Genomic DNA, 57671 nt, shown 5'->3' with positions numbered 1-57671 from the left:
GGCGTCGTCCACCGGCTTGCTGATCTCGAAACTGGCGTCATCCTTTGCCAGCGCCTGCAGTGACAGCGTGGGCAGCATGAAGGCGTCGGCGCGGTTTGCCTTGAGCGCTTCCAGGCCGCTGCGGCCGTCGTTAATCTTCACCTGCTGGGACGCCGGGACGTTGGCAGACTTCAGCACGCCCTCCTCGAAACCGCCAGGCAGCACCGCGATCCGCAGGGACCTGTCCGCCAGGACGTTGGCTACGGTGATGATGCCCTTCGGGTTGCCCTTGGGGGTTGCGAAGGATTCGGTGGAGACGATGACGGGCTCCGAGTAGAGGACCTGCCCGCAGCGGGACTGCTTCATGAAGAGGCCGGCCGCGATGACGTCCCAGCGGTTGGCGTTGAGGCCCGGAATCATTGATTCATACGGCGTGATAATGCCCTGGACATCGTCGATGCCGAGGCGCTTGCAAACGGCGCGCAGCACGTCGGGTTCGCAGCCGGTGACCTTGCCGTCGGCGCTGACCTGCGTGTAGGGCGGTTCGTTGGCGATCCCGACGCGGAGGAAGCCCTGGGATTTTGCAGTCTCCAGCAGGTTGGATGAGGCGCCGGAGGCAGGGCCGCCAACGGGGACGCTGGAACAGCCGGTGGCCCACCCGGCCACCGTGGCCCCCAGGACCGCGACTCCTGCGCCGCGCAGAAGACTCCGTCGAGAAATATTGACAGTCATATGAAACTCCGTCCCCCGGACAACCGGGCACTAGCCAGGACCTCGTCGTCCTGTGATCTGTGTTACACAAACCGTAAGAGATAGGTGTAGCATTGTCAACAATCCGAATGTTGGAAGCTACTGATACTTCAAAGAAGATTCACGCTGGCTGGCCGGTCGTCGGGTTGCTGCAAAAGCCTCGGAGACAGATATAAGTGCCTACTGATTGGAACCACAAATGATCATCGGCGTCCCCAAAGAGATCAAGAACAACGAATTCCGTGTAGCCATCACTGCGGCCGGAGTTCACGAGTTCCGCCCCCACGGCCACACCGTGCTGGTGGAGCGCGGAGCAGGCCTGGGCTCGGGCATTACCGACGAGGAATACTCGATCGCCGGCGCCGAGATCGTGGCCGAAGCCGATGACGTGTGGGCCCGCGCCGACATGGTCATGAAGGTCAAGGAACCCATTGCCGCCGAATACCACCGCTTCCGCAAGGGCCTGATCCTCTTCACCTACCTGCACCTGGCCGCCGAGCCCGAACTGACCCAGGAGCTCATCAACTCCGGCGTCACCGCCATCGCGTACGAAACCGTTCAGGAGGGCCGCGCACTGCCGCTGCTGGCCCCGATGTCCGAGGTTGCCGGCCGCCTGTCCGTGCAGGTGGGCGCCAACTCGCTCATGGCTCCGGCCGGCGGCAAGGGCGTGCTGCTGGGCGGCGTCCCGGGTGTCCGTCCAGCCAAGGTCGTGGTGCTGGGTGCGGGCGTGGCCGGTACCAATGCCGCCGCCATGGCCCTGGGTCTCGGTGCCGATGTGACCATCTTGGACATCAACATCAACCGCCTGCGCGAACTGGATGCCCAGTACCAGGGCCGCCTGAAGACCGTGGCCTCCAACGCCTACGAGATCGAAAAGGCAGTGGTGGACGCCGACCTGGTGATCGGCTCCGTGCTGATCCCGGGCGCCAAGGCCCCCAAGCTGGTCTCCAACGAGTTGGTCTCCCGCATGAAGCCGGGCTCCGTGCTGGTGGACATCGGCGTGGACCAGGGCGGCTGCTTCGCCGACACCCACCCCACCACGCACCAGGAACCCACCTACAAGGTGCACAACTCGATCTTCTACTGCGTCGCCAATATGCCCGGCGCCGTTCCGAACACCTCCACCTACGCGCTGACCAACGTCACCCTGCGCTACGCGGTGGCCCTGGCCAATCTGGGCGTCAAGGCCGCCTTCGACCGCGACCCCGCCCTGGCCGCCGGCCTCAACATCGCCGCCGGCCACGTGGCACACCACTCGGTGTCCGAGGCCCACGGCCTGCCCTTGGCATCGGACTGGCACCAGCTCGTCACCGCGTAGTTTCCGGCGCCTGGTTGCGGCAAACTCCGGCAATTTTCCCTTCCACCGACATGCGTCAACAGAAGTACCCGAAGGAAGTAGCCATGAAGAAGCGCACCCTGCTCCACCACGCCCGGCTCAGCCGCAACGGGATGTTCCAGGGTCCAAGGACCGGAGATCACTGCCCGGCCAATGGATGGTGGGCACCGGTTGACAACAAGGAGATCCTCCACTTCATCACCGAAGGCAGCATCATGTCCCCGTGAACGGAACCACATGAGCTGAAAGCTGGTGGTGCGCAGGTCTCAGGGGGCTCAAAGGCCCAGCCACGACTTCCCACCGAGAGGATTCGCCCTGGACAGCATCTGACGCACCCCGGCCTTCGCGTTTCGCCTTTCCTACCGCAAACCGGGCAGCAAAACTTGTTTACCTCCTGGCCAACCCTCCGCAGACCGCACGCCATCTGGCCTTCCTACAACGGTCGGGCCGGCGACTCAGCGCCGGCACCAGCCTCCCAGGAGGAATCACCTATGCGCAAAGTCCTGACCGCAGCGGCATCCGTCACGCTTCTCACGGCACTGGAGACGCGCGCCGTCGTCGAATGCTGCTGCTTCAGCGATCAAGACGAATGAGCGCAATGGCTCCTTCAACCTGCAGTCACACCGCGTCGGCCGGGGCGAACGGACTCGAGGATTGCGTGGCCGCTTTCGCGAACTCACTGGAAATGGGCATGAGCAGTCATGTCGCACTCCCCCGGGCCCACCATAAAGAAGCAGAACAGCCACCCAAAGCCGAGCAGGAGAACCATGGTGAACACCCGACGACCAACAAAAGAAACCCGACCAGAATTCTTCTCAGGTCATGTTGCCCCAGTCAGTCACACCAATGAACCGGTAACAAGCACCCAAGACCGCCGACCAAGGGACGAAGGAGCCTCCACGCCACACCACCGCCCACCAATGAAAAGGCCCCCGAAGGGCCCTTCACAACACATTTTGTCCACACTCAGCGGCCAACAGGCCCCTGAGCTGGGAAAACACGTGCCCGAGGTGGGACTCGAACCGGGCTCCAGGCCCCGGAAACACTGGGAAGTGCTGAAAACATGCCGAGTACGGCTCGATCCGGCCGATGTACGGCTGAGTCCGTCGGACAAAGTGTGCACATTGTGCACACCCCCCTTTTTGACCACTTCGCTACCCCGTCCGGAGATGCACCGCAGTCCTTCGGATACGGAAAGTCCTGCCCGCTGCGCAACTTCATTCCGCCGCGTGTCGCCATCCTCAAGTGCCGTGGCCGGGGCCCGACGAACGGCGTCCACCAAGCACCGACATCCGCCGAGCGTCTCAGGCCCGGAAACACCAAGAATCATGACAATGCACCTCCCTTCAGACATCTCATCGTCGAAGGAGCGGAATGGTACATGACCAAAAGTCGCGGCCCAATGGCCTGCGGGTAAGTGCCAGCGCCACAATGCAGGACGAGGCACTTTGAACCGTCCCGGGTTTGATGCCGCTGTCTTCTGTGAGAAAGATAGTGATTGTGCCCAAGCAGTACCCGCCCGAAGTCCGTGACCGTGCAGTGCGCATGACCATGGATCGGTTGTCCGAATACCCGTCTGTCTATGCTGCCTGTAAGGCGCTGGCGCCCAAGCTCGGGGTCGGCGCTGAATCGCTGCGCCGCTGGGTGGTCCAGGCCCAGATCGATGCCGGTGAGAAGACCGGGCCCAGCAGTGAGGAGTTGGAGGAGATCAAGCGGCTCCGGGCTGAGGTGCGGGACTTGAAGGAGTCCAATGAGATCCTCAAGGCGGCTTCGATTTTCTTCGCGAGGGAGCTCGCCCCTCGCCGCCGCTGATCTGCCGTTTCATCGACGAAATGCGGGCCGTTGGTTATGCGGTCGAGTCGGTCTGCGCCGTCCTGCGGCAGCAGGGCGTGCAGGTCGCCGCACGAACCTACGCTCTTCAAGAACGAGGCCGTGGCAAAGGATTCACCGTTCCGCAGCGGGCCGTTGAAAACCGAAACCGACGTGACGGAGATCGTCTTCGAGTGGGTCCACTGGTACAACAACGAACGCCTGCATTCCGCCCTGGATCACCAGACGCCAGAGGAATATGAGCAGACATATTATGATCTACAAATCGGCCCGTTACCCGACGACGCCGCCAACAAACAGGCGGCATGATTCTCGGGACGGTTCACCCTGTGGCTTACCTGGCACAGCGCCGGCAGCTACCGCAAGTACACGGCTTGTATGACCGAATGGGCACAAGACCTCAGCATTGAACCCGAGCAGGTAGAACAGCTGATCTTCAGGGGCAACTGACCGCGGTGCGGATTTAGCCCCCGTCCTTACACAGCGTTCGTTTGGGAGGACGTATCGGCGATCTTCTCGTACATGACCCCGAGCACGAGGACCTGGACAAGCTTGTCGAACACGACCCGGTCCGACACTCGGGGCCGGTGGCACCCCAAAGGATGGGTGTCGATCACGGGCGGAATCAGGGCCTCGAAATGGGCCCAGAGGGGATTCATGACGGGTGATGGGACAACAGGCACAAGCTTCCCGAGGCAACACTGGTTCTAGACAAACACGTGTTTATCAAAGCTTGTGCCTGCGCCGTTAAATCCAGCACGACCTCACCTACCGGCGGAACCTCTTAGGGCTTGACGCCGGAGTTTAGGTGGTTCTCATAGTCTTGACCGGCCGCGCGCATGTCTTCTTCGGTCACAAACCCCCGGTCGGCGAGAAGGATGGGGCGATATGATTTTGCTCCGTTAGTGCAGCGCACGTCGTCGTGCCAATTCTCGTTCATGGTCGGGTCGTAGAAACATGACCACCCCTTGCCGAAGACTTTCTCCCGCGACTCTTGTACCGCCTCTTCGATCTCCTGGTCGGTGGGCTCGTAGTCCTCATCAACATACTGAACGGGACGCTGAGAGGTGCGGGTCTGTCGATCTCCGTTAGACGCCCCAGTCAGGTCGGGCTGGCCGAAGAGCAACCATGCGCCAAAGCCGAGCACCGCTGCGCCGCTGATCCAAGCGAGGACGCCGGTGCCGAAGTCGGCCCACGCCCCGCTACGGTCCTTAGGTTTCGTCGTCATTTCCCCCCTTTGGATTAGCGTAGCGCTCGGCGCGGACTGGTTGGCAAGAGGCGTGCACGTCCCGAAGATCCGTTACGCCTGCATTCCGCCCTGGATCACCAGACGCCAGAGGAATATGAGCAGACATATTATGATCTACAAACCGGCCCGTTACCCGACGACGCCGCCAACAAACAGGCGGCATGATTCCCGGGACGGTTCACTTGGACACTTAGCCCGCAGCCAGGCGCGCCTCAACAAAGAGGAGAACCATCTTAGACCGAAGGCGCGCGGGGCTTCGGGCACGAACGACGAAACGTCGGTTAGCGCGTTCAACGGACGGGCGTAGAAGTACCAGCGAGAACACCGGTGCTGCCTGCCTGACCGGCGACCAAGCCATCGCGTTGAACGGTCGTCTTCTGAGTCGCCTCTCTGCCGCAGCCTGTCACTGCTGTTAGGCGAAGCGCTCGGCCACCACGCATCGAGCCCCGTCGGCCTCCGAGAGAAGCGGAGCAAAGCCGAGCGCCTGAGCCTCGGCTGGTTGGGGGCACGAAGACCTCGGGCTTGAAGTCCGACGGCTTCGTCAGGTTGGCGTTGAAGAGGTGCACCACTTCTCGTGCTCGCAGCCCGGCGTCTTCGTCGTCGCGTTTCGCCATCCGCGCCGCCCTTTGGTCTAGATACGCCGCCATTCAGCCTGCTTGAATGATTCAATGGACAAGTTGCCCGCTTTACAGCTGAAGGTCCCACTCCGGCCGCGAGGACAATAGACCTACTTAGTCTGGGATTCTTCATCAGGAGGTCCCCTGGCATAACCCCATATCACGGGTGATACTCGAGTCCGGGCCTAGACACATTCAAGCCACTGCACGTCGTAAACCGGCGCTGCAGTGGTGAATAGGCATGGCGCACAACGCACGCCAGCCGCGGGCTCTGAAGCGGCGAAGCAACCAAGTACGATCGTATCGCGCGCTCATGCCGACGGGCGGCGACTGACGTTTTGCGCGGGTCGGCTGGTTTTGCTTGCCACGTTGCACTTACTAGCCGCAGCTAGTGAACTGTTTCCCAGCCCGAACCCACAAACGGTTGATGGCCGGACGTGATAAAGCCGTTCAACCTGACTAGCAGTCGCAGGTGGAACCCGACCTCTGGTCCGTTCGCCAGTTCCACACGCAGTTGATGTTCGCGATCGTCATTTGCGATGTCCCGGAAGAAGCCGGCTAAGGGATCGGGAACAAACCCCAGATGCAACTCGTCCGTGTCTTCAATACGGACAGCCATCGGGTTCACTCTGTTGCCGTGGTCGGGAACCATACGCAGTTCGTCCCCTGGCCGAAGCTGACTGACACGGGACTGGGCCTCCTCCGTCCGATGCCGAATGCCATGCACCAAGAAGAGTTGAGAGACGGCACCGTCTGCTTGGGCCCGAGGAACACTCACAAGCTCGATTGTGTCTCCCACACGGCGTCCCCCGGTTCGGCTCAGTACCTCGAATGGCGCAGCGTCAATAGGCAAGCCGAGGGCGTGCATCGCCTGAGGACGGTCCGGGCGTCGAGGGGAGATGACGCGCTCAGCGAAGATTGGAAATAGTTGCTCGGAACGGAACGGGCTCTGGTGAGCCCGCAGGCCCGGAAGACCAACGAACCAATCGGCGCCAACGGCCTGCCGAAGATACTCAAAGGTGTACTCGCGATCGTCACAACTTAAGAACCCGATCGGGCGGTACAACCTGTCGGGCCGCGTCTGTTGCGTCACAAGCAGGCGGTCGATTCTGGCATCCGAGAGCGGTGGCAGGGGTCTAGCAAGAACGCTAGTTTCCATCACACAACCTCTTTCTGTTAGTCACCAGGACCTTGTCTGTAAAACTACGCGCTTCCTCTGACATTTCAGGGATTGAACGGATGATCTCCACCCATTCACCCCGATCTAGGTTTCGGATTCTATCCAGCCACTGCCACGCTAGCTGTGAAGACTGTGCCAAGCCTTCATTGGCCAAGTCTACAAGAGTACGTTTTTTGCCATTCTCGAACCGATGTGCCATCCCTCGTCTGCACCAAGACTCAACTTTTTCATCTGTGTCTAGCTCGGCGATCTGCATATCGCTCATCCCTGAGCCAAGGGAACTGCCATGATCAAAGGATCTGGCAAGCCGCAATTCGTTGCCCTTCGAGAGGATCCCCCAGTTCAGCGCGTGTCGGTCGGTGTTGGCTATCCATGCATCAAATACTAGGAACCCTACGAACACGTCGAAGGCCGGCCATCCCTCCACTACTGATTCAGGAGGCCCAGCCAGGCCACTAAGAAGCGTGCCTATGTTGGTTAGGTTGTGCCCCACACGGTTCTTTGGCCGTTGGGCGGGCTCAGTATCGCAAGTCAGGTATCCCTCGAACTCTGAAAGATACGTATTGCCGGGCTGTAGGTCCCAGTCGACCAGGGCGACGTTCTTTGAGATGATGCCTTCTTCGCTCCCGCGGAGGGCGAGTTCAACGCGGGCTGCGGGAAGGCCGATGAGGCCGGCTAAATGCGAGGCGATCTTTTCGACCTGATCGTCTCGCCTACGGTATGACCCCCCACGTACACCTCCCCGAGCCCACAGCTCACCAAACTTGGCGGACTTGAAAAGCCACCAGTCCGTGCGCTGAGATTCTCTGGCAATGTCTGGAGGTGAGAGCCAGTCCTTATCGTCGTCACCTCCAGCCTCGGGTGCCATTACGGGCCAGCCCGTGACGTCGCATAGGTCAAAGGTCATTTGAGTGACGATATACCTTATGGACATCATTTTGAGGGAGGGAAGCTGCCCTATCAGAACTCGAGCCGGCACCTCTCGTCCACGGTCAACAAGACCATTCAGAACCGTCGTGTAGGCAAGGAGCCCGGCGCGTATAATCGACATTTTCATTCAGCTCACGGGCAGTCCTGGAAGGCGCGGGATGCGGACGCCGCACTGTATTGGCTCGGCGGCCGGTCCCGGAAGCGCTAGCCGATGACGAACCATGGCATCGGCGACGACAATCCGACAGCTGACATGGAGATGTCGTCCAAGGAAGCCGTAGCCTATCTCGGCGGACCAGCGGGCCACGCCCTGAGTGCAAAGTTTCGGCGGGAACTCCGCTACATCGGCCTCGGTCCTGTGGTGAGAAGCGCGGTAGCCGCCCCATTTACTGCAAGTCAGCGCTGGATGCGTTCCTCCGCGAGTTCAGTACGGACCCGCAGGTGTGGGTGCATGACGTCTGGAAGAAGACTTCCGACAGTGTGCGTGGCTTGGCTGCCGCCCCCGGGGTCACTGGGTTACGACCAGATCATTGAGACTTTGGACAAACAGGGTCCACCGGATGTCTGGGACCCCGACCAGGCGAAGTTGCGGGCCTGTCTGCGGAGCTGGCCCGGGAATTCCTTTGCAAATACCGGGCATCAATGCGCATGGCAGTGCCGCACAATTTTCGAGTACCGGATACTCATGACTCCGTGGTGCGTTCGGGTGGACACTGGGACTGGTCCAGCATGGGCGGGGGAAGAATGACAGACAGAATCCGGCGATGGTCACGGCACATCGCCCATGAGCGTGCGGTCGGAGTCATCAGATACCTGATCTTCGTCCTACCCCCGCTGATGTTCTGGGTTGCGGTCAGGTTCGGGGCCATCGCTCTGTGGCACATTGCCAAGCAAGTCGTCCCCAAGATCAGGCCCTTTCACGCTGAACCTTCGGCAACGGACGCTCCGGCAACCGTCCCTGAATCCCAAGAAGTGGACTCCGTGATCGAAGAACTCCGTGCCCGGAAGCGCCGTAGGCACGCGGAGGGAATCGATGCCTGGCATCGAGACTGGGAGCAACTTCTTGAGTCGGCGCCATTTCTGCCAGCAGAGGACACGGATAAAGCGCCGCGGCAACGCCCGTCCATGTACGCGGCGTCAGACTCGCATGAATTGAGCGGGATCGACGAGAAACCCGCTGACGAGCGCCGCGAGATGCTCTCTCGCTTCTATGTCGACGTCGTAAGACTGCACGAGTCATGGGTGGCGAGATCTCTCGAGGACGGCGGTTCTCTTCTTGCCGGCGATGCTCGCACGATGTGGGCATGGGCCGAATATTTGAAGAGCCGCCACACCGTGCCCGTTGACGGCGCGGATGTATGGCAGGTCCTCGCGGCAATCCCTCCTGGAGAGCATGTCGAAATATTCGCCCCGGTAGTCATGTCCCCGACCGGCCGGGGGCGGGACAAGGACGCCCTCCCGAAGGAAGCCAGATTCGGCGCCAGGACGTTCGACTTCTGGCTCCTGCCTTCCTCTGGACTTCAGGCTGAAGTTATCTCCTGTCCAAAATGGACTATGTCGGTCAGCGGCAGTGTGGTGGACCCTGTGGCAGAGACCCACTTCCGTCTTGCCGACGGCCGAAAACTTGTTGCCTATTCCGACAGGGGAACAACCGATCGGTTCGATAGCAGGGGTGTCGGCGAATCAATACTCAGGCTCCCCGACAGTCCCTTGACGCCGGCACCGCCAGTTCTCGGGGCAGGGGCCCGTACCTCATCCCCGGGATCCGCTTTGCCCAAACGGCTTCTTGGCAATTGGCATAGCGCCGAGGATGTGGCCCTCTGGCACATGTCAGGGCCGCTCGGCTTTTTTGGCGCCCGGCTCACCGGCGGCGTCTCGGACCGAGGTATCGACGTTGAGCACCCAGAGGCCGTGGCGCAGGTGAAAATGCAGGCGAATCCTGTCGGTTCCCCGCAAATACGCCAACTGCGGGGAACAAGGCCCCAACTTAGAAACCATGTCTTCTACTCGACGTCGGGCTTCACCCGGGCGGCAGTTGCCGAGGCGGCGGAGACCGGCGTCGCCCTTTTCAGCATGGACGATGACGCCAAGGTCCATCCACTTGGCGCAGAAGCCAAACGCCTCATCCTTGAGGGTCACCAGCGCCATGGGGGCGAGGACGCACTCGTTGCGGAGTACGTTAGCTCCGTCGTTGAACGCGTCCGCAAAGCGAAGTTCAACTATGGCACTGACAACGCGTCGTGGGCGCTGCGTGATGTGAAAGGTGCGGACTGGGACAGGCTCGAAAGGGCCGAAGGCTACCTGAAAGGCGCCATAAGTGCCCTGAAGTACCACCCCAAAATCGGAGTTGATAGCCACAAGGCTGTCATCAGCCACTACCGCAATGCCGATCTGAGGGCTGCCTTCTTTTGCCAGGTCCTCGGCCTGCCCTACCCGGGGAACGAGCCGCTGCGCCGCCGCAAGCCCCCTACTGCAGCTGACTTCTACTGAGTCGTGAGGTGCGAAACGCCAAGCAAGAAACAGCAGCCCACATGATCCGAAGACCATGTGGGCTGCTGTTTTAGAGCTCAGCTATGGCTGGCCATTAGCTGGCGTCGCTGTTAGGAATGGGCTCCAGACGCCATCCGGAGACAGACAGACCATCGACGAAGCGCCATTCTTTGCGGCACTTGTCGCAGCTGATCCAGTGATCGTGTTCCCGGAAGCCGGGCTGGCCCACTTTGAAGTTCCGCTCGACGAAGTCACGGGCCACCTAATCCGGGGAGATCCGAATTGGGTGGCCCATGCTTCGCCAGTTCCGTTTGGGGCCAGGGGCTCCGCAGCCTATCCCTGACCAGTTGTTCAGCTCGCTGGTGCTTTGGCGGGCCAGCTGCGGTGGTGTCGCTTTCCAGCACGGACTCGGCCAAGAATTGGGAGTTGCCCCTGCAGTGCTGCCCCGTAGTCGCACGGCCCCGGCTGTTTGCGGATGGGCTGCCCTTCGGGCTCTTCTGTTGCCCGTGAACCCGGAGTATCGATTGAGGCAACCGTGTTGGGTGAAGTTTCGTCGACTAGTTCTTTTCTGATTCGGCCTTGGCCTCGTACGAAGAGCCGGTAGCAGACGATGAGGACAAGGACCAAAATCGCGCCAACGACGAGCGCCGGGTGTGTGGCAGGAGCTACTCCGATGAGGATGATTACCAGGCCGATCACATCCATCGCACCGTAGTTGGCGATGGGCCAGAGCGGTACCGGGAACTCGTTCGGCTGGAGGCCGTCGTCCTTGATCTCCCACTTCATCCGTGCGTGCCGATGAGGGTCATGCGCCATTTCGTGACTACGGCGAAAGTTGCCAATGCCGCGATGAGGAAGAAGATCTGTTCCTGGAACCAGACGTTCATGAGCACGCCGACGAGCAGTGAGCTGATCATCGCGATCACGGTCATAGAGGAACGCCTTCGACACTTGAAGAAACGTCCGTGGAGCTTTCTTCGAGGCGTTCACCATCACAAAGCAGGACAGCCCCGGCGTCGTCGAACGCACAATGGTGCCAAAATGTCCCCATGACCCCGCGCCTCTTCGACCTCAGCTCCACCTGGCACCTCCCTGCCACGGCAGATCAGGTATGGGCGATCATCGCGGACGTAGACATGAGCTGGCCACGATGGTGGCCGCACTGCACCTTCGCCGGCCCGCTTGTTCGCAGCGAGACCGAGAGCAATTCGCAAGAGGATATCCTGAAGGCGACCACCGCCTATCTCAACTTCAAGGCGGCGCTCGGCTACACCCTCACCATTAGCATCCATCCCACCAAGGTCCTCACGCCGAGCGAGATCGAGTTCGACGCCGGAGGCCACCTGAAGGGCATTGGAAAAGTCACCCTCAGCCCAGAACCCGACGGCGGTACGCGTATGGACATCGAGTGGCGAGTCCGCCCGACACAACGCTGGATGAACATACTCACTCCGCTCGCAGCGCCCGCCTTCACCGCCGCCCACTCCCTCATGATGCGCCAGGGAGAAAAAGGCCTCATCAAAGCCCTTGAGGACGAAACCCAAGCAAGCCCAAAGTAGACCCGTCTACACATTCACTAGCAACCTGAACTAGACGGTCCTACCATGGAAATGGTCAGTTGATCCGGGGGCTGACGCCCCACGTCGATCGCCGACTTCCGGACACGGCGGATTGGGGGCACCTTGAATATCAACGCCGGCCTCGCCACGAGCCTCAAGCACCAAGAAGAGGCAGATCCGAACAACTGGGAAACCACCTTCCGCCAAATGGCCCTCTTCGACCTCGCCGCGGACATGGAGCTCGGATTTTTCCTCTCGTACTACCGCAACTTCGCCATCCCGGGCATCGCTGCGACGCTCCACAAAAACGACGAAATCCAACAGCGCCCCATGAAGCGCTCGTACGACACCGCCATCGTCATCTACGAGCTCATCTCCTGCGGACTGGACAGCCAGCGCGGCAAGGAAATGATCGCCCTCCTCAACCGCGTGCACCGCAACGTCCCCGGCAGCAAGGACGACTTTCTCTACGTCCTCCTCACCCTCCTGGTCGTTCCGACTCGCTGGATCCAACACCACGCCTGGCGGCAGGCAACAGAAGCAGAGCTAGCGGCCGCCTCGAGATTCTTCACCGAGCTCGGCGCACGGATGAACATCACCAACGTGCCGACAACCTACCCAGAAGCCGAGGATTTCTTCGACCGCTACGAGGCCGAGCACGTCGCGCCGTCAGCTGAAGGCCAGCACCTCATGGACGCAACTGTCCAGGTCTTCCAAAGCCGACTACCGCTTCCGCTCCGCCCTCTGGCGAAACAAATCATCAGCACCATGCTCGACGACGGCCAGCTCACCCATGCGCTCGGCCTCCCACGCGCAACCCGCGTCTCCCGCCCCGCTCTCAAAACCGGGCTCGCGCTCCGGAACGCAATCACCCGCCGTCGGCCTCTGAAACAACAGCCTCACTTCACGCCCGGTGCCGCGGGCACGAGCCTGTACCAGAATGGGTACACGCTGGACCAGATCGGCCCGGTCAATGTTCCGCGCTCCCCTGCTCCCACGGGCAATGAACTACCGTGAAGCCCGCAAAATAGCCCGGAGGGCGGAGCGCGGCTTTGGCCTCCCCGATGACGCCACGCTCAGATTCATTCACGCCAAACTAGAGGAACAGCGCGGCAGGACCATCACGGTCGCGGAAGTTCCCGGACTCGCTGGAACTGAATTATGCGGACTCTGGCTGATCTGCGCGGACCGGGACGTCGTGATCCATGCACCGGCCAAATCCAGCTGGCACCGCCAGCAGATCATCCTCCACGAATTCAGCCATATGATCCTTGGCCACGATCTCAACACCAAAGGCAGCGAGCGGTTCAGCAACCTCCTTCCCGACCTTAATGAGCAGCAGGTTCTCCGCACGCTTGCGCGCAGCAGCTACGCCGACGACGCTGAACTCGCAGCAGAAGCTCTCGCAGACCAGCTCGCCACGCGCATCATCAACAGCGACGTCGGGGCCGAGCCCGAGCCTCTTGCCTTCCGCAAAGTGTTCGGCTAATGGAATTCATCCCAGCCGTCATCCTCTGGGTCCTGTCCGTCGTTCGCCTTCCGGCTGCCTTCGATTCCCACCGCGGCAGCGTCTTCCGCGCAACGATCCTTGCGGCAGTCGCGTGCACGCTCTACATCCCGGTGGTCTACTACAGTGTTGACCCGCTCCTCGGCGGCCGAAACCGCGTTGGCCTGGTCACGCTCCTGTCCTTGCTGCTCGGGTTTTGGCAGTTCCGGACGGCAATCCTTCTGGCGGCAGTCCCTGACGTTCACGTACGACGGCGGCAGCTCGCCTTTGGGCGATGGGTCGCCGGCTTCGCGTGCTCGGCAGTAACCGTTGCATTCCTCACCAGCCGCGTTGAGGTTACCGATCCAAACTTGCCGCTCACCTACGGCGATCAGCTTGGGATGGCGGTCTTCCTCTGGACCGGCTCGGCTTTCATCATGTGGATTTGCGTCGACATCGCCCGAGTCTGCCGTCGGAACCTTCCACAGATGCACGCACAGGTATTCCGGTCCGCGTTTGCCCTCATCGCCGGCGGCTGCTTCCTGTTCGCTCTGATGCTTCTCGATCGGGTCCTCTACGGAGCTATCGTCAGGATTCAAGGCTCCGAAAATGCGACGACGGATATTCTCAACGTCTTCTACTGGTTCGGTGAACCGGTAGCCGTTCTTCTGGTCAGCCTCGGCCTGCTGCTGCCCCGCCTGACGGAGCAGCTCAAACATCGTGCCTTCGGAATCCGTATACGGCGCCTCCTCCTTGAAGTCCGCCCGATCTGGAACCGGGTCGCCGCAAACCAACGCAGCATGGTGCTCGAAAAGCACCGTGCCAGCCCGCTCATCGTCCTCAGCCGCCATGCCGAAACACAGCTGCACCGACGCATAGTAGAGATACGCGACTGCGAGATGGCCCGCCAGGCACCAAACCTTCACCTCACTCCCCGCGAACGTTCCGTTGTCGAACGCGCTGAACTTGCCCTTCAAAAGCGCACCGGCGCGGGAGCAGCGTCGTAGCTGCCGGCAGAACCATCAGCTTTTCAGCAGCGTCATGCCGCGCTGCCTTGGCGAATCCATGAATGACCAGAAGCATCTTCGCTCTTTGTCATTCTGATCCCGATCATCGCTGGGCGGGTCCTCCGCGCAACCAGGGCGCGCTGCGCCGTTCGATCTCCAAAGTTTCGGTCGGCGCTCCTGCGTCGCTTATTTCCTCGCGAAACTTTGGATCTCTCGCGGTTCCCCAAGTTGCACTCCGGCCCCTCGCACCCAGCGGTGATTCCTCTATCAGAATGACGCCGAAATCTGACTGGCACGCCCGGTGCCGGCCAGGCGCTGAAGGAGAAGAATCATGGAAACGCTCACCATCAAGACTCCCGCGGACGTCCTTAGTTTCATCGGCCATACCCTTGGGTTTTGGCCCATCGAAAGCCTGGTCTGCATCACGCTCAGGGACAACCGCGTGGGGGCGACACTCCGCGTCGACTTGCCAAAGCCAGGAGCCGAACTCAGCTATGCACGGACTGTCGCCGGATATCTGGCACACGACGCCGACGCCGGCAGTGTGCTCTTCGCCGTGTACACATCCGCGCCGCAAGTGCCGGGCCGCGCAAGGCCACACGCAGCGACCATCGCGGCGCTCACCGGGGCGTTGGCGGAGCACGGAATGACCATCCGTGACGGTCTCCTGGTCGGCGACGACACCGTCTCCGAGTACGACGGCGACCCGGCCCACTGCTTGTCGCTCCCCTTAAGTGCCACTCAGTCGAGCCAGATCAACGCCGAGTTCGTGTATCGCGGCAGCACTATCGAGGCCACAGACCGCGTCGTCCTGCCGCCGTCCACCAAGGAGTCCAGGAACGCGGACGCCGTCGACCGCCGAGTGCAAGCGATTCAGAACCTGAACATCTTGGATGCCCTCAAGCAAGCCAGGGACCTCTGGAATGGCATGTTGGAGTCGAATTCGTATCCGGACGATGAGCAGACGGTCAGCTTGATCGCTGAGCTGCAGTGCCCTGCGATCCGGGACCACCTTATGGCCGAGATTCCCGGAATCGACGAACCGCTGGACAGGATCCTTCTCGCCCAAACTCGAGGAAAGCCGCAATGGTCCCGCGTCGAGTGGGCACAGCAACTCCTCGTCCATGCCTACACCCTCAGCAGCACCAGGCATTCGGCGCCGATCCTCACGGCGATCGCCTTCATCAACTGGTGGGAAGGCCACGGCAGCAAGGCCCATCAGTTCCTCCAGCTCGCGCTCGAAGCAGACCCCGGCTATCACCTGGCCAAGCTCAGCGACCAAATGATCGGTTCGGGCATGGTCGCCGGCTGGAATATGGATAAGGCGACGGCGTATCGAGGGCGAGGGCTTGAAGCATAGGCCCCGGCACAAAGAAAAAGTCCAGAGAAGATGAAACGCTTAGTCACGACGTAGGAACCCGCGGCAATGAGCTAAAGTCGCAGCCAGGGGCAAATACTTGCCTCTCTGGTTGACGCCTGAGGGAACGACCAAACTTTAGTGAGACTTCCGGAGGTTCGTTGATGACTTCCCATGATGCGTCCTCTAGCGCTATCGGGTACCTCTATCAAACGGATTGGGCCCTTTTGGAACTCCTGAGAGGCGCTAGAGACCGTCCAGATCAAGCAATGACCATCGAGCTCTTTGACGATGTTGCCTGGGAGAAAGACGGCCAGGTACAAGAGCTGCTTCAGCTGAAACATCATCAGCAGTCGGCGGGAAATCTCTCAGACATGAGTGTTGATTTGTGGAAGACCCTCAAAGTATGGCTAGATACCCCTGCGTTCGCGGACGCAGGTGGACCACTACTCACGTTGCTAACTACGAGCGAATGTGGAACTGGTACAGCAGCCGCTAACCTCGGACCTGGTAGCGCCAGAGATCCAGGGCGCGCTTTGGAGCTCCTCGATGACGCTGCGCGCAATTCCACATCCACAACCACCGAGGCAGCCCGCTCGGCGTGGCTCAAGACTCCCTCTTCTGTACGAGTCTCCATGATCGAAAGAATCCGTATTTTGGGTGGGGAAGTTCGCATCGAGGACGTTGAAGCCCACGTCAGAAACGAAATCAGCTGGGCCCTACCCATAGGGCAGGAACAGACTTTTCTCAGTCTATTTTGGCAATGGTGGCGAAAAGTTGCGCTAGATCTGCTGCAAAAGAGACGCGAACGCGTCGACGTCTTGGAAGCACAGCAGCAAGTCCAGGCCATTCGGGACATGTTTGTGCCGGACAACCTGCCGACTTTGGTTGAACTGAGCCAAATCAATGAGGAAACGCTCGTACAGAGCCACGAAGCACATATTTTTGTACATCAACTTCGCTGGGTGAACGTCAGTACACCGCATCTTCGAAAGGCGATCGGAGACTATTACCGAGCCGTGACTCAAACGACCGAGTGGATTGATCGATCCCTCATTGGACTAAACGAGTTGAGCACCTTCGAGGATAACCTCGCGGACGAGTGGGAGCGAGCATACACAGACATGATGGAGGACCTAGATGAAGACGCCGACGAAGCATGCAGGAAATATGTCGGTCGTGAACTCTGGCGCAAACTTCGAGACTCGACCGCCGTATCCGTCCGCAACCGGTACACGGATGCCTTCTTCGCACGGGGAAAGCGACACGAGCTGGCCGATAGGTACGTGATCGGTTGGCATCCCGATTTTGAAGATCGCGTCCAGGCCCTTATCACGGAGAGACTGACGCATGGTTAGTGACTACCACAAACTACGCGAGTGGGATTCTAGGTCCCCCGCTGTGGCGGCAATGCTCAATCCCGCGCTACTCGCCACCATATTTGCCGCCTCCGCCGAAGAATACGGCCGGCGAGCCGACAAAAACATGCCCTGGGAGCTGGTTTTCATCATCGCGCCTCTCGTATTGCATCGCGACACTCGCGCAGTCCTACCTCGAACAACCGCTTCACACCTGCCTAATTGGATCGCAAGTAATCCAACCATCCATGCCGGCTTTCCGGAGCGTGCAAAAGCCATGGTTCCCCATGTCAGAGAAGGACTTCGATTCGCGATTAGAACAGGCGTCATTCAGGTCGATCAATCCGGCTTCCTACGCGGGTCACTGTCCAGGACAACGCGCCCCGGGAACACGGGTGATGTGAGGGAAGTTATTCGGGCGGCAGCGTTTCTGGGCAGGTGGCTGACCAAAATTGAGAGGTCGTCTACGGTGTTTGGCTATTTCGGCGTGACACCATAAGACTGTGCAGCTACTAAACATCACCCTCTACCACCACGACGGCCGTGAGCGATCTGTAAGGTTCAACCCTGGGGCTCTGAACATCGTGACCGGCGAATCGCGCACGGGCAAGAGCGCTCTCTTGACCATTGTCGATTACTGTTTGGGGCGTGATGGCGCAAGAGTTCCTGCGGGCCCGATTTCAGAAACGGTTGCATGGTTTGGCACGCTTTGGCAGCTAGCTCCCGGATCACGAGCATTCCTTGCACGCCCTGCAATGAGAGCGTCCGCCTCGTCGAATTCTCGAGCCATGCTTGAGTTTGGCGGGGACGACCTCGATGGTTTTCAACTTCGTGATCTCGAGGTCAACACAGACTCCGACGCCCTTCGCTCTCAAGTGGGTCTTCGAATTGGGCTTCCCGAAGTTCGCTTCGAACCATCCCTGTATTCATCGCGCCCGGCTTATTCCATCGGTCTTGGCAGTGCTGCCCTCTTCTGCTTTCAGGGACAAGATGAAATAGCCAACAAGAGCCTGCTTTTCCATCGACAGGCTGAGCGGGGAATTGATCAAACTTTGAAGGACTCCGTGCCCTTTTTTCTGGGGGCGGTGCAAGAAGACCAAGCCACTAAGCGAGCCCAGCTACGCGATGCCCGCCGCGACCTGCGTCGAGCCGAGCTGACATTGGCCGACGCAGAGTCAAATGCGCAAACAACGGATATCACGCTTCAGGCACTCCTCACGGAAGCTCACACCGCGGGAATGACCGACAGGCCAACTTCTCCAGACATACGGACCGCAGTCGCTGTTCTCAGCAGCATTCGGTTCTCAAGTCCAAAAGAATTGGACCGCGCCTCTGACCTGCAGGCCCAGGATGCGCGCCGGGAAATTGAAGGGCAAAGAACTGAGCTGCGCCGTCAGTTGAAACAGCTCCTGGCAGAGCGTGAACTCCTTCTTGACTTCCGAGACGGGGAAGGCAGCTATCAGCAATCCGTAGCGTTGCAAACGGGACGAATGACCAGTTTGGATCTCTTGCGAAACAGGGAAGAGATCCATGGTTCTGACGATCAAGCAGGATACTGCCCGGTGTGCAACCAGGAACTTAGCATTCCTGATCCCGCGTCGAACCAATTGGAGGATCGCCTACGGGAGCTAAGACAAGAACTCGTGGCCCTCGCTGCTGCCGAACCGAACCGTAGGGCTGCCCTCACCCGTTTGGAGGACGCCATTTCCGAGTCCCGCGCGCAGCTCCAAGCCGTCGATAGGGCGCTAGAGACGATAAGTCTTAGAGCTAATGATGCTATGGCAGTTAGCGACGCTGAGAACCGAGAATTTATTCGTGGTCGCATTGATGCCATCCTAGGTCGGCATTCATACACTGACGACAACCACCTCGGACTTCTTAAGAGCCAGGCCGAAGGAGCAACGGCGCGTGTGATCGCTCTTGAACAAGAGCTGGATGACGATGAGGCCCGGGAGGAGCTTACTTCGAAGTTGGTCGCCTTGAGCCGGGACATGACAGCGTTTGCGAAGCGGCTCGAGCTTGAACATGCCGAGAACGGAGTCCGGCTCGATCTGGCAAAGCTGACGGTGGTCGTAGATACTGAAACCGGCCGAATACCCCTTCACGGCATCGGTAGCGCAGCTAATTCAATTGGCTACCACCTCGTTACTCATCTGGCTCTCCACAGGTTCTTTACACGACAACACAGGCCAGTGCCACGGTTTCTCATGCTCGACCAGCCGACACAGGCCTACTACGAGTCGGAAGAAGAGAAGCAGTCAGGTCGGCCTTCCGATCGGACTGCTGTTTTGGGCATGTTCCGACTGATGAAGGACGTCGTCGATGAGCTCTCTCCCAATTTTCAGATCATAGTGAGCGACCATGCTGACCTTTCCGAAGAGTGGTTTGCCAATTCCGTTGTACACAATTGGCGGCGAGACAAGCTCATCCCTGCAAGTTGGCTTTGACGAGGAGACGTCTCGTGCCGGAGCGTCGCTGCAAGTAATGCCTTGGGCTGCAACGCAGGCTGACCACGTTCCAGGGCTGATTTTCGCTGTCAGGTGTCCTCTCCTCGCCGTAAGTCTCCAAGCGCTCATCCTGCGCTGCCCGAAGGTGCAGCCCCTACGATGCCACGGTGACAGTGCCGCCGATCAGGTTAGGGCGATCGTCAATCCTCACACACCTCTGGCATCCAAGGCCGTCGCCGTGAGTGTCGGCTCACGGCCAGTCATGCCGTCGGTCGAGTCCAAGTTGATGAACGGACGTGAGCGGGAAGATTTGCCAGGAATGTCGCAAGGCTTTCAAGCCATCGCGCAAGTCGCAGCGCTTCTGTTCTGTTCGTTGCGGCAACAGGCAGCGGGATCGCCAACGGCGGCACCGGGCTTCGAGCCCTGGTACAGCGATCCCCAAAGCAGCCGCGGCCGAGGCACCGGCTCTGAAGACACACGACAGCACCGTTGCCCGCTTTGCTGCCGTTCAGGTGGAGAGCCGCAAACTGGATTCACTCCAAACGAAGCTTCGCACTCAATCCGAAAACCTCGACCACCTCGAGGCCGAGATCTCGGAGCAACGAGCAACCATCAGTGACCTTCGTGGTGAACTCGTCCGCCTCCGCGTCAACCAGGAAACCGACGCCCACGACCTGATCCATCTCGCCGGCAGGCTCCTGGCGCTCGGCCAGACAACCGGCGTCGAACTCGACAACGCGACCAAAGATCTGTTCCGCCGTCGCGGTTGGACCACCGCCGCCCGCCAGACAGAGGCAAGACGATGACCATGTCCATCGCCCGGCTCTCCGCACAGTCGGGCCTCAAGTACTTGTTCAAGACCACCATGATGGATGACCTCACTGTCACTCCAGCGGACGCCACCACGTACTACATGAAGGCCGGCACACCGCAGGGTCGCTGGCTCGGCTCCGGCCTGCCAGGTATCAACCGCGCCACCGGAGACGCAGTCACCGAATCAGATGCCCAATCCATCTTCGACCACGCGGTCCATCCGGATACCGGTACTCCTCTGGGTCGGCCGCACGGCCAACCCACGCTCGTCCAAAACAGCCAGGGCCAGGCAGAAACACGCCACGCCGTCGTCGGCTTCGACCTGACTTTCAGCGTCCCCAAATCAGTCTCTGTCCTTTGGGCCCTCAGCCCCAGAAGCATTCAGACCCAAATCCTCCAGACCCACCACGAGGCCGTCAACGCAACCCTGCATTGGCTAGAAGGGAACGTCATCCACACGCGGGCAGGCCGCAACGGCGTGGCCCACCTCGGCACCCGCGGCGCCATCGCCGCCGCCTTCGACCATTGGGAGTCGCGCGCCGGGGACCCGCAACTCCATACGCACATGGTCATCGCCAACCGTGTCCAACGCATCACCGACGGCGCTTGGGTCACCCTGGACTCGCGCACGCTCTACAAGGCCGCGGTCGCCGCCAGCGAGCACTACAACGGCCTGCTCTTCGACGCCCTCCAGCGCAACATCGGCACGGACACAGACACCCGTGCACCAGCCGCGAACACACACAACCCCAGCCAACAACTCACCGGCGTCGACGACGCCCTGATCCGCGAATTCTCCAACCGTTCCCGCCTCATCGATTTGGAAACCGACCGCCTCGTCGCCGAATGGACCACAACCCACGGCACTCCCCCAACGGCAACCACCACGCTCAAGCTCCGGCAGCAGGCCACCCTCTCCACGCGCACCCCCAAAGCGGATGCGGTCACCCCTCTGCACGAGTTCTCCGCCCAGTGGCGGACCCGCGCAGCAGCCAAGGGCTTCGAACCAAGCCTCGTGCTCGCCAACACCATCCGGCGTTCGCACTCCGCCCCATTCCGTACCGGAGACTTCACCGCAGACTGGGTCGAGGCCGTCGGCTCACTGACCCGCGAGCGCGTTGCCGCCAAACGCGCCACCTGGAACCGGTGGAACCTCCTCGCCGAAGCCGAACGCGTCTGCGCCGACATCCGCTGCAACACCCCGCAGGACCGCGCCACCATGATCGACGCCGTGGCCACCGCCGCCGAAAGCCAGTCCGTCGCCCTCAACGACTACCGCTACACCGTCCCCGCCGGCGTACAGCCCGACCTCGCCTTCGCGGACCGCAGCGTCTTTGACTTCCACGGCGCCCGCCTCTACACGGACGCGGCGACCCTCGCCAATGAGGACATCGTCATGGCAGCAAGGAATGACGACGGCGGCCCTGCAGTGAGCGCGGCCGTCGCCATGGAGTCACTCGCCACTTACAAGCACCGGGGTCGCCTTGAGTTGCACAGCGACCAACGCGCCGCGGCCGCCGAAGTTCTGCTGAGCGGCAACCGGCTCGACGCCGTCGTCGGCCCCGCCGGAACGGGCAAGACCACCACACTCGGGGCGGTCAAGGCAGCCTGGGAAGCAGAATTCGGGGCGGGAACTGTAGTCGGCCTGGCGCCGGCAGCCGCGAGCGCCGAGGTTTTGGGCCGCGAGCTTGCCATGTCAACCGAGAATGTCGCCAAGTGGCTGTACGAGTCAGTTGGCCAGGGTGCCGGCAACCGGGCCGCACGGTTCTTCGACACGGAGCGGCGTCTCGGCGAGCGTGTGGCAGATACGGACTCTCGCTCAACAAGACTTGCCCAGGAAGCCACTCGCCTAGCCGCCGAACAGAACAAGTGGCGGTTCCACGCGAACCAGATGGTCGTCGTCGACGAAGCCTCCATGGTCTCCACGCTCCATTTGTCTGCCCTCGTGCGGCAGGCACAGGAAGCGGGCGCCAAGATCCTCTTTGTGGGAGATCCGGCGCAGCTGGACGCAATCGACGCCGGCGGCATCCTCGGCTGGCTGGATCGGCAAGGCAAGACCGTGCGGTTGAGCACCATCTGGCGATTCGAGCACGCATGGGAACAGGCAGCGTCCCTGAAGCTCCGGGCGGGTAATTTCGAGGCAATCGCCGACTACGAAGGCCATCACCGGATAGAGCACGGCTCCTATCTGGATATGGTGGACCGTGCCTATTCCAGCTGGCAGGCCGACATCAGCGCAGGCAAGTCGTCCATCCTGATCGCGGCCGACAACGAGACCGTCGGCATGCTCAACGAACGCGCCCAGGCTGACCGTGCAATCCAAGGCGAAGTGAATGCGGAACAGACCGTGCCGCTCAGCGACGGGTTGAACGCCGGCGCCGGAGACACAGTAATCACGCGCCGCAATGACCGCCACATCAAGGACAGCATCGGTGACTTCATCCGTAACGGAACACTGCTCGACGTCGTCCGTGTCGGAAGGCGCGACGGCTCGCTGACCGCGGTTCGCCGGGATACCGGCGCGACGGTCACGCTGCATCGCGACTATGTTGGCTCCGCGGTTGAGCTGGGTTATGCGACGACGGCGCACCGTTCCCAGGGCATCACTGTGGACACCGGGCACACCGTCGTGACTCGAGGCCGGCTTACCCGCGAGTTGCTGTACGTGAGCATGACCCGGGGACGAGCAGCCAACCGTGCCTACGTCAGCGAGAACGACCCATTGGACGATGAACCGTTGGATCCCGCTTTGCGTGCGTCTTGGCGACAGATCCTGGGCGAGGTCCTTGCCGCTGAAGGTGCCGAGCGGACCGCCCACGAAGCCCGCGAAACAGAGCAGTTCAAGGCGGACAGTTTGGAACGGCTCTCTGCCGAGTATGACTACCTCGCACAAATCGCAGCGTCCCAAGACTTGGCACAGTTCCTCGATACCCACGCACCCGAACGTGCCTTCGAGCTTCAGCAATCACCCTCATGGGGCGCAGTCGTCGCAGCTTGGCGCCGCGCCGTTGTCGTCAGCCGTCCGAGCGCGCAACGGCTCGTACTCGGCGCGCTGGAAACGAAAGCTGGCGCACGCGATCTGGCAGCGATCGCCCATTCACGGCTCCGGCAGTTCCTGTCTGGGATGCCGTCCACCGAAGTCGATCCCTTGACTGAGCAAATACCGACTTCTCGCCCCGACCTCGCCGAGATGGTCACCCAAGTGCGGGTACGAATGCAGCGCAGGAGGGAGAACATGACCCGAGCAGCGACATTGCAGGACACCCCATGGAAGCGAAATCTTCTTGAGGCAATGGGTCCCAATGTTGTTCCCACAGAGGCGATGGACATCATCCGCCGCGTTGCCATCTACAGGGACAGATGGGGTATCAATGATTCAACCCTTCCGTTTGGACCAGTCCCTGCCGCTTATGAATGGGACCAGCAGGAACAACGGACCGTTGTCGAACGCCTCATTCAGCGGATAAGTCTCACAGCCGCCACCCCATCGCAGGCATTGGAGCTCCATATCTCGGAAGCCCGCCTTATCAATGTCGGCTGGCAACTCTAAACTGGGGCGAGAAGGCAACCCATGACTACGAACCCAGTCCTGAAGCCAAAGCTAGCGACGCCAGCGTTGATCCTGAGCAGCGCGGCAGTCACCATCTGCGTTATCTACGTTGTCGGATCCATGGCAGCCAACGGGCCAGCCACACTAATCCTGATGCTGGCGGCCTCAGCGGCCTTCCTCCTTGCCGCCAAAGTCGGCGCGATCTGGTTCGTTCGAGCCCGCCGGCTTCGTATCTGGACGGCAGCCGCAGACAAAAAGTGGCAGGAGTTCGATGACCTGAAGCGAACTCGTGGGACGACGACGGCAGTCACTGTCCTCAGTGTCGATGCCTTGGAGCCCACAGGCTCCTGGATCACCATCAAGTGGGAGCACTTCGATCACATCCAGAGCGCCTGGCTCGAAGCACTCAACGAGCCCATCTGGCCCGGCGCCGTCCTGCTGATCTCACCAGACCCCGCGCAAGTCAGGCCTGGAGCGCCATGGCCAACCATCTATTACATCCAGGCGGCGAGCTATTTGGGCTGGGCGCCGTTGGCCGCCAAGCGCCCCTCCTGACCCAGCGAGCCCAGCGATTGGGTTACCGCTTCGAGGAATTCAGTCGAACGCGTGGACGATGACGTCTAAGATGGCCCGCATTCCAGTCCAATCTTCATCCGGCGCATCTTGTCCCGCTGACAACCGGCGCCTGACCTTTTCTTGGAAGTTCTTCGTGAGCTGACTCTTCGAGTCCACCACGCCTTGATACGTTCCTATCTTCTCCTCATAGCTCGTCCAGCGGACAGGAATCAAGGCGCCGTCTTTAGTGAGAATGTCTCTTCCGTAGTACATCTCCAGTGATCCGGCCCGTCCATTAATATCCAGATTGATGATCTTGCCCTCAACGTCGTACGTCGGGTATGAACGCAGCCATTCCAGATCTGGATAGTGCACTATCCTGACGTTGCTCGCTTCGGGCCAGCTTTTCAAGGTCAAGAACTCTCTTCGCGCAGCTGCGTCGTTATCGGCGATCGCTACGATTCGGTTCGGGATACCAGCACCGACCATGGTCTTCAAAGTCTTGACCAGGACGCTAACACTGCCCTCCGAACCTTGACTAAAATCCATGAATCGAACGAAGCCTTGCAAGTGCGGATGTGTAACTTTCATCGCTTGTTCCAATGCAGACGAGTCGCTGGAACCTTCCGTCAACACGATGAGCGGAAGGGCCCCAGAAATGTCTTCCTGCTTCTGCGCGGCGGCGGCCTCGGCTGGTTCGTCCGGGAGATCCTTGATACAGCAGGTGTCATTCTTCAAGCTCGTGAGATCGAGGGCCACTCGAGAATCTCCCGGAACGATGTCGAGAAGCAGCCGGAAATGATGTTTGACGTCGAGATGATCGAAGACCCTCGGATCGTCGTACATTTTCGCCGGCAAGAAGTCATTTGACTCGATATCCCACTCAATCCACGTCCGCATGGATGAGAGCACCGATACCCGGTCACCTATTTGGCCCTGGAAATCTGAATCCCGCACATCAGCTTCGGTCTCATCAACATCTGGGTCATCCGCCGCTTGGGTCTGGGTGGCTTTGGCTATCGCCTCGTCAAGTTTCCCTGTGGCCGCATCCGAAGTGATTCCCCGGACCGAAAGCCGGTCCTTAATGATTTGCGCAGTGGCAACATAGCCGAAAAAGGACCTGTATCGTTCGCCGTTGTACTCGTCGAAGTCTTCTGTCAGCTCCGATGGAAGGAACAACGCTGCGATGTCCTCGTAGTAACCAAGCTGAACGAAGAGTGCGGAACCATTGGCTATGGCCAAATGAGAAGCAGAAGGCATATGTCCATAATGGGTCGTATCTCTGCAATCATGAAATCTTTCCTTCTGCACGGCGTCGCCGCGATGTTGGCCGATCTCGGCGTCGCTAGGCCACGTTCAAGCCAAAGCGGACGGGTCTCGGCGCCCAGCTTGCCAGCATCGGACGAATTCATGAATACCGGACCACGGACAGGTTGACCCCTACCGAGAGGGATCGCACGGCCATGGACAGCCAGTTTACCGACTTCCACAGGGTGACCTGTATCAAATGTGTAAAGGCAGGCCTGTCTACTGAACGGCCTTGGCCGGCCGCAAGGGTACTTGATCGGTAGGAGCCGAGCGCCAGGATTCGGGCAAATGGGCACCGCCCGCCGGCCCGGATATAGTAATGACTCCCCGCCCAGCACAATAAGGATCGTTCGCACAAATTGACTCACGATGAACCAGGCCTCTTCGACCTTCCCGAGGTACCACCTGCTTCGCCCGTCCTCGAGGATCGTTTGATCTCCTCAGAGCAAATCGCGACCATTCGCCGCGCCTTCGACGCAGCGGGAATCGTGGCGATGACCGAACGCCAAGAAGTCATTCAGAGCTGCGTGATTCGGAAGGTCTCGAATATTCGGGAGCTTTACTCGCGCGAAGTGCGTCAGGTCCTGGCGCGAATCGAAGGGTGGGGCCGCAAGTCTGAAGCCCGTTCTGGCTCAGCATGGGACAACCGCGAGGAAGACACCTGGATCGACAAGCTCTGACCAAAGCGATCAAGCGCCTCGGCCCGTCGCCTCGTCCTATGCCAGCGAACCGAGGTGGCTCGAGCATTCCACAGTCCTCACTCCCCCGCGTGCTCGTCCGCGCGAGACGGGAAATGGTCAATCCGGCTGGCCGCGTGTGTCATTTCCTCGGCTGCAACTACTGCCGCACCTGCTCGGTCTGCGAACCGTTCCGAGAGCGCCTTCAGAGACAATTCTTCTGGCAGCGCTGCCGAGAACTTCAGACCCTCAACCATCTCCGCTGGGACGCGCGGTACGACGCCTTCGAACGAGATCCCTGCGAGCCGTGACACATCTTCGACACCCCGCAAGACCATGACGTCGTTGTACGACTGCCCCTCCGCTCCTCCCAGCCCGGCGCGCAATGTCTCGTTCGCTTTGAGCCCTGCCCAGGTCCAGACGAGTGTTTCATGCCCCGACCGTTCGAGGACAAGTCCGTCCCGTGAGACTTGATTCAGCCGTGTCTCGCGAACGAGCTCCAACCGCTCTGTCGCTCGCCGTGACAGCGGAACATTTGGCGCTGCGCCGAGAAGCACATCACGTTGGGCTCGCATCATTTCAAACGACAGCGCTATTGCATCGCTTTGCCATCGGACGTCGCCCTTGTGAGTCACCGGGCTAACGACAACTTCGAACCGTTCCCAGTTCACATGCTCGACATGCCAGGCCCTGCCGTTCATGAGGACGGGCTTGGCATCAAGCTTCTCCCAGCCTTCCCGCGGTAGAGCGAGTGGTGAGATAAACCCAAGCTCCTTGTTCCCGCTCACCACACGTAGTTCTTTCTCTGCGTCGAATGAACTGAGCAAGTCCATGAAGTGGCGGCGGCCGAAGGACTTCTCGGCGGCCGGACCGATCATCAGCAGTCCGCCATCCTCGACGAGGAAGCCTTCGCTTTGCAGATATGCGAGGACTTCATTGCCGTCGTCCATCAGGCCCAGACGTCCCCACCACTCGCGCCAGGTGTTGGACCCGTAGGCGCCTTCCTGCAGCGCAAGCGCCAGAAGTTGCTGAGCGGCGAGGTGGCGCGGATGAGGTGGCGGAGTGATCGGCTCAACGAAGCCCTGTTTCCACAAAAGGAGTAGGCCTGCGGTCTCCAGCAGCGCGTCAGAACTGGTTGCCAGGAACAGCGTGTTGCGTCGTGTACCGGGTCGGCGTCCCGTTCGACCAAGCCTCTGAAGGAACGAGGCAACAGTTCGGGGCGCGTCGATCTGGATAACGCGGTCGAGGTCTCCGATGTCGATCCCGAGCTCAAGTGTAGAGGTGGCGACGATTACGGTGTTCCGTGTCTCGGCGAATGCTTGCTCCGACCTACGTCTCTCTTCCGCAGAGAGCGATGAATGAGACACGAACGTCTCGACCCCGAGTCCGCGTAGTTCGAAGGCGAGCTGCTCACTGATGCGGCGGGACTCGCAAAAGACCAACCGCTTCTCACCACGGTGGAGTGCCGCGACTACCCTCGCCGCGTTGGTCACCGAGCCGACATAGTCGAGCAGCACTTCAGGGCCGGGCGAAGATGCCGCTGTCTCCTCGGAGACCACACGAAGTTCGCGCTCCCCCGCTCCGCTTGTGGCCTCACCACCTTGTAGCCACCGCCCGATTTCTTCTGGGTTGCCGACCGTCGCCGACAGTCCGACCCTTTGGATCGGGCGCCGTGCTATCCGTTCCAGACGAGCCAGAACGCCGAGCAGGTGCCATCCACGGTCAGAGGCCGCGAAGGAGTGCAGTTCGTCGACGACGATCGCCCGCAGCCCAGAGAAGAAGCGGTCGTGGTCGACGCGTCGCGAGACGAGCATCGCTTCGAGCGATTCAGGTGTGGTCAGCAGAATGTCTGGCGGGTCCGCGAGGATATACCTGCGCGCGGTGTCGCCGATGTCCCCGTGCCACAGACCGACGCGGCGGCCAAGCCAATCGCCATACTTCGTGATGCGCGGGTGCAGGTTGTTCAGCAGCGCCCGTAGAGGGGTCACATAGAGGACTGACAAACCGCGCCATTGCTCGCGAACCATCGAGGAAAGCAGCGGAAAGATGGCGGCTTCAGTCTTGCCACCGGCTGTAGGCGCGATCAACAGGCAGTCGGCGCCCGATCGCACAGGATCGACGGAGGCCGCCTGTAAGGGGCGCAGATTGGGCCATCCCAGCGAGTTGACCACGTGGTACTCGATGGCTTCATCAAGCCCGGTTCCGCCTGTCATAACGCTAGAAGCCTAGGTCGACGTCGTCGACCGACAACGCAGCGCGGAGATCACCGCGCGTCTGAGCTTCCCGCTCGACGTCGGTGAGTTCGGAGGCGCCGAGCGTTAACTCGTAGTGTTCGCGCGGGTCGAAGTCAGGGAACTGGTCAACGCGATCCAGTACGTCGGCAACCAGCTTCTTGAGGAAAACGCGAGGGGCCACCCCGGTCCGGCCACCTAGTTCTCCAGCGACTGCAGCCGCCAGGTCAGCAATGTAGGCGTCCCCGACCACCGCGTGGATGCGTTCGCCCGCCGCGGTCCCCGCGGCGTAGATGTCACGGACTCGGCTGCCGAGCTCTACCAACGAGTCAGGCGTGAAGCCGTGCAGGCGGATCTGCGTCGCGCGCGGATTATCGAAACGTGCGTCAGTCCCAAAGTCGGTTTGCAGCCGCTGGGCGAGCGGTGCCAGCCGCTGGACGCCCTGATGGCCGTCGTAGAAGGCAGGCGTGCCAGTCATGAGGAGGTACAAACCTGGGAAGCGTCCGCTGTCGACCTCGTCCATGAGCTGGCGCAGTGCATTAAGCGACTTCTCGCGCACGTCGGATCGCATGCGCTGGAGTGTCTCGACCTCGTCCAAGACGAGGACAAGCCCCGCATAGTCCGAGTCGCGCAGCACGGTCAGGAGCCCCTGGAGGAAACCCAGTGCGCCAAAGTGGTCGAGCTCGCCTCGCACCCCAGCGGACCGACGGGCGCTGGCAGAAACGTGCGGCTGACCACCGAGCCACGCCAGAAGGGCATCCGCTTCGGCATTCTTCGAACTCGCACTCATCTGGCGGTAGGCGCGCAGCGCCATCGCGAACGCCGGCGCTTCCTTCGAAACCGACGCGAGGCGCTTCTCGAGCAACTCATCGGTCCGAATCTCGAGGTCAGCCGCGTCAGGACGTCCAGCTAACTGGACGTCCTGACCGAGCACATATAGCCAGCCATCAATTACATCGCTGAAGGCGCCACTGGAGACCGTTGGCGTCGAAAGGTTCTCGACAACCCGACGGTAGACCTTCTCCAGCTTGTACAGCGGCGTCTCGGTCTCGGAGATCTGGATCTCGGCGGTCACGAAGTTCTTCTTTTTGGCCCGCTCGGTAAGCCACCGGGAGAAGAATGTCTTCCCGGAGCCGTATTCACCCCGGACGGCTTTGAACTGAGCCGCGCCATGCTTTACTGCGTCCAGCTCGTCGTCAATCGCGGCCTCGAACCTGCCAAGTCCAACCGCCATGATGTCCAGGCCTTGCTGCGGCACGGTGCCGCGGCGCAGTGCGTCGATGATCTCCCTGCGCCGCCGCGGGCTGATCGCAACATCCGCCATCACGCCACTCCGAACTGGTCCTTGAGCAAGCCCACGTCGAGCCGCAGGGTTTCACCATCGCTGTCGTAGGACAGGATGTCGTAGCCTTCCACGTTCAGGATGCGTTTGACCACCGCCAGCCCTTGTCCCATCCCGTTGTAGGGCAGACCGGCGAGCGACGCGACCGTATCCTGGTGCGCCCTTCCACCCCGGTCGACGAGGGTGCGAAGCACCGTCTCCACGAGCAGCCCGGCGCCGGCAGCTGCACGCCCGGCAAGCGAGATCTGTTCGGAGTAGACCGCCGACGCGAGCACTCGGCGTACGAAGTCTTCCTGCTTTGCCGCGACAGAACCCTGCGGCTCATCGAAATCGAACAGAGCGGGAGTCGTCTTACCGGCGGCGGCCTTCTTGTGTGTCTTCTTCGCCGCCGAAGGCTTAGGCACTGGCGGCGCATCGATGACCGGGTCGTTCCACCAGGCAGGCGCCTGAGGAGGCGCCGCTTCCCAGCCCTCTGGCGCCGACTGAGCCAGCGACCGCTGGTACACCAGCACGGGCACAGTCAATTCCGCCAAAGACGCGCCACCGTGATACCCGGCCCGAGCCGGCCCGTAACGCGCGTCGTCTCGCCAGAGGAGCACGGCCTCGCCAACTTCGAGCCCGACACGGGGCCCGCTCACCAGCACCTCGCCATCCCGGATCGGTCCCGAAGTTGCAGGACGCCAGCGGGCATCGCCGCCAGCCACAGTAGGAAGCATCTCGGTCTGCCGCTCGACGACATGGCCGTGGTCGGAGGTGAGCACGACCGTGCGTCCGGCGATCGATGCCGCATTGAGGAGCCCCCGTAACGGTTCCAGATCCCCTATTGCCCACGGCCGGCCGGCAGTGTCGTTCTTATGCGTTGCGTCGTCAATGGCGTTAATCACCACGCCGACCACCGGAACAGATTGGTCGGCGATCGCTGATGCGACACTCTGCGCGAGTTGGACCCCGCCTGTGGCCCGAAACTCACCCTTGTGAAACATCCGCGCGCCGGGGAACGCCGCTGCCAGACCGGCTTTCTCGATCGCTGAATTGCCGCCGCGAATCTCGCCGCACAGCAGACTCGTGCGTGAGATCCCCGTCATCGACGGCAAGGCGGCCGCAGCTGCAAGCCGGCGCTTGGTGGTGGCGGGGACCCACTCGACGAGCCCCGAACGCCCAACCTCGGTGGCGAGATCGACGGCGACTGCCGCGCTCATCCCGTCCAACACCACCATGAGCACGCCGCCGAAAGATTTCCACGGATCCACGACGGCGCGAAGAACGTTCTCAATTCCGAGCGCTGCCCCGTTCGCCAGCAGTTCCGCGAGCGACCGTTCTGCAGGCGAGTCGCCCAAGTGCATCGCAGCTGACTCATCGCGCATTCTTCGCCGAGCACGCACCCGCGCAATCAGCCTCCCGTACGCAGCCGCTACCTCTGCATCAGACGAGCCGCTCCACAACATGCCGAGAGCAGCGTCAACCCAGGCGCCGTCGTCGAGCTGCCTCTGCAGGTCAGCTCCGAAGCTGTGCGCCTCCTGCTCACTCGTCGTCAGCCAGCGGGAGAGCCGGACAGCCATCCGCGGCGCAACGTCCCGGTCAGAGTGAGCTGCTTCGCGGTGGTCAAGTACTGCGGCCAGTGCTTCCTCCACCGCGGAACCCTCATCCAGTGCCCGGGCGAGCAGACGAAGCCGAGCTGTGAACCCGGGGCGCAGGATGGATGAGCGCTCTGCGCCAGCCGGCCACCCGAGGTTGTCGCGAAGAAGAGCCTCGGCCTGGTCAAGCACTACGCCGAGTCTTCCCTCCGGATCGCTCTCTCGCGAAACCCGCAGCACAGCAGATACCGATGCGTTTGCAATCTCCCGCGCCTGAAGGGGCGTGATTGACCTGCCGCCGACGTAGCGCTCGAGCAGCCTGGTACGGGCAGCAACCTGCTCCTCAGTGAGATCACCGGCGGGGCTGGGCCACAGCACGTCGACGGCCAGCCCGAGGGCGAGGGGCTTGACCAGCCCACCGGGGACGGCGGTGGTGCGCAGCGCGAACCCGGCCGCAGCCCCGTATTCCTGCTCGCCCCACTCGATCAGGTGGTTCTGCAGGGCCGGATCCACCGCAGACCAGGAAGCACGGGACCCGTTGCTCAGTGACGTGAGGATGATGACACCGTCCAGCTCGGCCGAGTCGATCTCCAGCAGGTGTGCGAGCAGGTTGCCGATGGCGTGCTCGGCGGACACGGCAAGGTCCGTCGACGGCGCCCAGCCGCCGGCGGGCTCGTAGTCAAGCAGAGCAGCGGCCGCCCAGTCGAGCCGTCGCAGCTCCCGGCTGACCTCACGCGCTCCGCCGAACAGTGCCGGGATGCTCCCCCACTCGTCCGGGTCTTCGATCTGCTGGCGGTAGGCCCTGGCGAGCACGGTGTCGCCAAGATCGGTTCGTGGCCGGTCAGTGAGCACCACCAGGTATTCGCCATCGGTCTGGGCGGCATAAGCGTCGAGGATCGCCAGCTGGGAGATGCCCTCCACCACCCGGACAGGGTGACCGTCAACAGTAAGGTCCTCGCCGAACCAGCGCGGCTGGGCACGCATCACAAGCACGCGAGAGTCGCCGCCCTTCTTGATGAGCTCGGCGGCGCGGGACCTTACCAGCGCCTCGGAGACGGCGACCGTGCGGGTGGCTCCGTTCCCGGCGCTGTTCACTCCCACCTCCAGCTCACACGCAGTTTCTTGCCCTGAACCGGGTTGGCCAGCTCATCGCTGATCTTCCGCCCGATCTCCTGGACTTCGACCACACGAGCGATGACCTGGCTCTTCTCGGTCATCCGTTCCCGCTTGCGTTCTTCTTCCTCGAGCCGGATCTGATCCAGCTCGGCAAGCTTGCGCGCGATGTCCTCCTCACGCTCTTCCTGCTGGCGACGCTGGGCCTCGAGCCGATCTCGCTCCTTCTGCAGCTCCACCTCACGGGCAGCTCGCTCCGCAGCCGCAATCTGCTCGGCGTTTTCGCGCTGCTCCCGGGCTTCTTCTTCGCGCCGACGCCGCTCCGCGTCCTCCCGCTGACGGCGCTCAATTTCGTCCGGGTCCTCGACCAGGGCCTCGGTCGCTTCGTGAGCTGCAGCATCCAGGGCAGGCTTGAGCGAGGCGTGAAGTTCGGCCTGCTTCGCGACTCCCCGAAGTTGCGCCAATGCGTGAGCCGCGCGTTGACCGCCCAGCGTCGGCAGCTTATCGATCAGACCCCAATTGGCACCGCGAAGCGCGGCCACGACGTCGCCCGAGGCGCGGATCGATCTGGCAACTGCCTGGGGCTCGGCTGGCAGGTCAAACTGAGCGAGTGCCTCGATCCTGGCCACTGGCCCTTCGGCTGCGGCAAGTACAGCGACAAGGTCCCGGCCGCGGGTGTCTGATTGCCACCGCGGGGCGGTCTCGTCCAAGCCGAGCGTGTCGCGGTGCTTGGTCAATTCCGCGACTGCTTCAGCGGTCGTGCTCACCGCAGGGCGCACTTTTGCGAGAAGCCCGTCACTGACGCGCTGAAGTGACGCAGTGGAAAGGTGGTATTCGTCGGCCCCGACGCCGAATACCGTCTTGGCGCGGGTCATGGCTATCTGCCACTCATCCTCGGATGGCAGCACGGGCTCGCGCAGGAGCATATCCGGGGTCGGCGCACCGATTCCCGGTTCCTGTGTGCGGGCGCCGGCTCGGAACCACTCCCGGTCAGTGATTTTCGCCCACGTCAGGACCAGCAGGTCCATGGCGTCGGTCGTCATTCCACGCTCAGCGAGCACCCCGCGCAGAGTCCCGACGGACACGTCACCGGTGCCCGCGGCGCGAGTGAACTCGTCGAAGAAGGTGAAGTGTTGTGCATCCAGCGCATAGGTGCTCTCACGCAGTGTTCCTACGCCGTATGCAGTCACCACACGGCGAACCCGAGTGCCGGTGGCCCTGTCAACATTATCCAAACGACCACCACCGTCCACCGCCTTGCGTGCGAGGTCCAACACCGCGTTCAGCTCGGCCCGGCGGACTTCCTCAGAGCCGCGCTCGATCTCCGGGTGCTTGGGGTACCGGGCGGTCAGCGCCGAGCCCAGCACGCCCACGACAGTATCCCGCAGGGTCGCTGCCGAGGGTTGGGTCGGAGTGAAACCCTCGGCCAGGGTAACGAAGTTGGACCCTGGAAGCTTTGTCCCGATGTTCTCGTCGTTTGCTGACGAATCGACGCCGTACGCCTGGCGCAAGAGGGCACCAAGCTGACTTCTCAATGAGTCTCGCTGGCTCGTCAGCAGTCGCCGGGCCGGCTCACGGTCGTTGACCGGCAGGTTGGCAGAGTACTGGTCGAACCGGTCGCCTGTGAGCAGGTATTCGAGCTGCACGAGCTTCCCTACGTCTTCCATCCGCTGCGTGGTCAGGAAGTGCGGAACCCACGCGATGGTGTCGCTGACGATGCCGTCTTGGCGAAGCGTGTAAATGCGCTCAATGTCATCTGACGGTCCACGGTCATCCAGGTCGTCGAATGGGAAGTCCACCGCGAGCTTCCACCGGCCGTCCGAGGCCTTCAACGTCTCCACGGGCATGACCGCTTTGTCGCGGACGTTGCCGAAGACGACATCAACCATGCGCTTCTGCCCGCGCCAAACGTGGTCGATGCTGTACTCGCCCGCATAAGAACCGGTGGCCGCAGCGCCGATCTCAGCCACGAACGTGTCACGAATAAGCCGACGGCGGTTCGCCTGGGAGTCTTCCTGCGTAACGTGCGCAAGGATCGCGTCGAAGTCCACACCAGTCAGCTGGAGGCTGATCAGCGGGTCCGCGGTCGAGCCGATGGTGATCTCGGAGAACTTGCCCTGCCATTCCGTGGCCAGCGTCACGACCTGCCCGGAGACGTTGCCGCCGAACATCGATACGACACTACCGAAGTTGAGTGCAGCAAGCTTGGAGGCAGTCAGGTCCTTCAGCGACGTAGCCGCGGGGGCGATCGTCGCAACAAGGAGCGTCTTGGCGAGGCGGTCCTCGCGGCGGAACGGGTGGTTGCGGTCGAGGGTCCGGGCCTCCACGTCGCTGACCCGATGCTTCTCCAACAAGTATGGGCGCATCTTGCCTCGATAGAAGGAAGCCGCGGCCTCGAAGACCTTGACCATGTCGTCCGTTAGGGGTTTCGCGTCACCAAGAACGACGACGTCGAACAGGTCACCGACGGGAATGACATCTCCTACGGTGAGCTCATCCCGCCCGCGGTACAGCAACTCGCTCATGATCTTCAGTGCGGTCCGCTCACGCTGCATGATTGCCGACAGCGCGACCATGGCATCCACAAGCGCAGGGGAGAAAGGGTACACCTTTGCGAAATCGACCGCGCCCGAGCCGGCGGCGTCTGTGAGGAGGTGTTTCCAGTCTGTGGGGTTGGCCCGCACTCGGGCAACGGCGGCAACAAGGGCATTCCTGCCGGTCTCAGACGCCGGCGTCAGCAAACGCTTGTTGACGATCTCTGGTAGGTCCGCTGCCGCGAGGGTGATCTTGTCGAATCGGTCTTCCCACCATTGGAACGAGTCCTCGAGTGCGACTTGCTCGGCGCCGACGTTGCCGCCCCCGAGGAACTCCTTCAGCGCCCGCTGCCGGGCGACAAAAGAGATCATCGGAATTGCCATCTGCCCGGATCCGGTCTCGACGAGCTTGGCCACCTTGGACGTCTCATTCTGGATGAATGCTGAGTCCCGCAGATGGTTAGCCAGCCAAAGCACCAGTTCGTCAAGAAACAGGACCAGTCCGTCGTAGCCCAGATCTTTGGCGTGAGCGGTCATGATCCGGAGGCCCTGGTCGATCGGCAGCCAGGCCGAGGTGGAGGTGTAGGCCGGGAAGTAGGTCTCCACGAGTTTCGCGGCCACATCTTGTCGGTCACGTTCGCTGGCCGCGCCATCCGCAGCGGCATCGAGCTCGGCAGGGGACAGTCCGCCCCCGCTCAGAGTGCCGAGTACGGGGTCGAAGTCAGGCTCGAACTTCGAGAAGAACACCTCGTCGCCAAATTGTGCCCGCAGCGCTTGGGCATTCTGGAACAACAAGTCGCTCTGATGGAGCACCGGGGCCGAAGCCTCAGGGTGTTTCGCTTTGACGGTGTTGATATATCCAGAAAACAGGGCACTCTCGAAAGACTCGGCTCCAATAAGGTGGTAGTCGACTGCCAGGAACGTCCGCGACAAGACATCCGCGTGGTCGGCCACCACGGCCTGCAACCCTTCAAGGGCCCGGGCCTGTGCATTCCCGGTGAGCAGAAGGTGCATCACGGCCATGTAGTGCGACTTACCTGCACCGAACGAGCCGTGTATGAACGCGCCCTTGGCATTGCCTCGACTAAGTGCAGACTTCACCAGGGACAGACCCTCATCAAAGGCCTCAGCGATCTTCTCCGTGACGACATAATCCTTGAGAGTCTGACCTGCGGCCGGGACGCCCTCGTGGATACGCATGACAAAGTCATCGTCGTGGACAGCCTCAGGAACGTGGATTGCATCGCGCAGCATCATGGCCAAGGCGCCTGCGGTGGGGGTGCTCATCGGTGAAGACTTCCGTTCATCAGGTATATCGTTTCTTATCGACTACGGCTTGAGAATTCGAAGCCGCTCAGGCCGTACGACGCCGCCCTCGCGCTGCCGCGGGCGGACGCCACGCGTTTACATCGTCGCGGGTCATCTGCAGCTGGGCCAGGAACTGCTCGATTTGGCTCGTGACCGCCTGCGCCGCGCTGGACCCAAACTCGGGTTCGAGCTCGGTATGCCACTGGTGCAGCCACGGTTCCAGCTCAACAAGCCCGGCGACCAACGGCACAATGGCTTCGTCAGACGCACCGAGGCCCTGCTGATTCATGATCTCGCGGACCAGCGCGACCGCTTGGTCGCGATGGTTCCAGCCAGCCCACCCCAGGACGGAGCTTGAGTCGCCCTCGCGTCCGACCCCCGGATAGAGCACAAAGCGTTCCTTGGGCACATCGAGCTTGCCGCGGGCCTTCCAGTAGTCAACTTTCTGGAAGTCAAGCGTCGAGTACTTCGGCGGAGCGGGGATTGTAACCATCTCCCCCGCATCCTCGCGCCGCTGCAGATCCCAGACCGCCTGCCACTCGTGGAATTTTTCGAGGCCCGAGGGCTTGTACCGGTAGGCCGCAACGTAGGGAACGGCCTCTGTGGGTGCCAATATGCCGATTATCGCAGCGAGATCTGGTTCAGGGTTGCCCGTCAGCTCTCGTGCCAGTTGAAGCAAAACCTCGTCGCTGCGCAACAGATCCGCAAGCTGGGCCACCGAGCGGGTCGTCGGCCCCTGATAGTCATGCCAGAGCGCCGCATCCTCGAGACGGTCAAGGATCGCCGCTTCGAGCGCTTCCCGGAGCTGCTTGTCCCATGGCGAAATCGCCCATCGGCGCTTGTACTCCGGACGCTCAAGCAGACCAATGCTCCGGGTCGACTCTATGAGTGCAAGCCGCTTCTCCACGAACGTTCGGTAGGCTGCGGGCCACTGCTCGGGCACGTGCAGCGTCGGGACAGATCCGTGTCTTTTGAACCAGGCGGCTCCCTCTTCGCCCCCCTCGATGCGTCGAGCCAGCGCAATTTCGAACGCCCGCTCTCCCACGCAGATCGCGTCGAAGGACGAACCGTCATACGTCATCGGCTCGTCCACGAGGCCATAGAGCTCGTACACCTCCCAATCTAGCTCCTCCTGCTCGAATACGAGACGTTCACGCAAAATCGACCACTGTTCGTACGCCCGAATCAGCGTGGCTGAGAGCCCGCCCTGGACACGGCCTTCACTCCAGTCGGCAACGACTGCATGTGGCGCCAACGCGTCGAGCGCCCGTGCTAGTCCGTCAATCAATGTTGCTCGCCTCGCTGGGAGCACCGCCGGCAGAGGGAGCTGTCCCACCTTGGTGCCGTTGTACTGATAGAAGTCCTCCCAAGGGACCGTGGTCTGACGGGCGCCATTAGAATCAACCGTCGACCCCTTATTGTGCGCCACCTGCTTAAGCCAGAAACATGCCACGGAGCTGTTGAGAATGCCTAGCAACTCAAGGTGCTGCGTCTCAGTCGCATCCTCCGGCAACTTGATCACGGGCGCCGTCTGCTTGAAAACCTTCGCACCGCGGTCGAGCACAAAGTGATTGTGCGTCGCTACCTCCGCGAAGGTGATGGTCAGCGGCGTCAGATAACGCTCCCGTACCCATCGATACCAGGTCCACCAGGATTGGTTACTTTCTTTGCGAGTCTCGCCTTCGAAGCCAGTAGTAGATTCGAGAACTCGTCTGTAACACCACAGGTGCCGGGCCCAGCGCGACTGGGGCTCAAATACGATCGGTTTGAAAGCTGCGTCGTATGGGGCGAGGGCGACCTCGTCGTGTCGAACTCCCCAGTCCCTAACTACGTCACCGACGACGAGCTCCTTGCCGAAGGCTGCTGAGTCCGCATGTCGCCGAAACCACGCTTTGCCAAGGAAGAATGGCTCGTCGTTACCGGGAAAACTCGCGAATCCAATGTCCATCGACAGGACTGATCGGAGTCGCACGTCTCCCTGGATCTCGATCGCTGCAAAAACCTCGCCTGCGCCGCCTCCCGAAAGGGACCATGGGTGTGTGGACAAAGAACCTCGCTGGAGATCCGTGACACTGACATAGGTACCATCGAAACCGGGATTATCAACATGTTCGATGATCTCGGTCCAGACAAGGCCCTTGGACGGATTTTCGGGCTGGCCTGGCTCACCACGAACCCCAAGGACTGCACGAACATTGCTCGCGACCGGGCGGCGTCGACGCCCGACGAGAATGACTGTGGGCGTGCCGTGGCCGGGGATGTAGGCACCTGAGGTGTCGATGACGTGGGTCAGGTCGACGGGGTTGTCGAGATGGTATCCCGCGAAGAGGTCCTCGATGACCTTCTTGCCGAACTCCCGCTTCATGAACGAGTTCGAGGTGATCTGCCCGACGTGCCCGGCACCCTGTCCCTGCCCGCCCTTGACGGCGAGGCGGAAGAACAGCTCCATGAATGGCACCGACAGCGCGTATTTCCCGGCCGCCGTCGTGTATGCCTTTCGGTAGATTTGATTGAGGACTTTGTCCTTGACAGTGATGTACGGCGGATTGCCTACGACGACGTGGTAGCGCCCGGACTTAAGGATGTCGACGTGTTCACCGAGGTCCTCGGTGGCATAAGCATAGGTTTCTTCGCCGAAAAGACTGTCAGTGACGCCCTGCTCCCCGAGGAGGGAGTCCCCGATGGCGAGATGGAATCCCCAGTCCTCGATACCAACCAAAGAATTTTCACCTGATGCCAAAATGCCTGCGACCGTCAGTCGGAAGCGGGCGATGGCGACGGCGAATGGGTTGAGATCAACACCGTGGATGGAGTCCATCGCCTTGCGCACACGTTGCTTGCGGTCCATTCCGGGCGCCTCGACGGTCCACTGCTGGTTGACGCGCTCGAATGCTCCTAGCAGGAAGTGACCCGATCCGCAGGTGGGGTCGATGAGCTTCAGCCCATCAACGCCAAATTCGGCGATCGCGGGAGTCAATGTGCGGTCGAGGATAAATTCCTCAACGAACACCGGTGTCTGCAGCAGCGCGTAAGTCTTCTTTGCGTGGTCAGACAAGTCCTGGTACAGGTCGCCCAGGAACCGGGTGTCCAGGGCGGCGTCGCTGAAGTCGTGGACCAGTGCGCCGTCGTCATTGGTGTGGCGCCAGAAGTCGATGAGCCCTTTTGCGGCCTCGGCGCTGATCTCTGCCGTCCAGACAGGATTGTGCAGGGAGTCAACGAGCGATGCTCCAGCGGGCTGAGCGGACAGAACCCGGAAGGATTGCTGGAGCCAGTCCCGGTCATGGTGGCTCGTGTTGACCCGAAAATACGCGGTCTGGTTCTCGCGAGCACGGCGGGTCCGGTCGCCGGGGCCAGCGATCCAGCCCACCGGGACAGGCAGCCCGTCGAGGATGGCACCGACGAGCAGGTCGTTGTCCTCGCAGAACCGGACAAACGTCGTCGCAACGATCCAAGCGACGGCTGCTTGATCGACTTCGTTGTCCCGCCATGCAGTCCAGGAGAGCCCCGTGCGCTCGCGTCGCAGCGCTTCGGCGTGCTCCTCTTGTAGGGCGGCACCCCAAACGTTGGTAGCATCGTCGGCCCGCTCCTTCAGGTCGGCCTGCAGGGCTCGCAGTTGCGCCTTAAGGTCGGTGAGAAGGGTGGATGAGTCGATCATGCGTGGTCTCCGCTCGGGGTTGTGTGATGCGGCTTGGTGGCCTCGTCGTCGGCCAGCTGGGCCATGTCACGGGGAAGGTCTATCCAGCCGCTCGGGCCCAGCGGTACAGAGCGGCCCTCCAAAAGCGGTGCACGGGCGTCGCCAGCCTTGGCAACCAGAAGCCAACGGGCAGCGGACCTCTTCGTCCCGGTATCGAGCAAGGTAGCCAACAACGAAGTCATTCCATAGCGGACGAGTGGGCCTGCGTTTGTCAGCAACAGCGGCCGGCTCGAGCTCAGCCAGTCTTCCCAGACGGGCTGGACCGATTTTTGGACAACACCCTCCAGTGCTTTCCACTGCTTGCTGTCCCGGTCCAGAGCGTCATAGCCGAGCAACCCGCTCCAAATACCGCCCGCCTCCTCTATCTGCTCCTTGGTCGAGCTGATGACGAGCCCGGCGACGTCGACCACGTCAATGTCGAACTGCGAAGCAAGGGCCCGCACCGTGGCAAGATACCGCTTTGGCGCCACAGTGAGAGTTAGGGCAGAATGCCTCGAAAGCGACTCAGTGAGCTTTCGTGTGACCTCGGCGGCAGGTGTGGCAGCAAATTGCGTAGGCGAGACTGTGCCCGTGCTGTAGAGGACCGTACTCTTGGGCGCATACACGCCGTTGCTGCTCACCAGCTCGGGGTACAGCTCGCGCATAAGCGTGTTGAGCCGGTCGGAGTTTGGCGGCGGCTCGGTCAGGTGCGGGAACCGCGCACCAAGGGTGCGCCGCACCGCCGTCTCGCTGATGGAGCGGCCGGGCTTGCCGCGCATTGCGTGCTCGAGCGCTTCCTTGACGGGAAGTGCGCGTGGGTAGAGTTCCTGAAAACCCGACACTGCTGCCGTCTGGCTCGCGGCTGCCGCCAATCGCAGGAGGCGGGCATCGGTCACCTGCCACTGGCTACCGCCGTCGAGGTCTTTGACGACGCCACGGAGTGCGGTGATCGCCGCACTGGCGGCGGCGACGCCACCGGCAACGAGATCGTCGGCCTTGCTGCCAAGCTCGCCTGCCAGCTCGGTGAGCAGATCGCTGGGTGGGGCTGCGCCACCGTCCTCCGAAGCGGCGGCTTCCTCGTTCAACGCCAGCAAGTCACCTTTGGCGCCCGCCCGGCGCCGAAGGACGAGCTGCGGTTCAGCGTCGCGGGCATCGAACTCGACGATCGCCCGGACCAACGCCGTGCCGTAGCTCGTTCGCTGGGCACCGTCGAGCGTAGAGCCTCGGAGGGTCACAAGCGCTGCAACGGCCTCGGCTACAGTCATGACGCGCGCGGCGTTCGCGACGATGTTGGTCAGCTCGCTGCGCGCGGCAATGAACGGTTTAACTTTCGACCACTCGCCGACCGCGTCGTCGAGCATGCCGGTGACCCGTTCGCGCGTCGTCTGGAAACTGGCAGCGATTTCGGCCGCCGTGGGCCACGGGGCACCGTCTCCCAAGCCGAGGACGCTGTGGGCGAGCGGCTTGTCCGCTGCTGGAAGCATTTCGATCAGGGTGTCGACGACACGATCAACACCGAGAGCCACTTCCACGCCTGGTGCAGCGTCGGTGTGGCGCAGCCCCGTTCGCCATTGGGCAATTCGCGCCTGAATTTCCTTGCGGTATGTCTCCCCCAAGCCGCGAATTCCGTTGATCTTGACCGGATGTACGCCCAGCACATCCCCCACTGTCACGATCCCGTCGAGGCGACGCAGAGCGGACAGGGCGTGGGCCGAGAGACCCGACTGTTCCAGCGACGTCTCAAGCGTTACCCGGGAGGCGAGTTCATCATCCTTCTGCCGGGCGTCGACGTCGAGGGCGAGGCTTGCGAAGACCTCAACCCAGGCGCGCAACAGGTCCTCAACATTGCCGAACCGCTCTTTGACGTCCGGCGACAGTGCCTTGCGGAACAGTTCAGCGAGAGGAGCGCCAACTGCGGGATCAAACGAAGTTGGCTCGACCACCGGCCGGTCAGCCGCGTTCACGGGGGCACTCCCGCCGTTGGGCCACCAGGGCAGCACACCCGTCGCCATCTCGAACAGCGTGGCTGAAACCGCCCACAGCTCCGCCGCCCGGTCATAACGGTTTCGGCGTCCCTTGCCCAGGAACGGGTCAAGGTAGCCGGGTGTGCCAGAGGCAATGTTCTCCAGCGGCTCCCTGGCCAGCGAGAAGTCGAAAAGGGTCAAGTGCGGTTTGCGGTAGCCAGGATCCGGGGCGATGCCAAGGTTCGCGGGCTTGATATCCCTGTGGAACACGCCCTTTACGTCGACCAGGTAGGCCATGGCCTCCAGCAGGTCGGTTCCCCAGCGCTGTAACTGCTCCAGGGTTGACTGGCCCTCCTTGACCAGACGTGCAGCAAGGGTCTCTTTGCCGGCATCGGACATCAGCAGGACGTTACGGCCACCCAGCTCGAGCCTCTCGACAAGCCGAACGACACGCGGGTGCTCGAGCCCGCCCAGTATTTCGGCCTCAGCGTCGAGCCTCCGTCCAGCCGCATCGTCACGGGCGACCTTGAGGATGAACTCCCTGTCGTCGCCTGCTGCGTCATCAAGCACAGCAAGAGCAATGCCCGACGAGCCTTCACCGCGGCGACCGGCCACGAGGAATCGTTCCCCGATCATGTCGCCGGTCTGGGCATCGAGCGGGTCTTCGATCTCCTCGGGCGGGGCTTGGTCGTCAGGTCGGCGCACTTCTGCCCAGGCAATCCGGACCAGTTCCAGCGCGTCCTCCATGGAAGCGGGACGTGCCTCCTCATCGACGGAAGTAAGATCGCCCACAACTTCAGAGAGCGTGTCTGGCAGGGCCGCGGTTACTGTCCGGGGATCGAAGCACCCGGCTTGCTGCTGCAGCTCCTGGACCTCAACAATCGTCGTCGCAGGCGCCTTGCCGGTCAGAACCAAGAATGCCAATGCTCCAAATCCGAAGACATCCAAGGGAGCGCCTGGCACGTCAGTGACCGACTGGCGCGCCTCGGGTGCGAGCCATACCAGATCTTCAGCGCCTGCGACGCCGAGCAAGTCGGTCACTCCGCGGCTGATGACAGTCCAGCTCGTTGACGTGGCCGTTGCACGGTCCTTCTGCGCCGAGTACCAGTCGCGCACCTCAAGACGGGGACCGTTGGACGAAGGCCGCACCCAAACCCGCTGCGGCGATAGGGCGCGGTGGAACAGATGGCGATTGTGCGCGAACCGGAGAATATCGCCGAGCTGCTCGACCATCGCAACCCGGTCGTCCAACGTGAGTGTCGCGTCCTCATCGTCGAGGAATGCATCGAGCGACCGTTCTGCGTCTTGGTACTCAAAGACCAGGGCGGGACCGTCGTCGGTCACCAGGAACTGCTGGGGTACGGCAATGCCCTCATGACGGATACCAAAGGTGAGCTGATATTCGCGCTGTGCAAGCTGCTCGATCCGCTTGCGCTCGGACGCGGACGCCTTCGGAGGTACGTCGTAAAGGCGCAGCCGCTGCTTGATCCTGGGCAGGTTCGGGTGCGTAACAACCACATCCTGCCAATCAACGCCCTCCGCGACCGGGTCGGAATCAGCAACTGCGTAATCGCCGACCATCCGGGTTTTCGGAGTCGGACGGAAGGCCGCTTTGTCGCACAAGTGCCTTACGAGCTGGGCGCGCTGCGGATCGATGAGATCCTTCGGGTTTGATGGCGGCGTCGCCAGGAACTCGCTCAAGCTCTGCAAAGGAGGCTTGGAGGTGACCGTGTATCCGTCAAGCTTGACTACGCCGGCACGGCCGGAGGCATCAACGGCGAACGTGGACCCCTGGCCGTGCAGTACGACAAGCGCGTTGACCCACGGGACGCTTCGTTCCATGTGAGGGCTAGACGCATATGACTTGAGCAGCGATGCGAGGCGCTTACCCTTGCGGTCCGTCACTAAGAACGGGTTCGCGTGGGTCTTTCCAGGCTGATACCACCGTTGGGAGTCGCCGGTGATAGTTCCGTGCCAGCCCTTGAGCTCAACGCAGAAGAATCCGACCGGAGTTAGCAACAGGACGTCGACCTCGGCAGTGCGGTTATTAGTGTCGATGAAGGTCAGGTTGACCCATGCAGTCGTACGCCCATCGTCGGGCAGAACCTCGCGGAATGCCTCAAGCGCCGCGGCCTCCTCCGGCGTCGCCGGCGGGCCCATCACCTTCCAGTGGGGCGAATCAGCCTTCATTGATGTATCGGTGCTCCCCAAATATGCGTTGATAGCTCTACTGCAGACCAGCCTGCTGCATCAATAGCTTAGTTCGGGATGCCGCGGCGTGCAGTTCACGACTCGCGCTGTGGGACAGCGCCGGGCTTGCCGACCTGAGGGGGTAATGCCGGCCGGAAGGTCGGCCGGCATTACCTGCGTGCCGTCCGCCTAATTGCGACGCAACAGTTCCTGCCGCTTCCACTCGAACTCTTCTGGCGTCACAAGGCCTTTGTCTCTGAGACGCGCTAGGTCCTCAATTTGCGCTGCGATCGTTGGGACCGCCGGGGTAGTTGCCCGATTTGCTTGACCTGCACGAATGACCGCCATGATGATGACACTGCCTAGCACCACAACGACCCCCAGCAGGATGAGGGTCCAGGTCAACGTGGTGGCATCGGCAATGTTCGCCCGACAGTCGGCCGCGTATTCCGTGCCGCGCAGGCCACTGTCTTGGGCCATCGCGTCCATGTAATCGGCAACGTTGCTCTTCCTGAAGGGGGCGCCGCAGTAGGACCCCACGTTGGAAAAGCCACGAAGCAGACCGAAAAGGATAAGTAGGGCTCCGCCTGCTACACCCCAGTACCACCCGGCTCCAGGTTTCGATATGCGACGGCCCTTGACCGGAATTGATTCAAACGGGGCCTTTGGTCCCGGATGTCCGGGCTGCAAGGGCGTAATGGTTCTCTGGATTTCAGGGGCCAACGCGTAACCATCAACCACTGGCCCCCAAGCGCTGCCGTTGAAGAAAGCGACTGCCCCCGGATTTTGGACGTGGGCGTACCACCCTTGCTGCATATTGCCCCCATGGCTTAGAGCGGGAGCGCATACCCAGCATGGTGCTGGCCGGACCCGCCGGATCGTCAAACAGAATACAACTCCGCGCAGGCCCAGGTTGTGAACTTGAAGCGCTGCCGAGATGATCTAGGACTTGATCCTCAGCAGCGTCTGCATCCGGCTTCTCCCGAAAGTGCTGTCGGCGCCGGCGCCTGTGTCCAAGTTGGCCTATATCCAATGGGGCCCGACCCGACTCCTGTCCTGTTGCGGGAGGGAGATGCGCCGTTCTCAGTACCCCATTTCATTCCCCGCGGCCGCTCCGAAAGGGGGCGCCACCACTGGGCCCTTCGTAGCGATGCTGTACGCGGGCGCGGTGGTCTCCGTGGCAGCCGACACTTCCGGTCCAGCCTGAACCTCAGCGTCCGGCCCTGTGGCCGCCACGTGCGACGACCGCTGGTAAACGGCTGTCCCGAAACGGAGATCCGGTCCGATCGTGTCAGCGACGATCCGGCGGGCCTCGCGCCGTTCACCGTCCTTCTCGTAGGAGCGGAACTCCAGCTCGCCTGAAACTGTTACAGCGTCGCCCCTCTTAAGCGACGTTGCAGCGTTCTCGGCGAGCGCGCGGAATGCCGAGACATTGTGGAAGACGGGTTCACCGTCCTGCCACGTTCCATCCGCTCCCTGGATTCGTTGATTGACGGCGACGCGCAGTTTCGCGTGCGCCACGCCGGACTCGCCAATAGTGAGCTCGGGTGCAGCAACGAGGTTGCCGGCGATGCTGACCGGGATTTTGGTGCTCATTGTTTTTCCTTTCAGATGCCAGCGAGCCTCTCCCGCCGAACAGATAGTTGAAGCTAAACGCCGGGGCCGGCGATCGTTGGTCCATCGACCGACGGTGCAGGCAGTCCCTTATCGACGTATGACACAGCTTGTTCTGGATGCGGATCGGCCTCGGCTGCGGGAACTTTGCCTCCGAACCCTGGTGGACGAGTGAGTTCGAGGATTCCCTTGGTTGCTGCCGTCACTCTTCCAAGGACTGACTTTGCAATGTCCACGCGCGTTACCGGCAGCTTGTTACCCGCACTCTGTGCCGACGCTCCGTTCTCCGTTTCGATAACGGCGTCCGCCCAGCCGGCCAGATACGAAGCGGACTGAGGCCCACGGTCAATCCCGTGCGCCCGCAGGACTGTATAGGCAACCGACTCCGCCTCGACCTCAGCCAGCCCCCGGTGATCCGCGCTGCTGCCGTAAAGCCTCCCGACGGCGTCGTCCGGGCCGTGCAGCAGCACATGTCCGAGCTCGTGGGCGAGCACGGCGGTGCGTTCCTCAGGGTTCAACCAGGCGCCCACTTGGACAAGGTGCTTTGCGAAGTCCGTGTAACCACTGGTGAGCCCGTACTGGGCATGGTCTACGCGGACTTCGAAGCCGTGCTCCCGTGCAACTCCCTCGAGAGATTCGAACAGAACCGAGCCAGCAGCCCCGGGCCCGGATTGGTTCTTTGGTACCAGCAGCGGTGTCCCTTGTGTTTGCGAGACGTCGAAGACCGCTTGCCCCCGCCACCCCGTGATGACCGTCTTTTTTCCGTTATCCACTGCGCCTTGCGGAAGCTTGCCGCCGACGCGGGTCCTCTGCCGTGTCCCATCCGGCAGCATGAACTCCTGCATCCGGGCCGTGCGCGGAGCGATCACCCAGAGCGCGTGTTCGCCCTTCAGCACTGCTCGTCCGTGGCGCTCCCATTCTCTGAAACCGGCCACAAGTGTGGGTTCCTCGGTACCCCGCTGTGCCATCTGCATCATCAGTAGGGCAACGTTGCCACCGGAGTACCTCCACAAGGTGGCCGAAGCGTCCAGAAGCACCTGCCAGTGCGATGGCGACTCAACGGCCTTTTCGAGGATCGCGTGAAGGCCATCTGTCAGGGCCGTGATGCGTTCCTCCGGGGAAAGCCGTGGCGTTCCGATCTCGGCCAGGCCGGACACAGGAACTCGGCGCTCTAAAGACGAAGCGCCCTCACCTCTGGGAGCCACGACGGCCACCTCCATGCCTCTTGGGATCCGCAGACGCGGATATCTGTTCATGTCCTCAGGTGAACGGACAGCATGACTTCAGGACTCAGCCCCGAACTGGTGATGGGTGTTCCGCCATTCCTGGAACTCCGGGGCATCAACGGGAAGGATTCGAGGGACGGGTTCCTTGTGCGTTTGCAAGCCGACACAGCCCACCGTCCGGGTAAGGATCCGCAAGCGCTCGACGGCGTGCGGCAGCCTTTCGTGAAAGGCGAGCGGCCCGAAACCGGAATCGTCAGCGGAAAACGACGCCTTCTCCGCCTGCTGAAGGGCGTAGAGCTCGGCCACGATCTCGGAGTGACGCCACCAGCAGTCCGGGACCACCGACGTCGTGAGCTGGTACGTGGCGACAAACCACCTCACCCATGTCGCCAGGGAGGTCCAGACCCTTTCCGCCTGTGTCGTCGTCAACTCTCGCCAGCGCAGTGTCCCTCCGGAGGCCCGTCCAGGTGGCCGGAACGCGGCGCGGAAAAGCTCGGCAGTCAGTTCGTCGTCATCGGTCCCGGCTGAGGGTATTTCAAAGCGCTCAAGGTCATCACGGCTGTCCATCGTTTGCCCCTTCGGCGATTTGCTGTCGAACCCGATGGCCTGCCGCCAAGACTTGCTCGAGTTCGGCCTTGGATCGGCCGAGTTCCGCGGCGTCCTTGCGCCTATGCCATTCACGCAGGTCCAAGAGGATGGGGCGCGTCCGCCGGCCCAGCATGAGCGCTGTGCCCGCCGGTAACCGTCTGATCTCATGGAGTGGTAAGACTGGGCTCTCCCTGATCTGTTCGCCGTCCTGGCGGCCTTGTGCGGACCATGAGCGGGTGTTCAGCGTCAGGCTTCGCTCCCCCAGTAGACCGGCGAGCGAGCGGAGATCGCGTTCGTCGGAGCCCCCGCCGAAGATCACTTTGATGATGGCTGAATCCCAGATGGTTGCGGCCTCATCGATGGACCAGCCCGTCCTCGCTTGAGAGAGTGACTGCAGGACCACAAGGGTGGAAATGCCGATGCCTCCACCGTCAGAGAGTGCAATGGGCAGGCCCGGCCATGGAGCCAGGTTGGCAATCTCGTCCAGGATCAGCGACAAGGGCGGATCCAGTCTTCCTCCGGGCGCGACGAAGGCCATTTCCCGGGCGGCGTTGTCGATATCGTCAATAAGCGCCGAAAGATACGGTCCCGCCGCAGCAGCACCGGCCCGGGTGCCGATCAGATACAGCGTGCCGCGGTCACGGATGAACGTCTTGGGGTCAAATTCCTCTGATTCATCCCGGGGATCCAAGGCGGCCAACACCTTCGGCGATGACAACGGCGCCACGGCAGCCGAAACACCGATCCAGGAATTGGACGTGTTCCGGGGGTCGTCCTCCAGGATTCCCATCAGGTCGGCCTGCCAGCCCAGCGCAGCTTCGGGCCCGCTGAGCACCTCCATTGCCTCGCGCGCCAAAACAGGGCTCGACGACCATCGACGGAACGCCCGGACGCCTTCCCCGGATAGGGCAGCGGCGTGCAGGAGGCATTGCAGGATAATCAGCGAGCGCTTCTGCCACGCAGCATTCTCACCTTTCATCTCGGTATCCGCTGTGATGACCAGCGCACGACGGTTGGCCACGTCCGGATCCTGGCAACCCCGCACCGGTGACCAGCGAAGCGTCGAAGGCAGCCCGGACATGCCTTGCGGATCGAAAACGGTCACCGGCCTGCCGCCACCAGCACGCGCATTCATCGTGACCACCAAGTTGTCAGCTCGTGTGGAGGTCGTGACAACGGCACCGGGCGCATCGAGAATCGCATTGATCACCACATAGAGCCCTTTGCCTGAGCGCGGCGCTCCCTGGATTACCATCGACTCCTCGGTCGAGACGTGGATGGTCACGCCGCGGGAGCGGCCCAAAGTCCACGCGACGTCCTGGATCCGGGGTTTGGCCAGACCCGGGCGGGTGAATTTGCCTCGCCGTCGGACCGCCTTGGCTCCGAAATCCTGCAGGATCTCGGCCCGTTTGGCGACGCCTTCGCGGTTCAGGATGTCCTGGCGGAGCCACGCGCCGGACTGTTTCCACCTCCGCCAAAGCACCAGCGCCCCGACGGCGAGCGCGGCCATCAAGGACAGCGCCGGGCCGAGCAGCCACCAGACATCGACTGTCCCGACACTGCACCCTTGAGGCAGCCGGGCGATCCAATCGATCCTGCCGGCAAAGAGCCCGACGGCGGCGGCCGGGTTGAACGGCGACGGCGGACTGCCGCCGCAGCGCCAGACCATCAGAACATGTGCCGAAGCCTGTGCCAGGAGGCACAGGCTAACGTAACCGGAGGCCGCAATGAGTCCAGCTGTAACCAAGGGGGTGTTGTCTCCCCGTCTCGAGTTCATAGGAGTTCAGACCATCCGCTCATCCGTCCCGAAGACTTCCAATTCGTCCGTGGTGACCCGGTTGGCCACGATGAAGGAGCGGTTGCCGACTTTCCAGAGCCCGACGCCTTTGGGCAGATTCTCCACGTGCTCGCATTCTGCTTCGGACAGCCCGAGTGCTTCCTTAGTGAGGCGCATGGCATCGTGCTTTTGCCGGTAGATAATCCTGGTGTCCGCCTCGGTAAGGAGGCCAAGTGCCTTCTGGCGATGTCCGCTGCTGCTGTCGCCGATCTCATTGAGATCGGCCACCTTGTGCATGATGAGCAGGTTCGCGATTCCATATGTGCGGGCCAGGCGCCATTGCTCGCTCATTTTGGCGAGCATGTACGGGTCGGCGAGCATCCGCCAGCCTTCGTCGTACACCACCAGCCGCTTGCCGCCGTCGGGGTTCGTGACAGCAGCTTCCAGCCAGGTGGCGCCACATGCGGCTGCAAGAGAAAGGGCCTGCTCCGAAGCGCCGATGAGGGCCGAGGTGTCCATCACCATCATGGGCGCGTCGGCGTCGAAGGCGACTGTGGAGGGAGCGTCGAACATGCCTTCCAGATCCCCTGAGACGGTGCGTCGAAGGGAGTGGCTGACGGCCAAGCCGCCGTCCTTGCCGACCAGCCCGATGGTTTCCTTGGACGGGTTCAGCAGGTGGTCCAGGACCATCGGAAGCGTGGGATTCGAGTTTTCTGCCACGGTTTCCATCAGGGCCATATCCAGGGCGGTGTGTTCGACCGGCCGCAGAGGCATGCCTTGCCGCATGAGGGACACCAAGGCAACCAATAGATAGCGACGGCGTTGACGCACCACGGCTTGCCACTGCGCCTCGCTCAAGGCGCTGGATCGTGGCCCGGCGTCGAGTGGATTGACGCGGGCAGCCCGACCGGGGCCAACTGAAATGACCTTGCCGCCCACGGCATTGGCGACTGCGACCCACTCCCCCTTGGGATCAGATGCGACAGCAGCTTTCCGGCCCAGCGTGATCGACCGCGCGACCAAGGACTTTCCGCACATCGATTTCCCAGTCCCGACTGTGCCGATGACGACTATCGAAGGGCCGCTGATGACGCCTTTGTCATAGAGAATCCACGGATCGTAGGAGAACGCCCCAGATCCAAACACGTCAGTGCCGATATACGTTCCCTCGTGTCCAAGCCCCGATTCAGTGATGAACGGATAGGCGGCCGCGAACGTCAGGGTCGAGGCGCGGTGCGGTGCAGGGCGCAAACGGTGCGGACCGCGTAAGGAGTTGGGTTCTTTGCTCCCCCAGTCCCCACTCGGCTCTGAGCCTTCAAGCCCTGTACCGAGAAACCCGCCGACCCGGCGAAAAGCCGCACCCCAAGGGTGGATCTGCACGGGCACCCCATGCCGCCGTCGCGCCTTCAGTTCATCCCGGCCGCCATTCGGAACATATTGAACCATCTGGCTTACCCGCGTCATCGCAGCCCCCTCCCGAACGGCAGCGCACCGGCGACAAACGCCGCCCATTGCTGGCCGGCCAGGAGACGCAGTTCGACGAATGCACCTGAGGCCGCCGATTCAAGTTCCTGTCGATGCCTCGCCAATTCATCAGCTGTTCCGGCAGTGATGGTCACATAAGCGGCCGGTCTTACATCTCCGTGGCCGGCGACAATCTCTTCCTCGCGCTGGGCGACTTCCTCTTCTTCGGCCTTTTGCTCGCGGGTCAATGGCCGGTCGAAGCGCGCGTTGATCCGGCGCCTGGTTTCGTGCGCTTCGTGGGCTGAGCGGATGTCCCGAAGTGCCTCGCTCGTCGGGACCGCCCGGATCACCTCGGTCACGGTGTGGCGAAAATCCCCCACATAGATCAACGGATGTAGGAATCCTGGAAAGACCTTCTGTCGCGGCCATTCTGCGATCCAAAAGGTTTGATGGAATCCGGAGTCTGTTCGTAGGTAGCTCCAGTGTTCCTCGACAGCCATGGGCCCCTGGAAGTTTGCCTCCCTGTCGTCCGCTGGCTGTCTGGCAACGGCAGCCGGATCAAAGGCGCCCAGTACAACATCGAGAAGGCCGGCTTCCGGCAGCCATTCCTCTACCTTGACACCGTGCGTCCCCAAGGCGGTCCTGATGGCGTCGACCTCCAGGCGGAGCACATATTCGATACCGGCCAAGCCCCCGCCGGACTCCCTGATCCTTCGCCGAGCTTTGACGGTATCCACCACGAGGGCGATCAGAAGATCATGGCTCATTGTGGAGCCTGCGGCCGAAATCAGATCCTCATACGCACGCTGCCCCCAGCTCAGCCTGTTGGCGTCGCCTTGTTGCGGGACCGCTTGTTCATAGAAGTCGCGCAATGCCGTGGACGGATACGGGACGGTGTAGTCCTGAACGGAGATTCTTGCGATGCTCATCCGCTGCGCCAAGCCCGCCTGCACCCGGGACCAAGCTTGCACGGCCCAAGCTTTGTCATCGGCATCCAAGAGCGCGAAAGACCTGGTGCTGCAGCGCAGAACCGCAATGGCTTCCCTCCCGCGGGCATCAAGGATGAACGACTCCCCGGATGCGGTCCGGCGAAGTTCCAGGTTGCCTAGTCCGCCAGGAAGAGTCAGCCTCCCCGCCAGGGCAGCCCGCTCGGGTCTGACCAGATACCGTGTCTGGCTGGTTATCGCGCGGTGGAAGAACAGCGCCGCGTGGCCAAGCCAAACCGGATAAGGGATCCGTGAGTACTGAAGCAGCCCGAGCAGCATCAGTGTGAGCCACAGTGGTCCGGAAGCAAACAGGCCGATCGGTCCCCCAGCGGCGGACGCCACGCCCGCTATCACGACCCCGGCTGCAAGCAATAGCAACTGGTACCACTTGAGGCCCAAGAACAGGCCCCTACGCTCGTAACGCGGGAACTTGACGGGTTCGAGTGCCCGGGTGCTCTCAGTCATGGGAACCTCCACTAACCGGCGGATGGACGACGACGCGCTGTCGGTCGTTCGGCGGTGGCACAATCGGTGGCCGTGCCTGCGCCGGCGGAGACTGCGGGCGCGGGGTCAGGCTAGAGGCTTTGCCACTCTTTGCGGTTCTGGATGTATCCGGAACCGGCGGCGGGCTGTCTGCCTCACGCACCCGAGGCGAACTTGGACCAGATAGTGAGCCACCGGCGTCGAGCATCAACGTTGAGCCGCCTCCAGGTCCGCGCGGCGGTGCCGTCACTGCGGTTCCGGGCAGCGGAGCTCTAGGCGACAGCGCGCGGGTTGGAAACTGGGGACGGCTCGACTGAATGGGACGTGTGATCGATTGGCGGCCAGCCAAGCCGGCGAGCGTGAACCTGCCGCTGAGATGCCGGCTGATCTGCCGTGCAGTGATGCTGGAACCGCGCGAAAGAACGTGGCCGCCACCGGCTGTTTGTGCGGCCGCCGCAAGCTCGCCTCCGGCGAAGCTCACCAGCCGCAGGGCCATGAGCGGCGCTCCGCACGCAAGCGCCATCCCAACGACGCCGCCAGCCAGGCCCGCGAAAGACTTCGATTCGGCGAAGAGCTTGATCGCCACCGCCAGAACCGTTGCCGCGAGCGGTTTGGCTAACAGCAGGGCGACGACGATTTCACTCCAACGCCGCGCCCAGGACTTGGTCTGTTCCCAGGGCATGAGCATGAGGGCAACCGGGGCGACTGCGGCGAGCACGATCAGCGCGAACGATCGGAAGATCATCGAACACATCAGAATGAAGGCCAAGATCCAGACCACGATGGTTGCCATCGCGGTGACGATGACCGCGCCGACGGCACCGCTGCTCGTGCCCGGCGACAGCGAGACGACGTTCCATTCTCTACCTGAGCCCACCGGTGCCCTCTCGAAGCCAAAGAGCCGCATAAACACGATGTATGGGTCGGTCCCGAGGGAGCTGAGAATCGCCGTCGACGCCGAGTCGCCGACTCTGGTGAGCTGCCGAACAAGGTAGACGGCAGCAGCGACCATCGGAATGGCGGCAGCGCCCCCGATCAGGGCTCGGCCTATGCGGCGGGGCTGCTGGCTGATCAGCCCGGACAGGAGTTGGAGGATCATGACGACGACGAGCGGCGTCATCATGACGATGACCCACCAATTCGTCAGTCCTGTCACTGCGGTCCACTGGGAGTCGTCAACATCCGAGACACTGAAGGCGCCTGTTATGAATGACCAGATCCACGACGCGACGTTCTGGAGAATGTTCGCAAAGAGCGTGGTGATGGATCCTTGGACGCCATCGTTGGCTTGGGAGACAAGACCGCATCCGGGCGGCCACCATCCGTTCAGGTCACACTCAACCGGCATGACTGGTCCAGGCTAGAAGCCGAGCGGGAATGCCGTCTGAGACCAAAGGATGTATCCGTTGATCCCACCAAGGATTGCGGCCACAGGCCCGGTCCAGAGCAGGATCATCCCCCCACCGGAAGCCAGCCTCGAAGACTGGCTCAGCTTGCCGGTCAGGAGCATCGCCGCCCCTATGATGGCCACGATCGCGATCACGACGAAGGCGCCCACAAGGATGCCTCCGCCGATCTGCTTCAGCGACTCAAGAAAAGGGAAATCTGCATTCGGGGTAATTCCAGGATCCACAGCTGCCAGCAACATCGCATGCTCCGTCCGTCGTCTATTGGGCTCACGACTTCATGAAGGAGGCAAGGTGCAGCGACATGACCGGAATGTCCGTCAGTTGCGATTACCGTTTCATCCTGGGCGAACGTGGCACCAAACACCGGCGCTGCAGAGGGGGCGGGCGGGCCAACGAGGCCGTTCGAGAGTATCGTGTATCCATGAGCCAGATTGATGGCGACTTATTAGCAGCGGTGATTCGTTCTCTTTCCGGAAGCGGCGAGCCCATTGCGACAGCAATCACCTCTATACCGAACAAGCCCGGCCTGTATGCCGTTCACGCCGCAGCAGAAGGGTGGGCGATGCTGGGGCTGGCCCGGCGTCCCCCCGACGTGCCGTTGTACGTCGGAAAGGCTGAAGATAGTTTGATCGCCCGAGACCTCAAGACGCATTTCGCCGTGGATCCGGAACGTGCACCAAGAACTGGGTCCTCCACCTTACGGCGATCTTTCGCCGCGCTCCTTCATGAACAACTCAACCTTCGAGGTGTGCCCCGGAACCGAGAAAAACCTGGATACTTCTCCAATTTTGGGCTTGAGGAGGAAGGAGACCGTCGGCTAACTGCCTGGATGCAGAGTAATCTGACGCTTGCCATCTGGCCAAAACCTCCGGACCTGCAACGGAGCCTGGGAGACATTGAGAAGGCTGTGCTCAATCACTGGGACCCTCCAATCAATCTACAGAATTCGCCAACGAAGCTGCCTCGCCTCGTCGCCGCCCGAGCACTCATGGCAGACCAGGCCCGGTCCTGGAGATTGCCCGGAGGTCTATCCTCAGCAGGGGCGACCTGGCCTTAGCACACAGGTTTCATCACGGCCAGAAGGAGACTGGAACCTACAAGCTTTCCGCCAACGGGGGGACTCAATGTTGCGACCCATTTTCACAATTGCAATTGCCGCATTGATTTTCGCAGGAATCGTCGGTTGCGATTCCTCAAATTCACAACAGCAGGTGGAAACAAAAACAACAGCTCAGGTTGCAAGTGCAGTTTCCCGAACAAAATCGCAAATGGAAAGCGAAATGGGAACATTGGCCATGGGCTACTGCGCAACCCTCATCGAAAGCCGCCCGGAAAGCGAGGGCGGGCGCATCTGCCAGGACGCCATCGATGCCATCGATGCCATGGGACGAATAGCCGAACGCATGAAGGCCGACCTCGAAGAGGTGCGGCCATGGTCGCCGGAAGTGGCAGATCTGGCCGGCTCGACGACGGCGAACCTGGACGCAGTAGCGGCCGCTGCAGCCGACAAAACCGGCCAGCGTGGAGCGCGCGCAACGAAGGCCGCCGTCGAGCTCAAGGATGACCTCAACGCTTGGTCGGCCTACCTGAAATAAGCCTCACTGCAAAAGTCTTTTCGAGCAAAACCCCTACTTCAACTCTCGGAAGGAGAAAGTTACTCCGGGACGACTGGCGGACGGCCTCGAGGGTGGTTGGGCCCCCGTTAGCAGTCCAGCGTCTATGCGATAGCTAATTGGTTTTCTTGCGTCCAGGTTTCCCAGTACTGGTTGGGCATCATGCCGTCCAGGGATCCGTGGGGCCGTTCATGATTGTAGATAGCTTTCCATTCGTCGGCCAAATACTTTGCTTCGGCCATGGTTTCCATGATTTCTTCGGTGAGTTGTTCCCTTCTGAATTGGGCGTTGAAGGCTTTCCCGGTCCTTTTCGGCCCGATCTCTGTCAATGAGACCCCGATCGTCCAGCAGTTTGGCAAGTCTGTCGAGGAGCCGTCGAGCCAGTCGATTCAATACCGTGCGGCCCGCGAAGTACCTCGCCAGAGGTGGACTTACGGCGTAGTAGCTTCGTATGAAAGCGCGCCCGAACACATGCCTGGCCAGGCGCTCGTCCCGGAAACGGCGAAACACAAGGACGGGTTCTGCATCGTAGGACCCGTACACAGCGGTCGCGATATAGCAGCCACTCTTATTCGATGTATTCCCATTCGATGGAACCCCACTCGGTGGATACGGAAACCCACTCGGTGGATACGGCAGCTCTTGCGCCGCGCGGGCGGTGCGGACGTGGTCGGCGGGGTCGGACGATATCATCACCCGCCTCGCAAGAGCAAACTCCCATGCCCAGCCGAGTTGTGCGGCAACCTCGACCATCTTGGACGCGAGAACGTTGCTGTGCGAACCGGCCCATGGGCCTTCCGACATCACTCTGAGAAAAATGTCGCGCCAAAGCGCCCTGTCGGGGGCCGGCGTCAAATAGAAATAGTCCTCGATGGCCTTGCATCCGTTGACCATGGCCGCGCCGAGATCACGATAGCTCGCCATGGTGCCCGCCGTGGTGTCGACCGCCATGGCCTGGTCGATGGTGGTGACCAAATGCGAACGGCTATCGGTGCTCAAATTTCCCCCTTCTACGACTGGTTGGGCCCCCGTTAGCAGCCCAGCGTCTATGCGATTCTTGCGTCCAGGTTTCCCAGTACTGGTTCGGCGTCATGCCGTCCAGGGATCCGTGAGGCCGTTCATGATTGTAGATAGCTTTCCATTCGTCGGCCAAATACTTTGCTTCGGCCATGGTTTCCATGATTTCTCCGGTGAGTTGTTCCCTTCTGAATTGGGCGTTGAAGGATTCGATGAAGCCGTTCTGCCAGGGTGATCCCGGGTCGATGAACGCTGTGTCGACACCGGCGGTGTTGCACCAGTCGATCAGTGCTGCGGCGGTGAATTCCGGCCCGTTGTCGCACCGGACGTAGGCAGGTGCTGTGCCGGTTTCGGCGATGATGTTCTCCAGCGCCGCGACCACGTCGGCGGCTTTGAACGATCTGCGTGGGATGATCGCCAGCGCGGTGCGGGTGTATTCGTCGATGACGTTGAAGAACCGGATGTGCCGGCCGCAGGAGGTCACGTCGGACTGGAAGTCGAAGCTGACCACGTGCATCGGATATTCGGCTGTGAGGCGTTTCTGTTCCCCGGCGCCGGGCCCGGTCCGGCGCTTCTTCCGCGCCCTGGGTTTGCAGGTCAGCCCTTCGTCGCGCCAGAGCCGGCGGATCCGCTTCCTGTTCAGCGCCACACCGTCCCAGGCCGGCTGGGCCAGCAGGTGCCAGCGGGCCTTCCGCCAGCCCCACGCCGGGTGCTTGACGGCCACGGCCCGTAGCTCTGCCCGGAGCTGCATCTGTTCGAAGCCCATGTCGGGCTTCTTCTTGCGGAACGCTGACCGGTTCTGCCCTAGGAGAGCGCAGGCGAAGCGTTCGGATGCCCCGAATTTCTCCACGGCCATGCGCACGGCACGGCGGCGGGGTTCGGGGCTCAGAATTTTCCCTTGGCCACCTCGTTGAGGATGTCGATGGCGAGTTCCTTCTCCGCCAGCAGGCGCTTGAGCCGGGCGTTCTCCTTCTCCAGCTCCCTGGTCCGTTTGGACGCCTCGGCGTTCTTCTCGGACCCGTACTGGTTCAGCCAGCGATACCAGGTCGCCTCGGTGACCTGAAGCTCCTTGATGACCTCGACCATA

42 protein-coding genes and 3 pseudogenes (2 of these 45 running past the window's edge) are annotated in these 57671 nt (G+C 61.8%); 19 read left to right on the top strand and 26 right to left on the bottom strand.

Annotated features, from left to right (window positions below; translation table 11 throughout):
• Positions 1–711, bottom strand: partial view of an ectoine/hydroxyectoine ABC transporter substrate-binding protein EhuB gene (gene ehuB / locus DWV11_RS03415; RefSeq protein ID WP_115787487.1) — the 5' portion only. The gene continues 183 nt to the left of window position 1, outside the view; the window shows 711 of its 894 coding nt (coding positions 1–711); its start codon is at positions 709–711; its stop codon lies off the left edge, out of view.
• A gap of 217 nt (positions 712–928) precedes the next feature.
• Between ehuB and ald the strand changes: the two genes are divergently transcribed.
• The 5 genes from ald to DWV11_RS20625 all read left to right on the top strand — a co-directional run bounded on the left by ald (position 929) and on the right by DWV11_RS20625 (position 4345).
• Entirely contained in the window at positions 929–2047 is a 1119-nt protein-coding gene (gene ald / locus DWV11_RS03410; protein WP_115787486.1) for an alanine dehydrogenase, read from the top strand.
• Between the two features lie 83 nt (positions 2048–2130).
• On the top strand, positions 2131–2292 hold the full coding sequence (locus DWV11_RS20020; protein WP_168404547.1) for a hypothetical protein: 162 nt from the start codon (positions 2131–2133) through the stop codon (positions 2290–2292).
• Between the two features lie 1273 nt (positions 2293–3565).
• The gene (locus DWV11_RS03400; protein ID WP_168404545.1) at positions 3566–3877 is read left to right on the top strand and encodes a transposase; all 312 of its coding nucleotides are present in this window, start codon (positions 3566–3568) and stop codon (positions 3875–3877) included.
• A gap of 120 nt (positions 3878–3997) precedes the next feature.
• Positions 3998–4204: an IS3 family transposase gene (locus DWV11_RS03395; protein WP_168404543.1), complete on the top strand. Its 207-nt coding sequence runs from the start codon at positions 3998–4000 to the stop codon at positions 4202–4204.
• Positions 4205–4222: 18 nt separating this feature from the next.
• A complete protein-coding gene (locus DWV11_RS20625; RefSeq protein WP_421093929.1) occupies positions 4223–4345 on the top strand; it encodes an 8-oxoguanine DNA glycosylase OGG fold protein in 123 nt (40 codons plus the stop codon).
• Positions 4346–4392: 47 nt separating this feature from the next.
• Here DWV11_RS20625 and DWV11_RS03390 read toward each other — a convergent pair.
• The 4 genes and pseudogenes from DWV11_RS03390 to DWV11_RS03375 form a co-directional block, all read right to left on the bottom strand.
• A pseudogene (locus DWV11_RS03390) lies at positions 4393–4578 on the bottom strand (IS5/IS1182 family transposase); the annotation flags it as partial.
• Between the two features lie 101 nt (positions 4579–4679).
• Positions 4680–5123, bottom strand: coding sequence for a hypothetical protein (locus DWV11_RS03385; RefSeq protein WP_115787482.1), 444 nt, complete (start codon positions 5121–5123; stop codon positions 4680–4682).
• Positions 5124–6149: 1026 nt separating this feature from the next.
• Positions 6150–6380, bottom strand: a complete 231-nt coding sequence (locus tag DWV11_RS19900) for a hypothetical protein (RefSeq protein ID WP_136017872.1) — start codon at positions 6378–6380, stop codon at positions 6150–6152.
• A gap of 529 nt (positions 6381–6909) precedes the next feature.
• The gene (locus tag DWV11_RS03375; RefSeq protein WP_210725657.1) at positions 6910–7998 is read right to left on the bottom strand and encodes a HipA domain-containing protein; all 1089 of its coding nucleotides are present in this window, start codon (positions 7996–7998) and stop codon (positions 6910–6912) included.
• Between the two features lie 617 nt (positions 7999–8615).
• Between DWV11_RS03375 and DWV11_RS03370 the strand changes: the two genes are divergently transcribed.
• On the top strand, positions 8616–10361 hold the full coding sequence (locus DWV11_RS03370; protein WP_168404541.1) for a restriction endonuclease: 1746 nt from the start codon (positions 8616–8618) through the stop codon (positions 10359–10361).
• A 782-nt stretch (positions 10362–11143) separates the two neighbouring features.
• Here DWV11_RS03370 and DWV11_RS20015 read toward each other — a convergent pair.
• Positions 11144–11293 carry a hypothetical protein gene (locus tag DWV11_RS20015; protein WP_168404539.1) on the bottom strand — a complete coding sequence of 50 codons (150 nt, stop codon included), beginning with the start codon at positions 11291–11293 and terminating at the stop codon, positions 11144–11146.
• A 117-nt stretch (positions 11294–11410) separates the two neighbouring features.
• On the opposite strand from DWV11_RS20015, the gene DWV11_RS03365 reads away from it, so the two are divergent.
• From DWV11_RS03365 to DWV11_RS03355, 3 genes are all read left to right on the top strand, one after another.
• Positions 11411–11920: an SRPBCC family protein gene (locus DWV11_RS03365; RefSeq protein WP_115787479.1), complete on the top strand. Its 510-nt coding sequence runs from the start codon at positions 11411–11413 to the stop codon at positions 11918–11920.
• A gap of 123 nt (positions 11921–12043) precedes the next feature.
• The gene (locus tag DWV11_RS03360; RefSeq protein WP_245953413.1) at positions 12044–12937 is read left to right on the top strand and encodes an oxygenase MpaB family protein; all 894 of its coding nucleotides are present in this window, start codon (positions 12044–12046) and stop codon (positions 12935–12937) included.
• Entirely contained in the window at positions 12924–13409 is a 486-nt protein-coding gene (locus tag DWV11_RS03355; RefSeq protein ID WP_115787478.1) for a hypothetical protein, read from the top strand. The genes DWV11_RS03360 and DWV11_RS03355 overlap by 14 nt, the downstream gene beginning before the upstream one ends.
• Here DWV11_RS03355 and DWV11_RS19895 read toward each other — a convergent pair.
• Positions 13406–14383: a hypothetical protein gene (locus tag DWV11_RS19895; RefSeq protein ID WP_136017871.1), complete on the bottom strand. Its 978-nt coding sequence runs from the start codon at positions 14381–14383 to the stop codon at positions 13406–13408. The genes DWV11_RS03355 and DWV11_RS19895 overlap by 4 nt on opposite strands.
• Before the next feature lie 361 nt (positions 14384–14744).
• On the opposite strand from DWV11_RS19895, the gene DWV11_RS03345 reads away from it, so the two are divergent.
• The 7 genes from DWV11_RS03345 to DWV11_RS03325 all read left to right on the top strand — a co-directional run bounded on the left by DWV11_RS03345 (position 14745) and on the right by DWV11_RS03325 (position 24493).
• The gene (locus tag DWV11_RS03345; RefSeq protein ID WP_115787476.1) at positions 14745–15773 is read left to right on the top strand and encodes a DUF4192 domain-containing protein; all 1029 of its coding nucleotides are present in this window, start codon (positions 14745–14747) and stop codon (positions 15771–15773) included.
• 266 nt (positions 15774–16039) lie between these two features.
• The gene (locus DWV11_RS19890; RefSeq protein ID WP_136017870.1) at positions 16040–17128 is read left to right on the top strand and encodes an ABC-three component system protein; all 1089 of its coding nucleotides are present in this window, start codon (positions 16040–16042) and stop codon (positions 17126–17128) included.
• Positions 17121–17627 carry a three component ABC system middle component gene (locus DWV11_RS20620; protein ID WP_425452039.1) on the top strand — a complete coding sequence of 169 codons (507 nt, stop codon included), beginning with the start codon at positions 17121–17123 and terminating at the stop codon, positions 17625–17627. Before DWV11_RS19890 ends, DWV11_RS20620 begins: the two co-directional genes overlap by 8 nt.
• Positions 17628–17916: 289 nt before the next feature.
• Positions 17917–19575 carry a DUF3732 domain-containing protein gene (locus DWV11_RS03335; protein ID WP_168404537.1) on the top strand — a complete coding sequence of 553 codons (1659 nt, stop codon included), beginning with the start codon at positions 17917–17919 and terminating at the stop codon, positions 19573–19575.
• Between the two features lie 296 nt (positions 19576–19871).
• Positions 19872–20381 (top strand): hypothetical protein, encoded by a 510-nt coding sequence (locus DWV11_RS19885; RefSeq protein WP_136017868.1) that lies wholly within the window; start codon positions 19872–19874, stop codon positions 20379–20381.
• Positions 20378–23938, top strand: coding sequence for a MobF family relaxase (gene mobF, locus DWV11_RS03330; RefSeq protein ID WP_115787473.1), 3561 nt, complete (start codon positions 20378–20380; stop codon positions 23936–23938). The genes DWV11_RS19885 and mobF overlap by 4 nt, the downstream gene beginning before the upstream one ends.
• Positions 23939–23959: 21 nt before the next feature.
• On the top strand, positions 23960–24493 hold the full coding sequence (locus tag DWV11_RS03325) for a hypothetical protein (protein ID WP_115787472.1): 534 nt from the start codon (positions 23960–23962) through the stop codon (positions 24491–24493).
• A 39-nt stretch (positions 24494–24532) separates the two neighbouring features.
• Here the strand turns inward: DWV11_RS03325 and DWV11_RS03320 are convergent, their stop codons facing one another.
• On the bottom strand, positions 24533–25753 hold the full coding sequence (locus DWV11_RS03320; protein WP_136017867.1) for a hypothetical protein: 1221 nt from the start codon (positions 25751–25753) through the stop codon (positions 24533–24535).
• Positions 25754–26160: 407 nt separating this feature from the next.
• Between DWV11_RS03320 and DWV11_RS03315 the strand changes: the two genes are divergently transcribed.
• Positions 26161–26481 carry a hypothetical protein gene (locus DWV11_RS03315; RefSeq protein WP_136017866.1) on the top strand — a complete coding sequence of 107 codons (321 nt, stop codon included), beginning with the start codon at positions 26161–26163 and terminating at the stop codon, positions 26479–26481.
• A 77-nt stretch (positions 26482–26558) separates the two neighbouring features.
• Here the strand turns inward: DWV11_RS03315 and DWV11_RS03310 are convergent, their stop codons facing one another.
• The 15 genes from DWV11_RS03310 to DWV11_RS03240 all read right to left on the bottom strand — a co-directional run bounded on the left by DWV11_RS03310 (position 26559) and on the right by DWV11_RS03240 (position 54193).
• Positions 26559–28691: a DEAD/DEAH box helicase gene (locus DWV11_RS03310; RefSeq protein WP_115787469.1), complete on the bottom strand. Its 2133-nt coding sequence runs from the start codon at positions 28689–28691 to the stop codon at positions 26559–26561.
• A 4-nt stretch (positions 28692–28695) separates the two neighbouring features.
• Positions 28696–30033, bottom strand: coding sequence for a BREX system ATP-binding protein BrxD (brxD, locus tag DWV11_RS03305; protein ID WP_115787468.1), 1338 nt, complete (start codon positions 30031–30033; stop codon positions 28696–28698).
• Complete coding sequence (gene pglZ, locus DWV11_RS03300) at positions 30033–32720, bottom strand: BREX-2 system phosphatase PglZ (protein WP_115787467.1); 2688 nt, start codon at positions 32718–32720, stop codon at positions 30033–30035. The genes brxD and pglZ overlap by 1 nt, the downstream gene beginning before the upstream one ends.
• Positions 32717–36559: a DUF6079 family protein gene (locus DWV11_RS03295; protein ID WP_115787466.1), complete on the bottom strand. Its 3843-nt coding sequence runs from the start codon at positions 36557–36559 to the stop codon at positions 32717–32719. Before DWV11_RS03295 ends, pglZ begins: the two co-directional genes overlap by 4 nt.
• Before the next feature lie 67 nt (positions 36560–36626).
• Positions 36627–40235 (bottom strand): BREX-2 system adenine-specific DNA-methyltransferase PglX, encoded by a 3609-nt coding sequence (gene pglX, locus DWV11_RS03290; RefSeq protein ID WP_115787465.1) that lies wholly within the window; start codon positions 40233–40235, stop codon positions 36627–36629.
• Positions 40232–44407, bottom strand: coding sequence for a BREX system serine/threonine kinase PglW (pglW, locus tag DWV11_RS03285; RefSeq protein WP_115787464.1), 4176 nt, complete (start codon positions 44405–44407; stop codon positions 40232–40234). Before pglW ends, pglX begins: the two co-directional genes overlap by 4 nt.
• Before the next feature lie 189 nt (positions 44408–44596).
• On the bottom strand, positions 44597–44896 hold the full coding sequence (locus DWV11_RS03280) for an SHOCT domain-containing protein (RefSeq protein WP_115787463.1): 300 nt from the start codon (positions 44894–44896) through the stop codon (positions 44597–44599).
• Positions 44897–45490: 594 nt separating this feature from the next.
• Positions 45491–46003, bottom strand: a complete 513-nt coding sequence (locus DWV11_RS03275) for a single-stranded DNA-binding protein (RefSeq protein ID WP_115787462.1) — start codon at positions 46001–46003, stop codon at positions 45491–45493.
• 53 nt (positions 46004–46056) lie between these two features.
• Positions 46057–47226: an ArdC-like ssDNA-binding domain-containing protein gene (locus DWV11_RS03270; RefSeq protein ID WP_168404535.1), complete on the bottom strand. Its 1170-nt coding sequence runs from the start codon at positions 47224–47226 to the stop codon at positions 46057–46059.
• Between the two features lie 78 nt (positions 47227–47304).
• The gene (locus DWV11_RS03265) at positions 47305–47814 is read right to left on the bottom strand and encodes a hypothetical protein (protein WP_115787460.1); all 510 of its coding nucleotides are present in this window, start codon (positions 47812–47814) and stop codon (positions 47305–47307) included.
• On the bottom strand, positions 47801–49504 hold the full coding sequence (locus DWV11_RS03260; protein ID WP_168404533.1) for a type IV secretory system conjugative DNA transfer family protein: 1704 nt from the start codon (positions 49502–49504) through the stop codon (positions 47801–47803). The genes DWV11_RS03265 and DWV11_RS03260 overlap by 14 nt, the downstream gene beginning before the upstream one ends.
• Before the next feature lie 114 nt (positions 49505–49618).
• Positions 49619–51076 carry an ATP-binding protein gene (locus DWV11_RS19880; protein WP_136017865.1) on the bottom strand — a complete coding sequence of 486 codons (1458 nt, stop codon included), beginning with the start codon at positions 51074–51076 and terminating at the stop codon, positions 49619–49621.
• The gene (locus tag DWV11_RS03250) at positions 51073–52527 is read right to left on the bottom strand and encodes an SCO6880 family protein (protein WP_115787457.1); all 1455 of its coding nucleotides are present in this window, start codon (positions 52525–52527) and stop codon (positions 51073–51075) included. Before DWV11_RS03250 ends, DWV11_RS19880 begins: the two co-directional genes overlap by 4 nt.
• Positions 52520–53893 (bottom strand): type IV secretion system protein, encoded by a 1374-nt coding sequence (locus DWV11_RS03245; RefSeq protein WP_115787456.1) that lies wholly within the window; start codon positions 53891–53893, stop codon positions 52520–52522. The genes DWV11_RS03250 and DWV11_RS03245 overlap by 8 nt, the downstream gene beginning before the upstream one ends.
• A gap of 12 nt (positions 53894–53905) precedes the next feature.
• A complete protein-coding gene (locus DWV11_RS03240) occupies positions 53906–54193 on the bottom strand; it encodes a hypothetical protein (protein WP_115787455.1) in 288 nt (95 codons plus the stop codon).
• Between the two features lie 182 nt (positions 54194–54375).
• Here DWV11_RS03240 and DWV11_RS19875 point away from each other — a divergent pair, with 182 nt between their 5' ends.
• Positions 54376–55011 (top strand): GIY-YIG nuclease family protein, encoded by a 636-nt coding sequence (locus DWV11_RS19875; RefSeq protein ID WP_136017864.1) that lies wholly within the window; start codon positions 54376–54378, stop codon positions 55009–55011.
• A gap of 67 nt (positions 55012–55078) precedes the next feature.
• The gene (locus DWV11_RS03235) at positions 55079–55549 is read left to right on the top strand and encodes a hypothetical protein (protein ID WP_136017863.1); all 471 of its coding nucleotides are present in this window, start codon (positions 55079–55081) and stop codon (positions 55547–55549) included.
• Positions 55550–55671: 122 nt separating this feature from the next.
• On the opposite strand, the pseudogene DWV11_RS03230 reads toward DWV11_RS03235, so the two are convergent.
• The 3 genes and pseudogenes from DWV11_RS03230 to DWV11_RS03225 all read right to left on the bottom strand — a co-directional run.
• Positions 55672–55917, bottom strand: a pseudogene (locus DWV11_RS03230) (integrase core domain-containing protein); the annotation flags it as partial.
• A 19-nt stretch (positions 55918–55936) separates the two neighbouring features.
• Positions 55937–56260, bottom strand: a pseudogene (locus DWV11_RS20550) (CFI-box-CTERM domain-containing protein); the annotation flags it as partial.
• A 292-nt stretch (positions 56261–56552) separates the two neighbouring features.
• A protein-coding gene (locus DWV11_RS03225; RefSeq protein WP_245953412.1) for an IS3 family transposase occupies positions 56553–57671 on the bottom strand; the annotation gives its coding sequence in 2 pieces (ribosomal slippage) (positions 56553–57475 and positions 57475–57671; 1197 coding nt in all) (it continues 77 nt past the right edge of the window).

The sequence above is a fragment of the Arthrobacter silvisoli genome (genome assembly GCF_003369445.1).
GTDB lineage: Bacteria > Actinomycetota > Actinomycetes > Actinomycetales > Micrococcaceae > Arthrobacter > Arthrobacter silvisoli.
This window is presented reverse-complemented; position numbering and strand designations above follow the sequence as displayed.

Coding starts and splice junctions, on each gene's coding strand:
- DWV11_RS19880 (WP_136017865.1), bottom strand. CDS start 51,076: ATGACGCGGGTAAGCCAGATGGTTCAATATGTTCCGAATGGCGGCCGG.
- DWV11_RS03385 (WP_115787482.1), bottom strand. CDS start 5,123: ATGACGACGAAACCTAAGGACCGTAGCGGGGCGTGGGCCGACTTCGGC.
- DWV11_RS03250 (WP_115787457.1), bottom strand. CDS start 52,527: ATGACTGAGAGCACCCGGGCACTCGAACCCGTCAAGTTCCCGCGTTAC.
- DWV11_RS03325 (WP_115787472.1), top strand. CDS start 23,960: ATGACTACGAACCCAGTCCTGAAGCCAAAGCTAGCGACGCCAGCGTTG.
- pglW (WP_115787464.1), bottom strand. CDS start 44,407: ATGAAGGCTGATTCGCCCCACTGGAAGGTGATGGGCCCGCCGGCGACG.
- DWV11_RS03235 (WP_136017863.1), top strand. CDS start 55,079: ATGTTGCGACCCATTTTCACAATTGCAATTGCCGCATTGATTTTCGCA.
- mobF (WP_115787473.1), top strand. CDS start 20,378: ATGACCATGTCCATCGCCCGGCTCTCCGCACAGTCGGGCCTCAAGTAC.
- DWV11_RS03335 (WP_168404537.1), top strand. CDS start 17,917: ATGCTTGAGTTTGGCGGGGACGACCTCGATGGTTTTCAACTTCGTGAT.
- DWV11_RS20015 (WP_168404539.1), bottom strand. CDS start 11,293: ATGACCGTGATCGCGATGATCAGCTCACTGCTCGTCGGCGTGCTCATG.
- DWV11_RS03320 (WP_136017867.1), bottom strand. CDS start 25,753: ATGCCTTCTGCTTCTCATTTGGCCATAGCCAATGGTTCCGCACTCTTC.
- DWV11_RS20620 (WP_425452039.1), top strand. CDS start 17,121: ATGGTTAGTGACTACCACAAACTACGCGAGTGGGATTCTAGGTCCCCC.
- DWV11_RS03355 (WP_115787478.1), top strand. CDS start 12,924: ATGAACTACCGTGAAGCCCGCAAAATAGCCCGGAGGGCGGAGCGCGGC.
- DWV11_RS19900 (WP_136017872.1), bottom strand. CDS start 6,380: ATGGCTGTCCGTATTGAAGACACGGACGAGTTGCATCTGGGGTTTGTT.
- DWV11_RS19875 (WP_136017864.1), top strand. CDS start 54,376: ATGAGCCAGATTGATGGCGACTTATTAGCAGCGGTGATTCGTTCTCTT.
- DWV11_RS03310 (WP_115787469.1), bottom strand. CDS start 28,691: ATGACAGGCGGAACCGGGCTTGATGAAGCCATCGAGTACCACGTGGTC.
- DWV11_RS03245 (WP_115787456.1), bottom strand. CDS start 53,893: ATGCCGGTTGAGTGTGACCTGAACGGATGGTGGCCGCCCGGATGCGGT.
- DWV11_RS03345 (WP_115787476.1), top strand. CDS start 14,745: ATGGAAACGCTCACCATCAAGACTCCCGCGGACGTCCTTAGTTTCATC.
- DWV11_RS20020 (WP_168404547.1), top strand. CDS start 2,131: ATGAAGAAGCGCACCCTGCTCCACCACGCCCGGCTCAGCCGCAACGGG.
- DWV11_RS03370 (WP_168404541.1), top strand. CDS start 8,616: ATGACAGACAGAATCCGGCGATGGTCACGGCACATCGCCCATGAGCGT.
- ald (WP_115787486.1), top strand. CDS start 929: ATGATCATCGGCGTCCCCAAAGAGATCAAGAACAACGAATTCCGTGTA.
- DWV11_RS03260 (WP_168404533.1), bottom strand. CDS start 49,504: ATGGTCTGGCGCTGCGGCGGCAGTCCGCCGTCGCCGTTCAACCCGGCC.
- pglX (WP_115787465.1), bottom strand. CDS start 40,235: ATGATCGACTCATCCACCCTTCTCACCGACCTTAAGGCGCAACTGCGA.
- DWV11_RS03295 (WP_115787466.1), bottom strand. CDS start 36,559: ATGAGCACCCCCACCGCAGGCGCCTTGGCCATGATGCTGCGCGATGCA.
- DWV11_RS03275 (WP_115787462.1), bottom strand. CDS start 46,003: ATGAGCACCAAAATCCCGGTCAGCATCGCCGGCAACCTCGTTGCTGCA.
- DWV11_RS03265 (WP_115787460.1), bottom strand. CDS start 47,814: ATGGACAGCCGTGATGACCTTGAGCGCTTTGAAATACCCTCAGCCGGG.
- DWV11_RS19890 (WP_136017870.1), top strand. CDS start 16,040: ATGACCATCGAGCTCTTTGACGATGTTGCCTGGGAGAAAGACGGCCAG.
- DWV11_RS03240 (WP_115787455.1), bottom strand. CDS start 54,193: ATGTTGCTGGCAGCTGTGGATCCTGGAATTACCCCGAATGCAGATTTC.
- DWV11_RS03365 (WP_115787479.1), top strand. CDS start 11,411: ATGACCCCGCGCCTCTTCGACCTCAGCTCCACCTGGCACCTCCCTGCC.
- DWV11_RS03280 (WP_115787463.1), bottom strand. CDS start 44,896: ATGGACGCGATGGCCCAAGACAGTGGCCTGCGCGGCACGGAATACGCG.
- brxD (WP_115787468.1), bottom strand. CDS start 30,033: ATGGCGGATGTTGCGATCAGCCCGCGGCGGCGCAGGGAGATCATCGAC.
- DWV11_RS03375 (WP_210725657.1), bottom strand. CDS start 7,998: ATGAAAATGTCGATTATACGCGCCGGGCTCCTTGCCTACACGACGGTT.